Here is a 56,245-nt window from a genome sequence, read left to right as displayed (position 1 = left end):
TTCGCTGTGGGCCGCCGAGTGTCCGGGTATGCCGCGTGCGCCCTTGCCGCCGCCACCCTCCTGTCCGGGTGTGGTTCCGGTGGCGGCCAGACACCCCAGGAGACCTCGACCTGGTCCACGTCCACTGCACCTCCGGAGACGCCGTCGACGACACCGACCTCGCCGGCCGGCGGGACGACGCCGTCGATGCCGTCCAGTGGTCGGGCTCGACCCGTCGTGATGTCCGGGCGGGTGACAGAGGTCCGCGAGGGGTGCATCGTGTTCAAGAACGACCGGGATGCGACCCGTTGGGTCCTCATCGGTGAGACGGACGGCCTCCGGGCCAAAACGGCATACGTCATTCAGGGAGTTGCGATGGACGCCATGGACCCGAACTGCTCCGAGGGCCTGCCCTTCCAGGTGAAGGACGCCGAGGCGCGGACGGAGGACAGGCCCGTGCCGCTGCCCTCAGGAACCGCCGCGGACCTGATGACTCTGACCGGAGTGCTGGCGGACGGGGTCGAGTCGGGGTGCCGCCTGCTCCGGACCGACGGCGAGACGTTCGTGCTGAGCGGAAACGTCACCCAGGAGAACGGCACCCGGGTCACGGTGACCGGGCGGATCGCGGAGAACGTCATGTCGTTCTGCATGCAGGGCCGCCACTTCGCGATCGAGTCGATCCGGCCGGCGAACTGACCTCGGCGGGGTAGCGTCCGGCCATGCGTCGTCGCTGGCCCCGTGTCCTCGCCGGGCTCCTTGTCGTCCTCGTCCTCCTCGCCGTGGGCGGATATTGGTACGAACGGCCGCTGCTGCGCACGGGCACGGGCTATGCGGCACACAACGCGTGCGCCCTGACCTTCATCGCGAAGCGGTCGAACCCCGAGACCGACCTGCCGCCGAACCCGCTCGTCCCGTATCTCTCGACGACCGTCGACGAGTCGGACAGCACGGCGAGGACGTCGATCAAGGGGTTGCTCGCAAAGCAGACTGCGACGTACGACCCGGCCACCGGCTGCACCGTCGGCGACCGCGACATCGCCACCGACACGACGCAGGTCCCCGCGATGGGGACGAATCCGCTGGCGACGCAGTCGGTGACGACCGACGCCGAGGTCGATCGGCTCATCGCTGCGGCCTTCGGTGACGAGCTCAACCCGGCGGAGCGCGAGCGCCTCGGCACCCGGGCCGTCGTCGTCGTTCAGGACGGTCAGATCGTCGGTGAGCGCTACGCCGACGGGTTCACCCAGGACACGCCGCAGCTCGGGTGGTCGATGACGAAGTCCGTGACGAACCTGCTGACGGGGCGTCTGGTGCAGGCCGGTGCCGTGTCGCTGACCGACGACCACCTGCGTCCGGAGTGGACGGACGGGCGAAGCGCGATCACTGTCGACCAGCTGCTCCGGATGACGAGCGGCCTGGAGTGGGACGAAACCTATTCGCTGGGCACACCCATCACGCAGATGCTCTACGGCGAGAGGGACATGGCCGGCTACGTCGCCTCGCAGAAGTCGGCGCACGCACCGGGCAGTTATCAGCAGTACTCCAGCGGCAGCACGACCCTGCTCTGCGCGGTCCTCGGCTCCAGGGTCAAGGCGTCGACGAACCTCGTGCCGGCCCAGGTTCTCGCGCCGCTCGGCCTGTCGTCGGCGGTCCTCGAGACCGACGGCGTGGGCAATCCGGTGTGCAGCTCGTATCTCTGGGCGACGCCGCGGGAGTGGGCCGCGCTCGGGCAGTTCGCCCTGCAGGACGGCGTCTGGGGTGGACAGCGGCTCCTGCCCGAGGGCTGGATGAAGGACTCGACGACGACCAAGGCTGTCGCGCAGACGGAGGAGAAGGGCTACGCATCGGGCTGGTGGAGCAACACGGACGCGGACGGCAGTCTCGTCGAGCCCACGCTCACTCCCGACACGTATTCGATGCAGGGGCACGACGGGCAGCGGGTCTATGTCGTGCCGAGCAAGAGGCTCGTCGTGGTGCGGCTCGGGTTCAGCCCGGACATGGCGGGCGAGGACCCCGCGATTTCGCCACTCGTCGCTGCCCTGTCCGACTGAGGGAGGCCTGCCGGGCGGTCCCACCGGAGGGAAGGTGAAGGGCCCGGAGGAAACGGAAACCTCCGGACCCTTCACCTTCCGACATGGGGAGCAAAAGTTGGGGCGGTCGGGGTGCGGCCGACGTGGCGCAGGGCTGCCACGGTCCGACGGACGACGGCGCGCTCGGCCCGGTCCGGCCGTGACATCGCGACGATCCAGCGCCGGGCGTTGACGCCGCGCAGTGGTCGCAGGACGACGCCCTCGCGGGGTCGCGTGGTGTGCCGCGGCAGCAGCGCCAAGCCCGCCCCACCCTCGACGAGGGCCTCGGCGACCCGGTTGTCCCGGATGTGTTGCACGATGCGCACCGGTCGCCCAGTCACTCGCTCGATGCTCTGGTGGACCGTCTCGAACGGATAGCCCGGCGGCACCCCGACCCAGGGTTCGTCGACGACGTCGCGCGGGCCGAGCTCCTCGCGACCGGCCAACGGGTGGTCGGCGCGGAGGGCGACGTCGAGGGCCTCACGGGCCAGCACCGTCCGCACGAGCGACTCCGAACCGGCAGGCACAGCGCTGAGCAGGCTGTGCCCGATGACGATGTCGTGATCGGCCGCGAGCATCGCATAGTCCGCCTCGGACACGTCGGTGTCGGTGAGCTCGACCTCGATGCCCTCGGTGGCCAGTCGGGCCAGCGTTGGTGGCACGAGGAACTCGGTGGCACTCGTCAGGCCGGCGATGCGCACGCGTCCGGATGGGCGACCGCGGAACTCGTCGAGCCGGGCCTCGACCCTGGCCAGTGCCGTCTCCACCTCGAGCGCCCCCGCGGCCAGAAGCCGACCGGCGTCCGTGAGCCGGATGCCCCGACCGGCTGGCTCGACCAGGGCGATGCCCAATTCGCGCTCGGCAGTGCGCAGTTGCTGCGACACCGCAGATCCCGTGCGGTGCGTCGCCGCGGCCACTGCGGCCACCGACCCGCGCTCCGACAACTCACGCAACAGGCTGAGGTGGCGTACATCCATGTAGGCAGCCTAATGATTGAGTCCACAAACATTCACTAGACCGAAGCAGTGTCGCTGGTTCACGCTGGACACGTGCCCGTCCGTCACCGCCTCCTCGCCATCACTGTCGCCGTCCTCTGGGGCCTGAACTTCATCGCGATCCACGCGTCGCTGGAGCAGTTCCCGCCGTTCTTCACGGTGTTCGTGCGATGGCTTCCGCTCGCCATTGTGGCCGTGCTCTTCGTGCCCCGCCCGGACGTTCCCTGGCGCTGGATCGTGCTCTACGGGCTCGGCTTCGGAATCCTCCAGTTCACCTTCCTCTATTGGGGCATGGCGACGGGTATGCCGGCCGGTCTCGCCTCGCTCGTCCTCCAGAGTTCCGCGCCCTTCACCGTCGTCCTCGGCGCCCTCCTCGGTGAGCACCTGTCGGCTCGGCGCGGACTCGGCGTCCTCGTCGCGATGCTCGGTCTCGGCATCGTCGGGTCGCAGCGCGGTGACGTGTCGGCGGTGTGGCCGTTCGTGCTCACCGTGCTCGGCGGCCTCGGGTGGGCCTTCGGCAACCTCGCCGTGCGCCGGGCACGCGCCACGCAGCCCGTCGCGCTGACGATGTGGATGAGCGTCATTCCGCCCCTGCCGATGCTCGCCCTCAGCCTGGTGGTCGAGGGGCCGACCCGGATTGGCGACTCGCTCACCTCGATCGCGACCCCCGTCGGCGGCAAGGCCATCGCCGGCCTCGTCTACACGAGCCTCATCGCGACCGTCATCGGCACGGGCATCTGGTCCTGGCTCATGGCCCGCCATCCCGCCGGCATGGTCGCGCCGTTCTCGATGCTCGTTCCCGTCACCGGTCTCACCGCCGCCTGGGTCCTGCTCGGCGAGCGACCCACGGGCGTGGAATGGCTCGGGTGCGCGGTCGTCGTGGTGGGCGTACTCGTGACGGCGAGCGGACGGCATACTCCTGAACGGCCGCAGGCCATCGTGAGTCGACCACATCTGCCCGAGACGACCATGTCCAACTGATCGTCTCGAGCAGACCTGGTCGTCTCGAGCCCTCAGCCCTCCAGGAACGCGGCCGTGACCTCGAGCAGACGGTCGTTGGCCTCGCGCTCGGCGATGGTCGCGCGCACCCCGTCCGTGCCATACGGACGCACGGTCAGACCGGCCGCCTGGCACGCCGCGGCGAACTCCGGCGTCCGCTCACCCACGCCGAACCACACGAAGTTGGCGTCGGTGTCGGGGATGTCCCAACCCTGCTTCTCGAGCCCGGCGACGACGCGAGCCCGCTCCGACACGAGCTCCTTGACGCGCACGTCGAGCTCGTCGAACGCCTCGAGGGACGCGATCGCCGCGGCCTGGGCGAGCGAGTTCACGCCGAAGGGGATCGCCGCCTTGCGCAGCGCCTCGGCCACCGGCTCGTGCGCGACGGCATACCCGACCCGCAGCCCCGCCAGCCCATAGGCCTTGGAGAAGGTCCGCAGCACTGCCACGTTCGGACGAGCCCGGTGGATCGCCAGCGCGTCCGGCGCCTCCTCGGACGTCACGAACTCGAGGTACGCCTCGTCGAGCACGACGAGCACGTCCTCCGGGACGCGGTCGAGGAAGGCCTCGAGCTCCTCGGTGCGCACCGACGGCCCGGTCGGGTTGTTGGGCGTGCAGACGAGGATGACCTTGGTGCGGTCGGTGATCGCCTCGGCCATGGCGTCGAGGTCGTGCCGCGCCTCCGCCGTGAGCGGCACCTGCACCGCGTTGGCTCCCGCGAGCGCCACGAGGATCGGGTAGGCCTCGAAGCTGCGCCACGCGAAGATCACCTCGTCGCCCGGGTCGCAGAACGCCGTGATGATCTGGCCGAGGACGCCGACACTGCCCGGGCCGGTGGCGATCCGCGCGGCGGGGACATCGAGCCGTTCCGCGAGCTTCACCGTCAGCGCAGCCACTCCCATGTCCGGGTAGCGGTTGATCTGACCGGCCTGCTCACGCACGACGTCGAGGACCGACGGGAGCGGCGGATAGGGGTTCTCGTTGGAGGAGATCTTGTATGCCGTGATGCCGGGTTGCGCTGCCGCCGGCTTCCCCGCCACGTAGGCGGGAACCGCATCGAGGGCGTCTCGGAGGCGGACGGGCGTGGTGGGTGTCGAGGGAGCGCCATCGGTCATGACCGCCACTGTAGGGCCGCGCCGCGGACGGGTCGCAACCGAGACGGACACCACATGGGGCACGCTGGCGTGCCACCCCGGGCCGAGTTCATGGGACCATGGCTCGGTGCAGAACTTCCTGATCCGAGTCCTCATCAACGCCGTGGCCCTCTGGGCGGCGGCCGGTCTCATCTCCGGCATCAGCTTCGGAGACGACGACGCCTGGACGAGCAAGGTCGTCACGATCGTGCTCGTGGCACTGGTCTTCGGACTGGTCAACGCGGTGATCCGACCGATCGCCAAGGTGCTGTCGTTCCCCGCGATCGTGCTGACGTTGGGGCTGTTCACGTTCATCGTGAACGCCTTCATGCTGCAGATCACGGAGTGGATCGCCAAGCCCCTCGGCCTGGCTTTCACCATCGATGAGTTCTTCTGGGACGCCGTCTTGGGCGCGGTCATCATCACGATCGTGTCGTGGCTGCTCAGCGTCGTCCTCCCCGACGGCGACGACTGAGTTCCTGCACCAGCCATCCCTGAACCACCTGCTCCCTGCCACTCCTCACTGAACAGCGTCATTTCCCATGGGTCGTCACCAGTCCGAAGCCAGCGCTCCCAACCAGCGCGGCATCATCGCCGCACTCGTTGCCGGCGCCCTCATCATCGCCGGGGGCGCCTACGCGCTCGGCAAGGGCATGGGCGGTGACGGCGGCACCAACGCCGGGTCCGGCGCTGCCTGCACCGCCGCGCCGCTGCGCATCGAAGTCGCGCCCGAGGTGGCCGACATCGTCAAGGGCCAGCTCGCCGCGGCCACCAAGGCGAACCCGTGCCACCGCTACGAAGTGACCGGTACCCGACCCTCGAGCGTCGCCAGCCGCATCCGGCAGGGCAAGGCCCCCGACGCGTGGATCCCCGACTCCACCGTGTGGCTCGACCAGACCACCGCCGGGAGCACCGGCTCTGCGGTCAAGGCCGACTGGACAGCCGGCGGCAACCTGGCCCACTCGCCGGTCGTCCTCGGCAACCCGGTCAAGAGCAACGACAAGCTCTCCGGCGATGTCGGCTCGTGGTCCGACATCATCAACAAGTCGGGCTCGATCCACCTCGCGAACCCGCACCTCGACACGGCCAGCCGACTCGCCTATCTCGCCTCGCGCACGGACGCGGCGACGACCAAGGACGTCGCCGCCGGCCAGCGCATCATCCTGCTGTCGCGCTTCGCGGCGACCGGCACGCCCGAACTGCTCGCCGCCGTGCAGGACCCGTCGAAGTCCAACACGACCCGAAGCGAACCGTTCCCGATCAGCGAACAGGCCCTCGCGGCATACGCGAAGACGGCTCCCGGCACTCTGGCGCCGGTCACGCCCAAGGCCGGAACGCTCACGATGGACTACCCGTGGGTGCCGGCGCCCGACCTCGCCCCGGCCCTCAAGGAGGTCGCCGATGCCGGGCTCCGCGCACTGACCTCGCCCGCCGCGGTCGCGGCCTTCACCAAGGCCGGTTTCCGCAGCACCGACGACACGAGCGGCCCGACGATCGACGGCGCCGCGGCCGCGACCTTCACCGCGCTCAAGCCGATGGCCGGCCCCGACCGACTCAACGCCATCCGCCAGTGGGACGTCCTCAAGGCCGACGCCCGCATGCTCGTGATCATGGACGTCTCCGGGTCGATGACGAACATCGCCAAGGACACCGGTGGCAAGACCCGCGCCAAGGTGGCCGAGGAGTCCCTCACGACGGCCGTCCAGCGCCTGCCCGACGGCAGCCAGGTCGGTGGCTGGATCTTCTCCACCGACAAGGGCGGCAAGGGCAAGGACTACGCACCGATCGCGGGAATCGCCCGCCTCGACGCCCCCGAGGGGCAGGGCACGCACCGTGACGCCATCCTCGCCGCGCTCAAGAAGTTCCCGAGCTACATCAGCGGCGACACCGGCCTCTACGACACGACGGCGGCCGCGTTCGCCGAGATGACGAAGACCTACGACCCGGAGTACTTCAACTCCGTCGTCATCATCACCGACGGCAAGAACGACGACCCGGGCGGCGGTCTCAACCTCGACCAACTGCTGGCGCAGCTCAAGGCTGGGCACGACCCGGCGCGCCCCGTGCGCATCGTCAGCATCGGCATGGGCGAGGCCGACATGAAGGCGCTCGAGGCCATCTCCAGCACCACCGGCGGTGAGACCTACACGGCGAACACGTCCGACGACCTCCTCACGGTGTTCGTCCAGGCGCTCCTCGCGCGCGAGCCCGCACAGGCCCCCTGACCGGGGGCGGCGACGCCGCGAAGAACGATCCGGTATGCCGTCCGCTCACCCGAGCGGGCGGCATACGTGTGTCTGGGGCCTGGGACCGGACCACTTCTTCCGCAATTGGGACAGGCATGCCGGGCCACTTCTTGCGCGGTTGGGACCGAGGCGCGGGCCGTGCGTCGCGGCCGCGTGTCCCACGAGGGCAAGAAGTGAGGGCTACTTGGGGGTCTTGGTGGGGCGGTTGGAGGCGCCGGGTGGAGCGGTGGGCTTGCCCTTGCGGGTCGTGTCCGCCGTCGGTGACGGTGCGGTGGTCGATGATGGCGCGCTCGTCGTCGGGCGGGCCACGGCCGTCGACGATGCCGGTCGAGTCGTGGCCGGCGGCCTGCTCGTTCCCGTCCTGGAGGTCGTGCGGCGAGCGGGCTCGGCAGCGCTGGGCCCCGGGGTCGTGGACGTGGCCAGGACACCCGTGGGCGTGGGCGACAGCGGGGTGGGCCGTGTCAGGACGGCGGGGTTGCCGCTGGCGGGAGGGCCCTGAGGGTCGCCGCCCCAGACATGCGGGCCGACTGCCAGTCCTCCGAGGCCGCCGATGACGAGCGCGACGCCGGCCACTGCAGCGAGTCGCCAACTCCGCCACGGACCGACGGCAGCGGCATGGCGTGGAACGGGAGGCGTCGTCATGTCGGGGTTCACGCTAACCACTCGGCGGCGTCAACCCAACCCCGGAGGGGGGCGGCGCTCCGATCCGACGCGCCTCACGTTGATCTACTACACACTGTCGTACTACTATCCATCGTAGTAGAGAGGGCCGACCGTGGAGCGGCCCCTGCACCGACCAGGAGTTGCCCGTGGATCCCGTCGACCTCGCGCGGTGGCAGTTCGCGATCACCACCGTCTACCACTTCCTCTTCGTGCCCATCACGATCGGACTCTCGCTCATCGTGGCCGCCATGCACACGGCCTGGGTCCGCACGAAGCGCCCGGAGTGGCTCCGGCTCGCCAAGTTTTTCGGCAAGCTCTTCACGATCAACTTCGCGCTCGGACTCGTAACCGGCATCGTGCAGGAGTTCCAGTTCGGGATGAACTGGTCGGACTACTCCCGCTTTGTCGGCGACATCTTCGGTGCACCGCTGGCCCTCGAGGCCCTCCTCGCGTTCTTCGTCGAGTCGACCTTCCTCGGACTCTGGATCTTCGGCTGGGGACGCATCCCCGAGAGGCTGCACGCCGCGACGATGTGGGTCGTCCACATCGGCACGCTGCTCTCGGCCTACTTCATCCTCGCCGCGAACTCCTTCATGCAGAACCCCGTCGGCTTCCGCTACAACCCCGAGAGCGGCCGGGCGGAGATGAGCGACTTCGGCGCGATCCTTCTCAACAAGGTCCAGCTGGTGGCCTTCCCGCACGTGATCACGTCGGCCTACATGGTCGGCGGCGCCGTCGTCATGGGCGTCGGCGTGTGGTTGTGGCGGCGATCGGCTGCGCCGGGCGCACCCGATGCCGAGGACGTCCCGCTCTATCGCAGGGCCACCCGCATCGGAGCGGTCGTCACCCTCGTCGCCAGCCTCGGCGTCATCGCCAGCGGTGACATCCAGGGCAAGATCATGACCGAGGTCCAGCCGATGAAGATGGCAGCGGCCGAGGCGCTCTACGAGAACGAGACCGGGGCGGCGTTCTCCGTCTTCACGATCGGCTCCCTCGACGGTCAGCACGAGGTCTTCGCGATCAAGGTGCCCAAGGTGCTGGCGTTCATGGCGACGGGCGACCCCAACGGCCTCGTCGAGGGCATCAACCCGATCAAAGCCCGCAACGCCGAGATGGTTGCCGCGATCGAGCGCACCTACGGCAGTGATGTCGCGCGGATCAGTGCCGATGCGGACTACACCCCGAACATTCCGCTGGCGTACTGGACCTTCCGGCTGATGATGGGCGTCGGGTTCGCGTCGATGGCCCTGTCGGCCTTCCTGCTCTGGGTGACGCGCGGGCGCTCACGGCCGCCGGTGTCCCGCTGGTGGGTGTGGGCCGCGATCGCCGCCCCCCTGCTCCCCCTCGTCGGCAACAGTTTCGGCTGGATCTTCACCGAGACCGGCCGTCAGCCCTGGCTCGTGAACGGCCTCATGACGACGGCCTTCGGCGTCTCGCCTTCCGTGTCGGCGACCGAAGTCCTCATCTCGATGAGCGTCTTCACCCTCCTGTATGCCGTTCTCGCCGTTGTCGAGGTACGTCTCTTCCTCCGCTACGTCGCCCATGGTGCGGAGCCGTTCCACGAGCCGGAGCAGGTGGCCGAGACCGCCGATGCTCCGCTCCAGTTCTCCTACTGAGAGAGGCACGTTCGTCATGGACTACCCCTTTATCTGGTTCATCCTCATCGGCGTTCTGTGGACCGGCTACCTCGTGCTCGAGGGGTTCGACTTCGGCGTCGGCGCGCTGCTGCCCGTGCTCGGTGGCAACGGCGCGCGCGTCGGCGGCGCGGTCGACGAGGGCGAGAACCGCCGTCGCGTCATGCTCACCGCGATCGGCCCGCACTGGGACGGCAACGAGGTCTGGCTGCTGACCGCCGGCGGTGCGATGTTCGCGGCGTTCCCGCACTGGTACGCCACGATGTTCTCCGCCTTCTACCTGCCGCTCCTGCTCCTGCTCGTCGCCCTCATCGTTCGCAACATGGGTTTGGAGTACAGGCACAAGCGCGACGACGACACGTGGCGGCGGCGGTGGGACCTCGCCATCATCGGCGGATCGGTCGTCGCACCCTTCCTCGTCGGGGTGGCCCTCACCAACGTCGTGCGGGGCGTGCCCCTCGATGCCGACTTCGAATACGTCGGGTCGCTGTGGACCCTGCTCAACCTGCCGAGCCTGCTCGGTGGCGTGGTGTTCGTCGCCCTCTCGGTGACCCACGGCGCCCACTTCCTCGCCCTCAAGACCTCGGGGCGGCTGCGAGAGGCCGCCCGGCGGGTCGCCGAGCGCGCCGGGCTCGTGTCCGCCGTGTTGGCCGTCGTGCTCATGGCCTGGCTCGTGAACGCGCGCGGCAGTGTCGGCGTCGGCGTCCTGGCGGTCGTCGCCGCCGTCGCCCTCGTCGGGTCGCTCGTCGCCAACCGGGTGGGCCGAGAGGGCCTGGCGTTCGTGGGCACTGCCATCACGTGGGCGGCTGCAGCCGCCGCCTACTTCGTCGCCCTGCACCCCAACGTCATGCCCACGACACTGGCCAATGGCGCGTCACTCACCATCGAGAACGCCGCCAGCACCCCGATGACGCTGCAGATCATGAGCATCGCCGCGCTCGTGTTCGTGCCGATCGTCCTGCTCTACACGGCATGGTCCTATTGGGTGTTCCGGCGACGGCTGGCGACCGACCGCCTCGCCACACCCGTCCTCGTGAAGTGAGCGGACGGCATACGCGATGAAGCCGTTCGATCCACGATTGCTCCGGGAGGTTCCTGCCACCCGGGCGCCTATCGGCCTGCTCGCCGTCGCTGCCGCGGCGCAGGGTGCGGCGGCGATCGCGCTGGCATTCGCACTGGCGCGACTCGTGACCGACGTTGTCGCACAGGGGAATTGGGAGCGGAGTGCACTGTGGGCGCTGGGTGCGTTCGTCCTTCGCGGCGTGCTCGGAATGTTCGTCGACCGCATGGGTGCTCACACGGCGACGGCCGTCAGCTCGGCCCTGCGGCGGCGTGTGCTCTCGCGCTGGATCGAGGCGCCGGCGGAGGCGCGCCCCGATGCCGAGGAGGCGACGACGCTCGCCGTCCAGGGTGCGGAGGCAGTGGAGCCGTATGCCGCTCGCTTCCTTCCCGCGCTCGTCGCCGGAGTCGTCGTGCCGGTCCTTGCCGTGGGGGCCCTGGTCGTCGTCGACCCGCTGAGCGCGCTCATCGTCGTGGTCACGCTGCCGCTGCTGCCACTCTTCGCGGCTCTCATCGGACGCACGACCGAGGACGACACGATGGGTCGCTGGCGGGCGCTCGAACAGCTCGCCGGTCACTTCGGTGACGTCATGCGCGGGTTGCCGACGCTCGTGACCTACGGGCGGGCGCGGCGCCAGGTCGAGGTCGTGCGGGCGGTGTCGGACCGGCATCGAATGGCGACGATGCGGACGCTGCGGCTCGCGTTCCTGTCGTCGGCGGCCCTGGAGCTGCTCGCGACGATCTCCGTGGCCATCGTCGCGGTGACCGTGGGGCTGCGGCTGACCCACGGTTCCATCTCGCTGGAGGTGGGGCTGCTCGCGATTCTCCTTGCGCCAGAGGCGTATTGGCCGATCCGTCGCGTCGGTGCCGAGTTCCATGCGGCGGCCGACGGAGCCACCGCCATCGACCGACTGCTTGCCCCCACTTCTTGCCCTGCTGGGACATCGCGGAGGGCCTACGGCCCGAACGACGATGTCCCAGCGGGGCAAGAAGTGGAAGTGGTGGGCGTCGAGTACGCCTACCCCGGGACGGAGACGAAGGTCCTCGACGGGGTGAGCCTGGTTGCCACCGGTCCGGGCCTCACCGTCGTGACCGGCCCGTCAGGAGTGGGTAAGACGACGCTCCTCGACGTCATCGCCGGCCTGCGCACCCCCTCCAACCCGCCTCGGATTTCGCAGGTGCACTACGTGACGCAGCGACCGTTCCTGCCCGACGGCACGCTCGAATCCGCACTCCGCCTTGGGGCACCAACAGGTCGAACGACCTCGGACGTCTGGGACGCGTTGCGTCGAATCGGCCTGTGGGAGTTCGTCGCCGGCCTCCCCGACGGGCTGGGGACCCGCATCGGCGACGACGGCTTCGGGCTCTCTGCCGGACAGCGCACCCGCGTCGCCCTCGCCCGCGCCCTGCTCTCCGACGCTCCGGTGCTCCTCCTCGACGAACCCACGGCGCACCTGGACGGCGATGCCGCGCGCACCGTCGTCGACGTCCTCCGCGAGTTGGCCGCCAAGCGGCGCATCATCGCCGTGACCCATTCCCCCGACCTCGTCGCCGTGTCGGACGAACACGTGCACCTGGCCCCGACCTTCGCGGAGTTGTCGTCATGACGGCCACGACCACGGCGCGCTCGCCCGCCGACCTGCTGTCGGGCGTATGGGGTGGCCTCGCCCTCACGTCCGGGGTCGCCCTCACGGCCACGTCGGGCTGGCTCATCGTCCGCGCCTCCGAGCGCCCCGTGATCCTCACTCTCCTCACCGCGATCGTCGCAGTGCGGGCGTTCGGGATGGCGCGGCCCTTTTTCCGTCACCTCGAGCGATTGCGTTCGCACGACACGGCCCTCGCCGACCTGGCCACCGCCCGAACCTCCGTGTATGCCGCACTCATCCCCCTCACTCCCGCCCGCCTCGGCCGCCGGTCCCGCTCGGCCGTGCTCACCGGCGTGGTCGACGACCTCACCGACGTCGTGGAGGCGCACGTCAGGGTGCGGGTCCCGGTGTTGTCGGTGATCGTGGCGACGACCTTCACGGCACTCCTGACCGCCGCCCTCGTCCCAGCCGCCGGGGCTGTCGTCGTCGGCTGGGTGCTCTCCGTCATCGTGATCGCTGCTGTCGGCCTCCGGCTCGAACGCAGCTCGCAGCCATTGCTGGGTGCCGCGCGGGCCGAGGTGAGTCGGGTCGCGGAGCTGGTCGGACGGCATACCGGAGAATTGCGGGCGATCGGTGCCGAGGGCGACGTCGTGCGGGATCTCGACCGCGCGCAGCGCGACCTCGGTACGGCCCTGCGTCGTCAGAGTCGCGGGCGAGCCCTGGTGTCCGGAGGCGTCCTCGCCCTGACCGGACTGGCCACGTTGGCCATGGCCAGCATCGCGGTGGGCGCGGACATCTCCGCCGGAGTCGCTGCGCTGCTCGTCGTCGTTCCCGCCGCCCTCGCGGACGCACTCCTCCCCCTAGCCGACGCATCTCGGGCGCGGGCGCGGTCCGAGCAGAGCGGCTCTCGGGTCACCGCCCTCCTGGACCAGGACCCGGCCCTCCGGGCCACCGGTACCGGCACCCTTGCCACAGCCGCTCCGCACCTCCGGCTCGAAGGGGTCACCGCCGGATGGGTCGACGACCGGATCGACGTGGGACCGGTGGACCTCGACCTCCCCCCGGGGCGTCGCCTCGCGATCGTCGGCGCGAACGGTTCGGGCAAGTCGACCCTGCTCGCCGTGCTGGCGCGGGCCCTCGACCCGCGGTCCGGTCGCTACCTCGTGGACGGTCGGGACGTCCGCACGCTGGACCTCGACGCCGTGCGCGACCTCCTCGCCATTGTCGACGATGAACCCCACATCTTCGCGGCCGACCTGCGCGCCAATCTCGCTGTGGCACAGCCGGATGCGACTGATGTCGACCTGGTGCGGGCGCTGCGCGTCGCCGGCCTCGGCGACTGGTTCGACGCCCTACCTTCCGGGTTGGAGACGCGTCTGGGGTCCGGCGGACGCGGGGTCTCCGGCGGGGAGCGGGCCCGACTCTCGCTGGCCCGCGCCGTCGTGTCCGATCGCCCCGTCGTCCTCCTCGACGAACCCGTTGCCCATCTCGACCACCCCACCGCGGCGAAGGTCATGCGGGACGTTCGGGAAGCCACCGCTGGGCGTACCGTGGTCCTCGTCAGCCACCGTCCCGAAGGCCTCGATGATGTCGACGACGTCCTCGACCTGACTCCCATCCACAAGGACTGAACACCCGTGTCCCCCAACGCTTCTGCCCCTCGACTCGGCGACCTCGAGCGCGCCGTCATGGAGCAGCTCTGGGCGTCCGAGGAGCCGGCCGGGATGAGCGTGCGTGAGGTCCTCGCCGGGCTGCCGGCCGAGCGCGAGCTGGCCTACACGACGGTGATGACTGTCCTCGACCGGCTCGCGAAGAAGGAACTCGTCACCCGCGAGCGCGATGGGCGTGCCTGGCGCTACCTGCCGGCCGGCACGCGTGAGTCCCTGACCGCCGAGACGATGCGCGCCTCGCTGGGCAACACGACCGACCGCAAGGCGGCCCTGCTGCACTTCCTCGACGGTGCGACGCCCGAGGAGCTCGACGACCTGCGCGCAGCTCTCGCCGAGGTCGAGCAGAAGCGCGGCTGAGGCCACCGCGACCGCGCCCTCACCGTGTACGCCGTCCTCCTCGCTCTCCTCGCCCTCCTCCTCGCCGGGGTGGCGCCGCGAGTCATGGCGCGCCTCGGCAGCTTCCGCCGCGCTCCGCGTGCGGCGCTCGTCGCCTGGCAGGCAGTCTCCCTCGCCGCCGTCCTGTCGGCACTGTTCGCCGGCCCTGCCGCCGTCGCCTCGATCTCGGACGGGACCCACGGCTGGTTCGCGTGCACCGGCGAGGACGGTTGCGCGGCCACGATCTGGTGGCTGGAGAACCGGCGGTGGGTGGTCCTCCTCATCGCCGGGTCCGTCACGTTGTTCGTGCTCGGCCGCCTGCTCCTGTCCGGACACCGCATAGGCACGCGCCTGCGCTCGGCCCGGGCCCGCCACCGCGAACTCCTCGACGTCCTCACCGCGCCGGAGCACGCAGGGCGAGCGGACGGCATACGGGTTCTCGACCACTCCACCCCCACCGCCTACTGCCTCCCGGGCCGCCGGTCCCGAGTCGTGCTGACCGAGGGCGCCCTCGCCGCCCTGCCCCAGGCCGAGCTCGACGCCGTGCTCGCCCACGAGCGGGCACACCTGCGGGGGCGACACGACCTGCTGCTCGAGTACTTCACCGTGCTGCACCACTCCGTCCCCGAGCCGGTGCGCTCACCGGCCGCGCTGCGCGAGGTCCGGCTCCTCGTCGAGGCGCTCGCCGACCGAGCTGCCGTCCGTGCGTCCGGCCCGGTGACGACGGCCCGTGCCCTCCTGACCCTCGCCCAGGGGCAGGCGCCCGAGGCGAGTCTCGGCGCCGCCGGTGACGGGACGACCGCGGTGCGGATGCGACTCCTCGCCGCCGAACCGATGCCGTCGATCGTCACGCTCGGGATGTACCTGTATGCCGGTGCCGTCCTCGCGCTGCCCCTCGCCCTGCTGTGGCTCGCCTGGCGCTGAACCACCACGGCCGCGTCGGCCTCCAACGACCACGGTCGGCCCCGCTGAACGCAACCCTCCGGAGGTGGGGAAGCGATCCGCGGAGCCGACCGAACGGCATACCGGAGAGGTATGGGTCAGTACGTGACCCCGGCGGTGAACGATCCGGATCCACTCCAGGAGGAGACGACGAGCTGGTAGTAGCCCGACGAGTTGCTGTAGGTGAATCGCTCGTCAGGAGAGGGGGTTTCACCTCGTGCGACGGTGCTCCACGTGCTGCCGTTCCAGCGCTGCAGCACGACGTCGAAGTCGGTTCCGGTCGGCCCGTCGAGGCAGACCGTGATGGTGCCGGCGGTGCCGTCGTAGAAGTACGGCAGGGTCGTCGACTGGCCGTTGGACAGCGAGCCAGAGCGGACCGACGTCATGCCGGTGCAGCCAGTGGGCGTGGGGCCGGGAGTCGTGCCGCCGAGGAGGAACTCCGTGTTGAGCAGCCGGTTCGGCGTGCCGCTGGGGATGCCGGTCAGGGTGGACGGCTCGGCGTTGTTGATGATCGCGGACGCAACCTGCGACGTCGTGGCCGACGGGTTCGCGCCGAGATAGAGCGCGACCGCTCCGGCGACATGCGGTGACGCCATCGAGGTGCCGGAGATCGTGTTGTAGGCAGTGCTCGACGTGTACCAGGCCGACGTGATGCTCGTGCCCGGTGCAAAGAGGTCGACGCACGACCCCCACGCGCTCGACGAGGCCTTGGCGTCCGAGCTCGTCGAGTTTCCGATCGTGAGAGCGCCATTGACGTGCTGGGGGCTGTAGTAGCAGGCGTCGTCGTTGCCGTTGCCGCCCGCCTGGACGAACATCACGCCGCTGTTGAGGAGCGACGAGACGGCGTTGTCCATGGACGTGGACGAGCAGCGGCTCGAACACCCGATGCTGTAGTTCACGACGGCGGGCTTGATCGCGTTGGCGCGCACCCAGTCGATGCCGGCGATGATGTCGGCGTTCGAGCCGGAGCCATCGCAGTCGAGGACGCGGACCGCGTGCACCGTCGCCTTCTTGGCGACGCCGTATCGGGTGCCTGCAGCGGTGCCGGCGACGTGCGTGCCGTGACCGTTGCAGTCGGCCGGGTTCGAGTCGTAGTCGACGAAGTCGTAACCGCTACCGGTGCGACCCGTGAACTCGCTGTGTCCGAGGTTGACGCCGGAGTCGACGATGTAGACGTGGACGCCCTGACCCGCGTTGCTCGGGTAGTCGTAGCGGGAGTTGAGCGGGGTGTCGGCCTGGTCGATCCGGTCCAGGCCCCAGCTGGGCGGGTTGCTCTGGCTGTCGATCGCCTCGACCCTGAAGGCCTGCTCGACGCGGGCGACGGCCGGGTCAGCAGCGACTCGAGCCGCCTGTGCAGCACTCATCTTCGCCGAGTAGCCGTCGAGGGCCGTACCATAGGTGTGTCGGACTGTGCCGCCGTGCTTCGCGGCCATGCTGCGGGCCGAGGCCTTGGCACCAGCGACCGACTGCTTCTGGTCCTTGAGGACGACGATGTATTCACCCGGGATCGCGTCCGGATTGTCGGCGCCCTGGACGCGACCTGGCGAGTCCGACGAGGGCGCGGCGGAGGGAGCGGCTGAGGGATCGGCGGCGGCGGGGGCGATCGTCACCGCGGTGAGGGCAGTGAGGGCGGCGGCGGCCAGGACGACCGATCTGCGCCAACGGACGGGGGCCATGGGAACTCCTCGGGGTGGGGGACGCGTCAGAGGGGAGCGCGTTGGGGAGGGACGGTATTGACGCCCTCCCCACCCCGGAAGTGCCCAACCGGACAATGTCCGGAAGTCGCCACTTCGCCCCGCACGAACCACCCGGGTCAGCTGGCGATCCATCCCTCCTGAACCGCGCGTATGCCGGCCCGGAACCGCGTGTCCGCGTCGAGCCTTCGCATGAGCTCCTGGATGCGGCGACTCACCGTCCGCTCGGTGACGCCGAGGGAGCGGGCGATGGCCCGGTCCTTGAGCCCGCCGGCCATGAGCATGAGCAGCTCGCGATCGCGTTCGGAGATGTGGTCGGCGTCGGGCTGCGGCTCCAGTCGGCCCGCGGCCTCGACCGGCGTCGACCGCTCCCAGAGCGACTCGAACTGGAGGACAAGGAGGTCGACGATGCTCGACGACGTGATGAGCAGGCGCCGCTCCGGGTCCGGGTGCGTGCTCGACTCGGGGATGACGGCAATGCTGCCGTCGACGACGAGCATCTTGGGCCAGGCCTGGGCGTTGACCCGGGCGTCCTCGCCGGCAGCGATGTAGCCGCGCATCGCCTCTCGCTCCACCTCGGCGACGACGGCCTCCGAGTGGTAGACGACGCGGTAGGACACTCCGCTCGCCAACGCCGCGAACTCACTCGGATTGGGCTGGACCCCGCAGTCGAAGTAGGGCGGGGCGTCGACCATGAGGACCTCTCGCTCGGCTCCGCGCTGGATGCGGGCACACATGTCGTGCACCGCGGCCGCACCCACGAGCGGCACCACCGCAGCACCCCCACCGGTCAGGGCCGACCCGACGTCCTGGGCCAGCTGGTCGGCCTCGGTCTGGAGGCGCACGAGATCCGCCCGACGCCGACGGATGAGCTCGGGCAGGGCCAACTGGGGCGAGAGCGCCCGGTAGCGCTGACTGCGCAGGCCGTCCTGATGGGTCAGTCCGCGCTCGGTCAACACGCGAAGCGAGTCACGCACCTCGTCGGGCGTCAGGCCGAGGTCCCGGGCGATGCTGCCCGCATCGGCACTGCCGAGGTCGACGAGACGCAGATAGACCCGGTCCTCGCGTGGTCCCAGGCCGAGCGGTTCGAGGCTGAGCGTCATGGTGGCTCCCATTCGGACGGTGTCGAGCCACGCTACGGACGAGTAGCCCTGTCCGTCGCCCCAGGGCGGGTCAAGTCTTGACCAAGGAATCGCAAAGAAAGACCCGCACCCGCAGGTCTTCCTGGGGGGTGATTGGATCGCGACATGAGTGAGGGCACGCGAGGTGGGCGGACGGCATACCGGATCTCTGTGGTCTGCACCGGCAACATCTGCCGATCGCCCATGGGCGAGTGGCTGCTCCGTGAGGCGCTCGAGGATGCAGAGATCGACGATGTCGAGGTCGTGTCGGCCGGTACGTCGTCAGAGGAGCGGGGCAACCCGATGGATCCTCGGACGGTCGCGGTGATGCGTCGCAACGGCCACGTCGACCGCGGCTGGGACGGGCATCGCGCGCAACGCTTCACGGCCGACGACTTCGATGACCTCGACCTCGTGCTCGCTGCGGACCGAGGTCACGAGCGCGTGCTGTTGCGCCTTGCCCCGACCGACGAGGACCGCGCCAAGGTGCGGCTGTTCCGGTCGTTCGACCCGGCGTCGGTCGCCACGGACGACCTCGAGATGGACGACCCGTGGTGGGGCGACGATGCGGACTTCGACCGGACGCACGCCGAAGTGGTCGCTGCCCTTCCCGGCGTGCTCGAGCACGTGCGGCGCGAGCTCAGCCTCGATCGAGCGCGCGACTGAGGACGACTTCGAGGACGACCTGGTCGTCGACCGTGCCGCCCGGCGCATCGTCGGGGATCACGTCGTTGAAGTCGACGAGGTAGCTCAGGGCCGCCACCGCCATGCGCCGGCGAGCCACGGCAGCCGCCGACGCACCCCCGTCGAAGGCGATCCCGTCGAGCCATGCCACCGCGTCAGCGATGAGGGTGGCGAGGTGTGCGAGATGCTCGTCGGCGCGAATACGGACCAACCGCAGGCGCACGAGATCGAGGAGTTCGGCCAGCATCACCGGGTCCGAGTCGAGCCGCTCCGCGAGGTGGCGACTGCGGGCGAACGACTCGGAGTGCAGCAGCCGACGGACGAGCTCCGGACGCGTCGAGGCGGCGTCGCGCGATGCTCGGGTCGGGGTGGGCACCGCAGGATTCTAGGCCGAGCCGGGCCGTCCCGAGGCGCGTCCGGCTCGATGGGAGAATGGGCATCATGGCCTCCCTCGCTGACGTCACCCCTCCCATCGCGCTCGGCGCCCTCGACGGTCGCTACCGCGGAGCCGTGGCACCCCTCGTCGACCACCTCTCCGAGCCGGCACTCAACCGCCAGCGCATCCACGTCGAGATCGAGTGGCTCATCCACCTGACCGACCGGGGCGTCGTGCCGGGCGTGCGCTCCCTCAGCGACGACGAGAAGGCCCGCCTGCGCGCCATCGTCGCCGACTTCGGGCCGGACGAGATCGCCGAGATGGCCGAGACCGAGAAGGTCACCCAGCACGACGTCAAGGCCGTCGAGTACTTCCTCAAGAAGCGCCTCGCCGAGATCGCCCCCGCCGACGAGGACAAGGGCCTGGCCGAGCTGATCCACTTCTGCTGCACGAGCGAGGACATCAACAACCTGTCCTACGCCCTCATGGTCCAGGGCGCCATCGAGGACGTGTGGCTGCCACGGGCGTCGGCGCTCGTCGAGGCGCTGTCGACGATGGCCTCGGACCTCCGCGCGGTGCCGCTGCTCAGCCACACGCACGGCCAGCCCGCCACCCCATCGACCCTGGGCAAGGAGCTCGCCGTGCTCGCGTGGCGCCTCCAGCGTCAGCTGCGCCGGGTCGAGGACGCGGAATTCCTCGGCAAGCTCAACGGCGCGACCGGAACCTATGGTGCGCACCTCGCTGCGGTCCCCGAGGCCGACTGGGAGGAGGTCAGCGAGTCCTTCGTCGAGGGCCTCGGCCTCACGTGGAACCCGCTCACCACCCAGATCGAGAGCCACGACTGGCAGGCCGAGCTCTATGCCGACATCGCCCGCTTCAACCGGGTGCTGCACAACATGTGCACCGACGTCTGGACCTACATCTCGATGGGCTACTTCGCCCAGGTCCGCGGCCAGGGCACGGTCGGCTCGTCGACGATGCCGCACAAGGTCAACCCGATCCGCTTCGAGAATGCCGAGGCCAACCTCGAGGTGAGCAACGCCCTCCTCGACGTGCTGGCCGCCACGCTCGTGCAGTCGCGGCTCCAGCGCGACCTCACCGACAGCTCGATGCAGCGCAACATCGGTGTCGCACTGGGCCACTCGCTCCTCGCCCTCGACAACGCGACGCGGGGCCTGGCCGGGCTCGACGCCGTGCCCGAGGCGATGGCGCGTGACCTCGACGCCAACTGGGAGGTTCTCGGCGAGCCGATCCAGTCGGCGATGCGGGCACTTGGTGCGCAGGGCTTGCCGGGGATGGAGGAGCCCTACGAGCGCCTCAAGGAGCTGACCCGCGGTCGCCGCATCGGCCAGCCCGAGCTCGTCGAGTTCGTGCGTGGCCTCGGACTCCCCGCCGACGTCGAGGAGCGCCTCGCAGCCATGACGCCGGCCACCTACATCGGTCTGGCGCCGCAGCTCGTCGACCACCTGGGCTGACCGTCTGGGCCCAACGTCTGGGCCGCCCCGGCGTGGTCCTCCCCGCTGCACAAGAAGGTTCGCGAACCGAGCTGTCATTCGATGACCGGATCGATCCGGTCATCGAGTGACTTCATGGTTCGCGAACCCCTTTGTGCACGCCCGTCTGAATCGTGTGTGCGCGCCCGTCCGAAACCGAAGCGCCCCGCCGGACCGTGGTCCGTGGCGGGGCGCTTCGTGTGTGGCCGTATGCCGGGTGGCCGGCTCAGAGGGTGACGGGACCGTTCGGGGTCTCGAACGTCACGGACATGATGCCCGGCGTGCCCTTGGGCGAGACGAACGTGAACTGGATGCCGTCGGTGCCGAACTCGGTCTCGCTGTCGCCGAGCCACTCGAGCACGCGGTCGGGGTCGCCGGCGATCTCGAGGGACGTCAGGGCAACCTGCGTCGAGCCCACACCGGAGGGGTGCTGCGTCCCCTTGGCCCACTCGATGAAGAAGGGGAGCTGGGGGTCGGCCTGGAGGCCCTTGATGCCGAGCTGCTTCCAGCGGAGCTCGACACCGTCGGGGCGGTGGCGGTTGCCGTCGACGGCGTCGCGGCCGAGGCGCTCCTCCTGCTGGGAGATGTCGTCGACGCCGACGACCCAGCCGAGCCAGCCGCCGCCGTTCTCGGAGCGGGCACGCACGACCTGGCCGAACGGAGCCTTGTCCGAGGCAGGGTGGTCGAGGACCTCGACGACTTCGAGATAACGGTCACCGAGCAGAGGCAGGATGACGTTGCGCGTCCCGAAACGCGGGTGCACACCCCCGTCGACGGCTGCGACACCGAGCTGCTCGGCCAGACGTTCGGCCGTGGCTCGCGCCCCGTCGTGCTCTGCGGCATAGACAACATGGTCGACTCGCATGCCGATAATCGTGACACACCTCATGGGGTGCTCTTGACACGGGTGGGGCCAGTGGGGATCAGCCGCGTTGACGGACCGCTTCATAGACGACGATGGCGGCCGCGGCGGAGGCGTTGAGCGAGTTCACCTGTCCGTGCATGGGGATCCGCACGCGCACCTCGGCGGCGCGCAGCGCCTCGTCGGTGAGACCGAACTTCTCGGTCCCGACCGCGATCGCGATCCCGCCGGTGAGGTCGGCGTCCGTGTGGAGCGTTTCGGTGTCCGGGGTGGTCGCAATGAGACGTATGCCGTTCTCACCCAACCATTGCAGCGTCTCGTCGAGCGTCGCGCTGGCGACCGCGACGGAGAAGACCGTCCCCTTGGAACCGCGCACGACGTTGGGGTTGCCCCAGTCGGTGACGGGATCGACGGCGATGACCGCGTCGACGCCCGCCGCGTCGGCAGTGCGGAGCATAGCGCCGAGGTTGCCGGGCTTCTCGAGGCCTTCGCAGACGAGCAGCAGCGGCGCCTCGGGGAGGTCGAGGTCAGCCAGGCCGGCGCGCACCGACGGCACCAGGGCGAGGAAGCCGTCAGGCCCCTCGCGATAGGCCACCTTCTCGAAGGCAGCCCGCCCCACGCGCACCGTCTCGACGCCCGCCGACCGCGCACCCTCGACGACGCCCATCTGCGCGTCCGCGTCGAGCATGAGCTCCGGGCAGTAGAACAGCGTCCGCGGACGCACCCCGGCGTCGAGCACGAGCTCCAGCTCCTCGAAGCCCTCGACCACAGTCACCCCGGCCTCGTCCCGGGCGCGGCGGCGCCGCAGCCCCACGAGCTGCTTGAGGCGCGGGTTGGCAGGTGACGTGATCTCGAGATCGGGACGGGACGGCATACGCACCATTGTCCGGGACGCGCACGCAGACTCGAGTGTCAGAGCTTGGCGTGCCGCGCGCGAGCGAACGAATAGAGGCCATAGGCCGCAATCCCCAGCGCGATCACCGTGAGGACGTAGGGCCCAAAGGGCCTGTCCCGCAACTCCTTCAGTGCAGAGTCGAGACCACCGGCCTCGGACGCGCGCGAGGACAACGCAGGCCCAGCGAAGAGCAACCCAGCGACCGCGAGCGCGATCCCCTTCGCTACGTAGCCGGCCCGCCCGGCGACCTCCGCCCAACGGCCAGGGTGGCGCTCGAGCTCCTCGAGGAAGCCCTTCGTCCAGCCCTTCCACACGTGATAGGCACCCGCCCCCACCACGGCGACGCCCACCAGTCCGACGAGGATCCGTCCCCCTGGCTGGGACATGAGTGAGGACGTGATCGAGTCCGTCTTCTGCTCGTCACTCCCGCCGGCGCCCCGGGCGAACCCGAACGCGGACCAGGCGAACACGGCATACAGGATCGCCTTGCCACCCGCCTTGGCGCGGTCGAGGGTCTCGCCGCCGTGGCGACCGACAACGGCTTCGGTTGCGTTCCACAGCGCAAGAAGGGCAAAGCCGAGCACCGCGAGGCCGAGCAGGAACGGCCCGGTCGTGCCGCCAGCCACCTCGCGCAGCGCTCCGGACTTGTCCGCCGACTCACCCGACGACGACCCGGTCGAGCCGATCCCCCACGCGATCTTGAGCGCGATCCAGCCGATGAGGAGGTGGATGAGCCCGCTCATGGCAAAGCCGAGGCGGGCCCCCTTCTCGACGAGGGCGTGGTCGCCGACGTCGCGGGCGGTGTTCTGGGCCTTCTCGCGTGCGTCCGTCACAGGAGCGATTGCAGCACGGGAACGAGCCCGTCGTCATCGACATCGAGAGTCGTCTCGTCGGCGACGGCCTTGACCTCGTCGGGGGCGTTGCCCATCGCGACTCCGCGGGCGGCCCAGTGGAGCATCTCGAGGTCGTTGCGCTGGTCGCCGACGGCCACCGTGTGGGCCGGTTCGACACCGAGTTGGCGGCGGACGAGCTCGAGCGCGGACCCCTTGCTCACGCCCTCGGGGTTGATGTCGAGCCAGGCCGTGAAGCCGACGGAGTAGTTCACGCCGTGCAGGCCGATCCGCTCCGAGAGCGCCATGAAGTCCTCGGCCGTCCCCGTCGGGTCGCGGAACGTCACGCGGGTGACGGGGTGCGCGGTGAGCTCCTCCCACGGCACGACGCGCAGCTCACCCTCGAGCTCGCCGTCGGGGAACGGCGCGCTGAGCTTGAACCCGACACCGAGCTCCTCGACGGCGACGACGGCGTCCGGCCACTCGGCGCGCAACAGGTTGAGCGCCGGAGCGGGGTCGAACGTCACCGCCTCGATGACCTCGTAGCCCTCGGGCAGCCCCGGGTCGAGGCGCAACGTGACCGCGCCGTTGGAGCACACGGCATACCCGTGGGTGAGGTCGAGCTGCTGCAGGATCGGCAACGTGGCGACGATGGCGCGGCCCGTGGCGATCGTGACGTGGTGCCCTGCGTCGGCGACGGCACGCACCGCCTCGCGCACGGCCGGGGACATCACGCCGGCGTGGTTGATCGTCGTGCCGTCGACGTCGAGAGCGACCAGGTGCGGTGTGGCGACCGTCATGGCGCCAAACCTATCGACCCAGAGACGGCTCAGTGTCAGCCCCTCTCCTGCCCCAGCTTCCAGTAGCCCGAGAACAGCACCTGGCGCCGGTCGATGCCCACGGTCTTGACCAGGTGGCGGCGTCCCTCGGTGACCATGCCGGACTCGCCGCATATCCAGGCGTAGAAGACATCCTTGAGTTGCGCGTCGCGCAGCACCGGCAGGACCGCAGTCCCCGGCTCCGCGTCGCCGCGCACGTGGACGTGTGGTTCCGCACCACCGAAGTCGTATGCCGTGAGTGCGGCCTTGTCGGCCACCTCCAGGTGGATCGTGGCTCGCTCCACGACATCGGGGTGCTGCTCGATGATGGCGGCCACGGCCGGGAGCGCGGTCTCGTCGGCGACGATGAGCATCCGCCCGGTGCACTCGTGGCCGCGGTAGAGCGCGCCACCGGAGCGGTAGCCGGCGCGGTCGCCGACCTGGGCGGCGCAGGCCCACGCCGAACCCGGGCCCGAGTCGCCGTGGGTGACGATGTCGACGTCGATCTCGGAGGCCTCCGGGCGGTGCGCGCGCACGGTGTACCAGCGCAGGTTGGGCCGGTCCTGCTCCGGCATGTCGGCGATCGCTGCGCGGAGGTTCTCGCGGGTGGCGTCGGGCATGACGAGTTCGGTGCCGGGGCGAGCCATGAGGAGGCCGAAGTACTCGTCGGCTCCGCACAGCTCATAGGTCGCGAGTTCCGGTGCGCTGAAGGTGATTCGACGCAAGCCACCACCGAGATCGGCGACGGAGACGACCGTCGTCTCGAACTGGGAGTCGTGGTCGCGATAGATGGGCGAGGCCATCGTGAGGCGGGCATAGACGGTGGCGGCCTTCATGGCGACACGGTCGAGGACGGTCATGGCTGGTCTCGCTTCCTGCGGTGGGGGATGACGACGGGGTCGCCGGTCGTGGGGTCAGCGACGACGGAGGCCGCGATGCCGAAGACGGATTCGATGACTGCGGGGGTGACGATCTCGCCGGGCGTGCCCTCGGCGACGATCGCGCCGTCGCTCATGGCGACGAGGTGGTCGGCGTAGCGCGCGGCCATGGCGAGGTCGTGCAGCACCATGACGACGGTCGTGCCCTCGCGGGCGTTGCGGTCGCGCACGAGTTCGAGCACGTCGATCTGGTGGGCGATGTCGAGGAACGACGTGGGCTCGTCGAGGAGCAGAACTGGCGTCCGCTGCGCGAGAGCCATCGCGATCCAGGCGCGTTGGCGCTGTCCGCCGGAGAGGCTGTCGACGGGGACGCCGGCGAGGTCGACGAGCTCGGTCACCTCGAGGGCCGCGGCCACGACCGACTCGTCCTCGCGCGACCACTGCTTGAAGAGGCCGTGGTGGGGATGGCGACCGCGCTCGACGAGCTCGACGACGGTGATGCCCTCGGGCACGATCGGCTGCTGCGGCAGCAGGCCGAGCCGACGCGCGACCTCCTTGGTGGGCAGGCTGCCGATGACGTCGCCGTCGAGGAGGACCCGACCGCCCGTCGGTGCGAGCAGCCGGGACAGGCCACGCAGCAGGGTCGACTTGCCGCAGCCGTTGGGCCCGACGATGGCGGTGACCTGACCTGCGGACACGGCGAGGTCGAGGCCGTCGACGATCGTGCGCTTGTCGTAGGCGAGGGACAGGGACTCCGCGGCGAGGGTGACGCTCATGCGTTCACTCATCCTTTCTCGGCGATGCTTCGGCGGCCGGCGACGAGCAGCCAGACGAGGACGGGGGCACCGGCGAGACCGGTGACGACTCCGACGGGGAAGGCCGTGCCGGGCACGGCGTAGGCACTGACGTAGTCGGCGGCCAGCACCATGGCGGCGCCGACGAGGGCCGCGGTGGGGATCGACGTCCGGCCGTGCGTGAGCCGGCGGGCGATGGGCCCACTGAGGAAGCCGACGAACGCGATCGGCCCACACACTGCCGTCGCCGAGGCCGTGAGCAGGACGACGATCGCGGTGATGACGAGGCGCAGCCGGTGGGCGCGGACGCCCAGTCCGGTCGCGAGGTCGTCGCCCAGGCTGAGGACGCCGAGCTGGCGGGTGACCACAGTGAGCAGCGGCAGCCCGACGAGGACGACGGCGCCGAGCCGCGCGATCTCGCCCCACGTCACCGTGCCGAGGCTGCCGGTCAGCCACACGAGGGCGTCCTGCGCGCGATAGATGTCGGCGCGCAGCAGCAGCCAGTGCACGACCGAGGACAGCACGGCCGCCAACCCGACACCGACGAGGATCATCCGTCCCGTCGCCGCTCCCCCACGCCCGGCGAAGGCATGAATGGTGACCGCGACCGCAACCGCACCGGCGAACGCGACGAGCGTGACCGGCATACCGGACCATCCGAGGAGGACAACCGCGAACACCGCGGCAGCGCTCGCACCGAGGTTGATGCCGAGGACGTCCGGGCTCGCGAGCGGGTTGCGCAGCATCGACTGGAACGCGGCCCCCGCCGACGCGAACGCGGCGCCCGCGAGGACGGCCATACAGGCGCGGGGCAGCGTCGACTCCATGAAGATGAACGACGCACCCGGGATGGTGGTCCCGGAGATCATCCGGATGCCGTCCACGAACGAGATGCGGTAGTCGCCGAGGAGCGCCCGGGCGAGGAAGAGGCCGACGACGAGCAAGCCCAGGACGACGGTGAGGACGAGACGGCGACGACGCACGGTGCGGCGGACCGCTCGGATCTCGCGGATGGTGGCGCTCGCGTCGGCGCCGGATCCCGTCGAGAGGAGAGAACCCGCCGTGTCTGCCGGTGCGTCGGCGGCGCGTTCTCCCCTCTCGACTGCGCGTGGCTGGGTTTCGGGAGGCTGAATCATGCGACGTTCATCCTCCGGACGAGCGCGACGAGGAACGGGGCACCGACGACGGCGCAGACGATGCCGGCCTGGACCTCACTCGGGGCGGCGACCAGCCGTCCGATGGTGTCGGCGACGACGACGAGCGCCGGCCCGGCGAAGAGCGAGCCGAGGAGGATGCGCCGGTGGTCGGGGCCGACGATGGCGCGCACGACGTGGGGTACGACGAGACCGACGAAGGTGATGGGCCCGGCGAGGGCCGTGGCCGACGCCGCGAGCAGGATCGCCCCGGCGGCTGCCGCGAGACGGTGCAGGATCACGCGCTGGCCGAGGCCGCGGGCTAGGTCGTCACCGAGCGCGACGGTGTTGAGCAGCGAGCCGGAGGCCAGGCAGAGGACGAAGCCGACGACGAGGAAGGGTGCGACGTCGAGGATGATCCCCGCGTCACGTCCGGCGACGGAGCCGACCTGCCAGAAGCGGAACACGTCGAGCGCGCCCTGGTCGGACACGAGGATCGCGCCGACGACGCTCGTCGAGGTTGCCATGACCGCGGCACCGGCGAGCGCCATCGTCACGGGCTGGGCGCGCACGGGCGCCAGCAGGGCGAGCAGTTGGACGACGACGGCGGAGAGACAGGCCCCGAGGAGCGCGAACCACACGTAGCCGCCGACGGTCGACAGCGCGAAGAGCTTGATGCCGACGACGACGGCGAGAGCCGCGCCGGCGTTGATGCCGAGGATGCCCGGTTCGGCGAGCGGGTTGCGGGTCAGCCCCTGGAGGACGACGCCGCAGATGCCGACGGCTGCGCCGACCACGAGCCCGATGAGGGTGCGGTCGATGCGCGAATCGACGATGCCACTGACCTGGTCGGAGACCGTGCCACCCGTGAGGGCGCCGAGGATCTGCGACGGCGGCAGCGACTGGGTGCCGAGGAGGAGGGAGAGAGCTGCAGCGGCCACGACCGTGGCCAGCCCGGCCGCGACGATGACGGCCACGGGCAGGCGACCACCCCGACCCACCTTCCCTGAAAGGTGGGCCGGGGCAGCCGGCTGGGCGGACGGCATACCGGGCTCGAGTTCGGCCCGGAGCGTCACTGTGCGGGCGTTCCGTCCACGGCCGAGGCGATCTTCGGCAGGAACTTCTCGAGCGCGACCGGCATCGAGAGGGGGGACGGCGACGACATCGTCAGGGCCGTCGCGTTGTCGGCGCTGGCGACGTAGTGGTTGGTCTTGAGCGCCGGGATCTGGCCGAGGAGCGGGTGGGCCTTGAGCTGGTCGACCTGCTTCGGGTCATCGACGTAGAAGATCAGGGCATCAGCGGCGAGCGTCGAGGACTTCTCGGCGGAGAGGTTGGCGCTGAACTGCGTGTTGCCCTTGCTCAGCGTGGCAACTGTCGGCGCGTCGACCATGCCGAAGCGGCGCAGGATCTGCGGGCGCAGGTCGTTGCTCGTGTAGAGGCTGACGACGGAGAGGTCGGTCGGCGTGAACCAGGCCCACGCGGCCGACTTGCCCTTGATCTGCGGGTACTTCGCGACGGCGTCGTCGATGGCCTTGTTTGTTTCAGCAGAGACGGCCGTGGCCTTGCTGTTGCGGCCGAGCGCCTGGCCGACGAGCTTGACGCTGTCCTCCCACGACGTGCCCCAGGCCTGACCGGGGTACGCGACGGTCGGGGCGATCTTGGAGAGCTTGTCGTAGTCCTCCTTGGTGATGCCCGAGTTCACACCGAGGATGAGGTCGGGCTTGGTGGCCGCGATCTCCTCGACGGGGATGCCCGCGGTGTCGTCGTAGCGGGCGATCTGCGCCGTGGCATCGATCTTGGCGACACCGGCGTCGAACCAGTCGGTCGAGCCCTGGGCGTTGCCGCCCCACGTGATCTTGGTGGCGCCGACGGGGAGGACCCCGAGGGAGACGACGACGTCCGCGTCGTTCCAGCCGACCGTGGCGACGCGCTTGGGCTCGGCGCTGATCGTCGTCTCACCGAAGGCGTGCTTGATGGTCGTGGGGAACGCGTCCTTGTCCACGCCGACCGAGCTGGCCGTCGTGGGGTCGGCCGAGGCCTCGGCGGTGGGGCCGGTCGAGCAGGCGGTGAGGGCGAGGGCGGCGACGCCGGCGGCAGCCGTGGCGACGAGGGAGCGACGAGAGAGCATGAGGCCTTCTGTGGGTTGGACCGCACCCGGAAGCGCGGCGACAAGATCAGTAAGGCAAACCTAAATTAGGTAAGCCTGTCCTTGTCAAATCCCGTCCACGCATCTCGACTGCTTGCGCTGTTGGGACACGCGGCGGAGGCCTACGGCCGATCGCACGCGTCCCAACAGCGCAAGAAGTCGCCAGCGTCACTCCGGGGTGGACCAGGCCTGACGGAGGCTGAGCCGGCCCTGCGTCTGGAGCAGCGAGCGCTGGTAGAGCCGCGCCGCCCCGCGCACGATGAGCCCGGCCGTCACGAGGAGGATCGCGAGCGCCACGAGGGCCTGCCACCACGGCGCCGATCCCTCGAGCACCCGCATGGGCATGAGGATCGCCGAGAACGGCGGCACGAAGGACAGCACGACCTTGATCACGCCGTCGGCGAGCATCGCGGCGAAGAACACCGCCACCGTGAGCATCGTCAACGGCGTCGAGGTCGACTGCACGTCCTCCGTCCGCGTTGCCAGGGCACCCGCCACCGCCCAGAGGCACGCGAGGAGCCCGAAGCCGACGACGAAGAAGGCCACGAACCACCCCACCGCACCCGAGATCATCGGCAGGAACCGGTCGTACTCCGTGAAGGACAGCCCGACCAAGCCGACGCCGACGAACAGCGCCATCTGCGCGAACGCCAGGGCGAGGTTGCCCATGACCTTGCCGGCAAGCAGTTCGCGCACGGAGATCTTCGTCGTGATGATCTCGACGATGCGGCTCGCCTTCTCCTCGACGACGCTGTTGGCGAGCGCCAGTCCGAACGTGAAGGACGCGAGATAGAAGAGCATGGCGAGCGCGAACCCGACCGCCTTGGCCACCCCGGCTCGGTCGGCGTCGGCGTCCAGAAGCGTTGTGCTGACTTCGGATCCGCGTTGCAGGTCTTCGACGGAGGTATTCGCGGCGGCAGCGTTCACCGTGAGCGTCTCGTCGCGGATGACGGTCGTCGCCGCCGTGAGGAGGTCGCCGGGGACGTCATCCTTGCCGGTGAGGACCCAGCCGTCGTCGCCCTGGTGGAGCCACGCGACGGCATCCCCATCGCGCACCTTCGTCTGGGCGGCAGTGTCGTCGGTTGCCTCGGACAGCGTCACGGTGAGCTTGTCGTCCTCCGCCTCGGCACCCGTCTTGACCAGCTCGGCCATCTGGTGCGCCGCGCTGGAACTCGTGACGACGGCATACTCGGTCGCCCGGTTCGCCATGAACGCCTGGACACCCAGGACCCCGGCGAGGATCGCGACGAGCCCGAAAGTGCTCAGCAGGAAGGTCTTGTCGGTGAGCTTGGTGATGATCTCGCGGCGGGCCACGGTCATCCACGCGGTGCCGGTCATGACGTCACCTCTCGGTAGATCTCGGACAGGGCGGGGACCTGGCGGGCGAAGTCGAGGACGTCGCCGCGCTCGGCTGCTGCGGTGAGCAGAGCGGGTCGAGCGGCTTCGTTGGTGAACTCGAGGAGCGCTGTGCTCCCGTCGACGTCGTGGACGTGTATGCCGGCCAGGTCGCGAAGCCATCCCGCGTCACCTCCCAGCGTGAGCCGGTAGCGGACCGGCCCGGCGCTGCGGAGTTCGCCGACACTGCCGGCCGCGACGACGCGTCCCTTGGCCAGGACGACGAGGCGGTCGCAGAGGCGTTCGACGAGGTCGAGCTGGTGGGAGCTGAAGAGGACGGGGATGCCGCGGGAGGTGTGCTCGCGCAGGAGGTCGACCATCGAGTCGACGGCGTGCGGGTCGAGGCCGGAGAACGGCTCGTCGAGGATGAGCGCGTCGGGCTGGGTCATGAGCGCGGCGATGATCTGGACGCGCTGCTGGTTGCCGAGGGAGAGCTTCTCGACGCGCTCGGTCGAACGGTCCTCGAGGCCGAAGCGCTCGAGGTGCTCCATGACGCTGGCCCGGGCGGCCGCTGCGGTCATCCCGGAGAGCTCGCCGAGATAGGTGAGTTGGTCGAGGACCTTCTGCTTCGGATAGAGGCCGCGCTCCTCGGGCATGTAGCCGATGCGGCGCCGGTCCAGGGTCGTGATGGGCGAGCCGTTCCACCGCACCTCTCCCCCGTGGGTGGCGAGCAGACCCATGATCATCCGCATCGTGGTCGTCTTGCCCGCACCGTTGCCGCCGACGAAGCCGGTCATCTGGCCGCCGGGGACTGTGAAGGACACACCATCGACGGCCACGACATCGCCGAAGGTCCGGCGCAGCCCGTCGACCTCGAGAAGTTCTGAACTCATGCCTCCACGCTAGGAGCGGACGGCACGGGCCGGATCAGTCCTGGGGGGGAAGGCCGTTCTCCGCCGGGCGGATGAGCCCGACCTCGTAGGCGAAGACGACGGCCTGCACCCGGTCGCGCAGGTGCAGCTTGGCGAGGGTGTTGGAGACGTGGGTCTTGATCGTGGCTTCGCCGAGGAAGAGCTCACCCGCGATCTCCGAGTTGGAGCGACCGCGGGCCATGAGGGCCAGCACTTCCCGCTCGCGGTCGGTGAGGCGGTCGAGCTGGTCGGCCGACCCGACGTGTGACGTGGCGCGTCCGGTCGCCCCGCCGCCCGGCCCACCCGCCGAGCCACCGGACCCGGCACCGGCACCCTGCCCGCCCGCCGTCATCGCGGCGATGACCCGGGTCGTCACCTCCGGTGCGAGGAGGGCATGCCCTCCGGCCACCGCGCGAATGGCTTCGGTGAGCTGGTCGGGCTCGCAGTTCTTGAGGAGGAAGCCGCTGGCCCCGGCGCGCAGTGCGTCGAAGAGATAGTCGTCCCGGTCGAACGTCGTGAGGATGATGACCCGTCCGAGGTCCTGCGCGACGATCGAGCGAGTGGCCTCGATCCCGTCCATGACGGGCATCTGCACGTCCATGAGGATGACGTCCGGCGAGTGCTCACGGGCGGCGGCGAGGCCGAGTTCACCATTGGCGACATCCGCGACGATCTCGATGTCGTCCTCGACGGACAGCATCATGCGGAAACCGGACCGCACGAGCGCCTGGTCGTCGACGATGAGCACCCGGATCGGTGCGATGACTGGCTCAGACCCCGGCAATGTCGATCTCCCCCAACGGAATTCGCACGCGGACACGGTATCCCCCGGTCGGACGGGGCCCGATGTCGACGATGCCGTGGTGCGACGCTGCGCGCTCCCGCATGCCGAGCTGACCGAGGCCCGAGCCGGACGTCCCGGCGCGCGGTCGGCCGTTGTCGAGCACCTCGACCTCGGCATAGGGCGACCCCGCCCCTTCGGTCACCACGCGAGTGAAGACGTCGGCGGCGGAGGCCGTCGAATGGCGCGAGATGTTGGCCAGCGCCTCCTGCACGATGCGGTAGAGCGAGAGTCCGATGGGCGCCGCGATCTCCGCGTGCGCACCTTCCCGGGATTCGATGAGGTGGTATGCCGTCCGCAGACTTCCCGTGTCCCGCTCGGCCACGAGGTCGGCCAGGTCCGACAGCGTGGGCTCCGGGCGACGATCAGGGGAGCGGCCCTGCGTCCCCATCGCCCCGGCCGGACGGGCACCCGCCTCGGCCTCATCCTCGATCTCTCGCAGGGTGCCGAGGAGGCTGCGCATCTGGGTGACGGCGTCGCGTGAGCTGGTCTCGATGTGGGCGAGGGCAGAGGCCGCCTCGTCCGGTCGCCGGTCGAGCACCCGCCGGGCCGCGGCCGCCTGGACGCCGATGACGGACACGTGGTGCCCGACGACGTCGTGCAGTTCACGGGCGATGCGCAGTCGCTCGTCGACGACGGCCCGGCGTTGCAGTGAATCCGCCTGTGCGGCAATCGTTTCGGCCTGCTCCTCGAGGCGAGCGCGCTGTCGGGCACCACGCCACGCGACCTGACCGATGACGATGGCGCCACCGAAGTACACGATGTTGATGACGAAAGTGAGGGCTACCCCGGCGAAGATCGGGTCGAAGGCTCCCTGTGACTCGATGTCGCGCGTGCCGTCGACGATCTCCTGGATTCCGGAACCGAGCGCCAGCTGCCACGCGATCCAGAGCAGCATGAACACGCTCACGCCGCCCGCGACGAGAATGGCGGTGCGCCGACTCGCCGCCCAGGCGACGGCCGAGTAGATCGCGCTGAAATACAGCACCTGCAGCGAGAACTGCCCCATCACCCCGGGCATGGTCACCCCGACGACGAACATGTGCAGGGCCGCGAGCAGCCCGATGAGCAACGGGTGCGTCCGGCGCCAGATCAGCAGCGCCGCACTCGACAGCACCGCCAGCCACTGGACCCACACGGGCTGCCCGCCGACCTCGAGGTCGGTGACCGAGCGCACGAACTCGAGCGACAGGATCCCGAAGAGGGCGAAACAGGCGGCGAGGGCCAGGTCACCCGCGCCGATGGGTGGCGAGGGCCGCTGCCAGTCGTCGTCAAGGGCGAAGAACCCCGCAACGCGAGACGACAGCGAAGGGCGGGCGGACGGCATACCCCTCAGCCTAGGGACGGAACCACGACGGAAGGATCCGTCCCGAGGCGGAGGCCCCCCCCCGGAGGGCGCGCTCAGGCAGGCGTGAGGACGTCGAGCCCGATGAACGGGCGCAGCGCCTTGGGGACGACGACGGAACCGTCGGCCTGCTGGTGGTTCTCGAGGATGGCGACGATCCAACGCGTCGTGGCGAGCGTGCCGTTGAGCGTGGCGACGACCTCGGTGCCACCGCCATCGACGCGGTAACGCGTCTTGAGGCGGCGCGCCTGGAAGGTCGTGCAGTTCGACGTCGACGTGAGCTCGCGGTGCTTGCCCTGCGTCGGGACCCACGCCTCGCAGTCGAACTTGCGCGCGGCCGGACCACCGAGGTCACCCGCGGCGGTGTCGATGATGCGGTAGGGCAGCTCCATGAGGTCGAGCATCTCTCGCTCCCACCCGAGCAGCCGCTGGTGCTCCTCGGCCGCCTCCTCGGGCTTGCAGTAGACGAACATCTCGATCTTGTTGAACTGGTGGACGCGAATGATGCCCGCGGTGTCCTTGCCATAGCTGCCGGCCTCGCGGCGGTAGCAGGTCGACTGGCCGGCGTAGCGGATCGGACCCTGCGACAGGTCGAGGATCTCGTCGGCGTGGTAGCCGGCGAGCGCGACCTCGCTCGTGCCGACGAGCCAGAGGTCGTCGGCCTCGAGGCGGTAGACCTCTTCGGCGTGGTGGTCGATGAAGCCGGCGCCCGCCAGGATGTCGGTCTTGACGAGGGTCGGCGTGATCATCGGGACGAACCCGGCCTCGATGGCGCGCTGCATCGCAAGCTGGAGCATCGCCATCTCGAGGCGGGCTCCGACGCCCTTGAGGAAGTAGAAGCGCGAGCCGCTGACCTTGGCACCGCGCGCCATGTCGAGGGCACCCAGACCCTCGGCGAGGGTCAGGTGGTCCTTGGGCTCGAAGCCCTCCGCCGCGAAGTCCCGCGGCGTGCCGACCTCCTCGAGCACGACGTAGTCGTCCTCGCCACCGGCAGGGGTGGCTTCGTCGATGACGTTGCCGATGCTGCGCTGGAGCGTGGCGAGCTCTGCGGCGGCCTCGTCGGCGGCAGCCTGGTTGGCCTTGACCTGCGCGGCGATCTCCTTGGTGCGGGCGAGGAGCGCCTGCTTCTCGTCACCCTGGGCCTGCGCGACCTGCTTGCCCATCGACTTCTGCTCGGCGCGCAACTGCTCGAACGCGGTGAGAGAGGACCGCTGCTTCTCCTCCGCGGCGAGGATGGCGTCGACGACGGACTCATCCTCGCCCCTGGCGCGCTGCGAGGCGCGCACGCGGTCGGGGTTCTCGCGGAGCAGCTTCAGATCAATCACGCGCGCCAGCCTAATGGCGCGGAGGCTGTGGATAACTCCGCGGCCGTTTTCGCGATCCCCGCAACACTCATCGACATGACAACCTCGATCCCCACTTCCGTCCGCCTGACCAGCCACGCCGACGACCGGCGCGGCGCGCACCGCTCCCACACCCGTCGTCCGCGACCGGACCTCCCGCTGTGGTTCGGTCGCGCGACGACCACCCTGTATGCCGTGAGTGCCGGGCTCGCGGCCGTGTTCGCCGGGCTGGCCGGGCTGGCCCAGATCGGCTCGGCGTCAGGTGGACTCTTCGGCTTCGCGGCTCAGGTGGTGGGCATCCTCCAGACCGGTCTCGTCCTCGGCGCCGGCGCGTGGTGCTTCGTCGCCGCGGGAACGCGTCGGGTGGACCCCACGACCGAGCAGTTCAACCGCGAGTGGTTCCTCGTGGCGTGGTTCATCCCCGTCGCGCACATCCTCGTGCCGCATCGAATGTTCGGCGACCTGTGGGCGAGTGCGAAGTGGCAGCAGTCCGACCGCCGCGGCGCCAACTCGCCTCTCGCCCCCCGACCCTGGGTGATGTCTGCGTGGGCCACGGCGTGGGGAGCGAGCTTCGTGTGGGCGCTGACGGTGTTCTTCCGCGACGTCGACACGACGTTCCTGGTCGTGTACCTGTGCCTCGCCGGTCTGTCGACGGCTCTGCTCGGCGGGGTGGTCCGCGCCATGGCCCACGAGCTCGCCGGCCATGGCGAGCAGTGATACCACAGTGATACCGTCGGAGCCATGGCCATGACACTGCGACTTACCGACCAGGAATCCGAGGCCCTCCGCGAGCGGGCCCGGCATGAGGGGCGGTCCATGCAGGAGGTTGCCCGCCAGGCCGTCCGCGAGTACGTCGCGCGTCAGGACCGTCGAGCGGCTCTCGATGACGTGCTCGCCACCGAACTCCCCCGCTACAAGGACGCCCTCGACCGGCTCGGACAGTAGATGGAACTCCTTGACCTCGATGACCTGCTCCGCGTCGCCGAGGTGACGCTCGGTGACGTGTCCATCCGTGACATCGGTCTGCTCGAGTCAGCCGTGTCGCGGGCACGCGCAACGGTCTTCGGTGACGACGCCTACCCATCCCTCGACCTCAAGGTGGCAGCGCTCGTCCAATCGATCGCCCGCAACCACGCCCTGATCGATGGCAACAAGAGACTCGCCTTGGCATCGGCCATCGCGACCTACGGTCTGAACGGGCGACGGCTGAGCCTCACGAACGACGAGGCCTACGACCTGATCATCGAGGTGTCCACCGGTGCGATCACTGCGGTTCCCGACATCGCGGAGCGCTTGAGGAACGAACCGCGCGTCTGACCCGTCAGTCCACCGACGCGCCGACGTCCCACACGTGGTGGCGGAGGTCGTGCAGGCCGTAGCGCCCCAACGTCAGGACCGTGAACTCCGAACCGTTGGACCGCACGCCGCGACGCTCCCACTGCGAACCGGACACGCCGGCATACGCGGCACTGAGTCGCGCGGCGGCCACGGGAATCTCGGACGCTACGACGACGGGCGGCTGCGCGGCATAGGCACTCTCGACCGCCGTGACGTCCTGGTCCCAGTTCGCGAAGCGGGCACCGTCCTCGTCGAGCATCAGCTGCACACGGTCGGCGAAGAGGTCGCAGACGTCACGGACGTGGCACGCGTACTCGAGGGGCGACCACGTGCTCGGGTTGGGTCGAGCGGCCACGTCCGGTCGCGCGAGGACGTCCGTCCACGGCGTCGTGTATGCCGTGACGAGACTCGCGATGTCGGGCCCGTCGACCGTCGTGGGGTCGAAACCACAGTCCGGGCAGGGACGCTCGAGAGTCCAGGTCCAGTCCTTGTCGTCCGGCACGATCTCGCTCATGTCCACAGGGTAGGGCGGATCGGCGATGTCGGAAGAGGGGCGCTGACCGTGGGGTACGGTCCCTGACGTGAACGACTCGTGGCCCGTGATCCTGGTGATCCTCGCTCTCCTGCTGATCGTCGGTCTCGGAGCCGCCGTCGTCGTCGGCCTCGGCCGAGGCGGAGGTCGTCACGCGTCGCCCAAGCGGCCGGCGCGTTCCTCCTTCCGGCAGGGGTCGGACGAGGATGAGCCGGCTCCGAAGAAGCGTGTCGCCGTGGTCATCAACCCGACGAAGTTCGAGAACGTCGCCTCAGCCCGGGAGCTGATCCGACGCACGGTCTCCGGGCATGACGACTGGGACGAGCCACTCATCCTCGAGACGACGGCCGAGGACCCCGGGGTCGGCCAGACCCGCGCGGCACTCGCAGACGGCGTCGACCTCGTGTGTGCCATCGGTGGGGACGGGACCGTGCGCGCCGTGGCGCAGGTCCTCACCGGGACATCGACGCCGATGGGCCTCATCCCGGCCGGAACCGGCAACCTGCTGGGCCGCAACCTCGGCCTGCCGCTCGGTCTCATCGGTGGGATCGACGTCGCCCTCACGGGCCGGAACCGCCACATTGACGTCGGCTGGGTGACGCTCGACCCGGACGTTGTGCACGCTGCCGGCGCTGCCGACGCAGCGGAGCCCGGCGACGGAGCGGAGCCGCGCGACGCGGTGGACGCGCCCGAAGCCGCCCAAGGAGCTCAGGTGGTGGAAGCGGCGGAGGCATCGGACGAGGGGCACGCCTTCCTCGTCATGGCCGGGCTCGGCCTCGACGCGAGCATCATGCACGGCACGAGTGAAGAGGCCAAGGCCCGGATCGGCTGGGGCGCCTACGTCGCAACCGGGGCCAAGAACCTGCTGGGTGCTCGCTTCGCGACGCGCCTGCGCATCGACGGCGGCGAGCCCATCGCACACACGGCCCGCACGGTCGTCGTCGGCAACTGCGGCCGCCTCACGGGCGGCATCACCCTCATGCCCGACGCCGAGGTGGACGACGGCGTGCTCGATGTCGTCGCCATCACCCCCAAGGGCATCGTCGGCTGGGCCGGTGTGGCCGTGCACGTGCTCGCCAAGCGCGGGCGCAACCACCCCAAGCTCGACCGCTACCGCTGCCAGTCGATCCTCGTGTCGCTGGACGAACCGCAGATGGTGGAGATCGACGGCGACGTCATCGGACACGCGAAGGACGTCCGGTTCGATGTGCGGCCCAAGTCGCTCATCGTCCGCACGACCGCCGTCGCTGCCGTTGACGAGCTGGGCCGCTACGTCTGACGCCTCACTCCTCCTCGTGGGGGTGGAACCGGTCGAGGAGTTCGTCGACGTCGGCGCCTGCCCGGCGGGTGCTGTGAGGGTGCCCCAGCACGACCGGGACGAAGTGGTCGGCGCACAGCGCACGCAGGTGCAGATCCTCCCGCGCGACGACCGTCGCGGTGCGCGGAGTGTCCCGGAGCAGCGCAATCTCCCCGAACCCTTCCCCGGGGCCGAGCGTCGTCACGACCTGACCGTCGCCCAGGACGTCGACCGTCCCCGACTCGATGACGAACCACTCGTCGCCGGTGTCGCCCTGACGGAACACCGTCTCTCCGGCGGCGACCTCGAACGGACGCAGGCCACGGGCCAGCCCCTCGACGGCGGGCAGGGGTAGCGGGGCGAGCATCGACACCCCTCGCAGGAGAGTGACGTCCTCGTCGAGGGCACCGACCGCGAGGTCGAGGCGGCCGAGTCGCGACAGCGCCAGAGTCGCAAGGACCGGACAGACCAGGCCCACGACGATCAGCGCCGTGCTGGTGTCGAATCGTTCGACGAGCAGCGAGGCGACGAGGGAACCGAGCCCAACCGACAGGGCCACGACACTCTCGAACACTCCGAAGACCCGGGCCAGGACCTCGTCCCGGGCCATCCGCGCCATGAGGGTGAAGCCGGCGACGTCGACCAGGGCGTTGCCCACCCCGATCAGGGCGAGGACGCCGAGCGCGACGGGTTCGACCGGCACCGACCCGACGATGGCGAGCGGCAGACCCCACAGGCCGATGCCGAGTGCGAACCACCGCCCGAGGTGGGTGGTGCTCACGAGGAGTGACGCCGCCAGCGATCCGAGCACCGCACCCACCCCGACCGAGGTCATGAGCGCGCCGACCCCGGACTCACCCGTCCCAAGGAGCTCGATCGCGGCGACGACCGACAGGACTGTGAGGGCACCACGGGTCAGGGCCTGTGCCGCTCCCAGTCCGAAGACGAGCAGCAGACCGCCGTTCGAGGCCACGGCGCGCAGTCCCTCGGCGGCCTCCGGCAGGAGCCGGGAGGCTCGCCCTGCATCCGGCCGCGGTGGGGCGTCATAACGCAGTCCCACCACGAGCGCCGCCGACCAGAGCGACGCGGCGGCCGACACCGCGAACACCATCTCGACGCCACTCAGACCGAGGAGCACCGCAGCCAGCCGAGGTCCGATGAGCGTGGCGGCGGAGTCGAGGAGCCCTCGCACGACATTGGCGCTGGCCAGCTCGTGACCGGTGTGGCACAGGGACGGGAGCAGGGCCGAATGAGCCGGTCGAAAGAGCGTGGCCGCGATCGTCGACACCACCGCGAGGGCATAGACGACCGCCACCGGACCGTCCACCGCCACCAGCGCAGCCGCGGCAGCCGTTGCGAGTCCACGAACCGTGGACACGACGACGAGCACGCGTTCGCGTCTCCCCCGGTCCGCCAGGGGCGAGAGCAGTGGCGCGAGAACCGCCGACGGCACCATCCGCAGGAGGCCCACGAGCCCGACCGCGGCGGCCCCGCCGGAACGGTAGGCCACGATGCCCAGCCCGACGGTGAAGGCCCATTCAGCCGTCCAGGCGCCGAGGAAACTCAGCTGCGCCCTGCGCAGGTTGCGGTTGCGAGCGTTGCTCGTGAAGGCGTCGAGAGCGGGACCGAGCCGGCCGCTCCCCCGTAGGCACCATCGTCCGAATCTAGGTATGCCGTCCGGTCCCGGACCAGACCCACATGGACTGGTCCGCCGCACACCGCCGCGCACCGCCGGACGCGGTGCCGTCACGATCAGCCCCGGGCGCCGCCCTCGATCGGCGATTGCGGGCCCGGGTCGGGGTTCTTGTCGCGCCACTTCCGCTCGAACGGCAGCCGCCAGGTGTGCGGCGCCACGAGCTGGTGGATCTGGTTGGGGCCATAGGTGTCCGGTGCGTAGGGCCGCACGACCGGCGGGTTGTCCAGCAGTGGCTGGCTGATCTGCCACAGGCGCTCGATGCCCTCGGCAGAGGTGAAGAGCGTGTGGTCACCACGCACCGCGTCATAGATGAGCCGCTCGTACGCCTCGAGCACGGCGCCCGCCCACGTCGTCTCCTGCATGGCGAACTGCATCGACAGCTTGTCGAGCTTCATGCCCGGACCGGGCCGTTTGCCGTAGAAGGACAACGACATCCGGGCCTTGTCCGCGAGGTCGAAGGTGAGGTGGTCGGGTCCGTGGTCGCCGACGCCGGAGCCGGGCGGGAACATCGACTGCGGCGGCTCGTTGAAGGCGATCGAGATGATGCGTGCACCCTCGGCCATCCGCTTGCCGGTCCGCAGGAAGAAGGGCACTCCCGCCCAGCGCCAGTTGTCGATGTAGCACTTGAGCGCGATGAACGTCTCTGTGTCGGAGTCGGGCGCGACGCCCGGCTCGTCGAGGTAGCCGAGGTACTGACCACGGACCACGTCACTGGGCTGAATCGGCTGCATCGACTCGAAGACCTTGTTCTTCTCCCGGCTGATCGCGCCCGGTTCCAGCGATGTCGGCGGCTCCATCGCCGTGAACGCCAGGATCTGGAAGAGGTGCGTCACGACCATGTCGCGATAGGCGCCGGTGTTCTCGTAGAAGTCGCCACGCGTCGACAGGCCGAGCGTTTCGGGCACGTCGATCTGCACGTGCGCGATGCTGTTGCGGTGCCAGATCGGCTCGAACAGGCCGTTGGCGAAGCGGAACGCAAGGATGTTCTGCGCCGGCTCCTTGCCGAGGAAGTGGTCGATGCGGAAGACCTGCTCCTCGCGGAAGACCTCGTGCACGCGCCGGTTGAGTTCGACCGCCGAGGCGTAGTCGGTGCCGAACGGCTTCTCCATGACGACTCGGCTGCGCTCGACGAGCCCGGCCTCGGCGATGGTCTGGATCGCCGAGAGAGCCGCCTTGGGCGGCACCGACAGGTAGTGCAGACGCAGCTCGGTGTCCCCCGGCAACCTCTCCTCGGCTGCCCGCACTACATCTCTCAGCGCCTGGGGCCCGGCGGAGATCGGGACGTAGTCGAGCCTCTGGGCGAACTCGTTCCATTCCGCCTCGTTGAGGACGCGCGTCGAGAACTCCTTGATCGCCTCGTGCGCGAGGTCGCGGAACTCGTCGGAGGAGATGTCGTCGAGCGAGGTCCCGACGACTCGCAGGTCGTCGAGCAGCTTCGACTGGAACAGGTGGAGCATCCCGGGGATGAGCTTGCGTTTGGCAAGGTCGCCCGTCGCGCCGAAGAGGATGACCGTCGTGGGGGCCGTCGTCTCGCTCATGGGTCCACTCTGGCACCGAGTCGCTCGCGAATCGCGGCATACACCGAAGGGTCGTGGACGAGCGCGAGGTGACCGACCCCGGGAAGGACGACGACGTCCTCCCCCGCGAACCGGCGGCTGCGCGGCGCCTTCCGTCCCGAACCTCGGGCGCTCGATGCCGGGACGATTCCGTCGCCGATGAGTTGCGCGATGGGTCCGTTGATCTTCTTGCCCAGCAGTCCGACGATTGCCAGATGGCGTATGCCGGCCCGCAGCGGAACGTCGACCCGTCGCCATCGGCGGCCGGTCGCCACTGGATCGTTCCACTCCTCGTCGAGGATCCGGCCGCGAGCGAGGTCCTGGATCCCGACGCTGCGTCGGCCCAACGCGCGACCGAGCCCGGCCCCGTGCCGCACGGCGCCGGTGAGTCGGGTGGTCCCGGCGAGGGCACGTTCGAGGGGTGCACCGAGGTGCGGTGACCCGAGGGTGATGGTGTCGCTGACGAGCCCGACCCACGGTGCGTCGTCCGCCGCCTGAGCCAGGGCGCTGTGCAGGACGAGACCGCCCATCGAGTGGCCGACGAGGGCGAGCCGGGTCACGGGGACGGGCCAGTGGGCAACGAGGGCGGTGAGGACCCGATCGAGTTCACGACCGTTGTGCGAGATCCGCAGGCCCGTGTTGTAGCGCACCGCAACACTCGTGAAGCCGAGGTCGCCCTCGAGCTGCGGTCCGAATTGGCCCTGTTCCCAACAGGATTCGGTCACCATCAGGCCGTGGATGAGGACGACGACCTCCTCGGAGGCCTGGGGGAAGGCGTTGGCGAGCCCCTCCCTCGTCAGGGGGATCGAATGCCCCAGCACCCGGACGCCCATGGTGTGCGAGAGGGCCGAACCGGCCGTCGCGAGAGTGTCACCGGCGGCGGCGTTGATGACGGCACGCGCATCGTTGACGACTCGGTGGTGGACGACGCGGTCGGCGACGCCCGCGACCCGCTTCACGCCGCGAGTCAGCAGCGCCTCGACAGCCGTCGGCGAAGCAGCGCCCGGGTCGACGTCCGTCGTACTGGCGTCAGTGGGAGGGAGCTCCTCGGTCATGCCGTCGAGAGTAGACAAACCTTGGGTCTAGCCGAAGAGTTGGGTACCCCAGTCGTCGTCAGTGCCCAGACCGGGCGGGGCGGCGAAGAGGGCCGATCCGGTGTGCTCGATGTATTCGTTGAGGACGTCTGCCCTGGCCAGCGCCTGCTGCATCGGCACGAACTGCTTGTGGGCGTCCCGGACGAACGCGACGAAGAACAGCCCGGCGTCGAGGTGCCCACTTCCGTCGCTGCCGTCGGTGAAGTTGTAGCCACGACGCAGGATCCGTATGCCGCCCAGCTGGCTCTGGTGGGCGAGCCGGACGTGCGCAGCCATCGGGATGCGCGGCTGGTTGTCGGCACCCTTGGCCTCGAAGTCGAGGGGTGCGAACTCGTCGCGCTTGTCGACCGGCAGGTGCAACGAGGCCCCGACTGCCTTGTCGCGCCCGAAGATGTCCTCCTGCTCCTGGAGCGGTGTCCGGTCCCAGACCTCGATGTGCATGCGGATGCGCCGGGTGACGAGGTAGGAACCCCCCGCCATCCACGCGGCATTGCCGGGGACGTCGGCGGGATCGACCCACACGTGCTTGGTCAGGGCGTCGGAGTCCTCGGCCTTGATGTTGGCCGTGCCGTCCTTGAAGCCGAAGAGGTTGCGGGGTGTCGTCTGGCTCGTCGACGTCGACGAGGTGCGGCCGAAGCCGAGCTGGCTCCACCGCACCGAGATGACGCCCAAGCCGATCCGGATGAGGTTGCGGATGGCGTGCACAGCGACCTGCGGGTCGTCGGCGCAGGCCTGGATGCAGAGGTCTCCGCCGGAACGTGCCGGATCGAGGTCGTCGCCGACGAAGCCCGGAAGGTCGTGCAGGGCCTCCGGCTTGCGCCCGGCCAGCCCAAAGCGGCCGTCGAACAGCGACGGCCCGTAGCCGATCGTGATGGTGAGGTTCGACGGGGGCAGGTCGAGTGCTTCGCCCGTGTCGGCCGGCGGCTGGTAGGGCCCACCACCGACGACGCCACCGGGAGCGGCCTCGGCGCCGTACGTCATCCGCTCGGCCGCTCGGGTCCACTCCTTGAGGAGGAGTCGGAGCTCGGCCGGGTCCTTCGTCACGACGTCGAGTGCGACGAAGTGCATCCGGTCCTGGGCCGGCGTGACGATCCCCGCCTGGTGCTCGCCGCGGAACGGCACGGGCTCCGCCGAGGCGGACCCCGAGGAACCCCGACCGGACGAGGACTGGTGCGCCGCAACGGAACCGGGGCGGCCGGCATACGTCAGGCCCGCGGCAGCGCCGGCGATGGCGACGCCGGCACCCGAGGCGAGAAGACTGCGACGGGTGGCACCGGATTCCTGGGACTGCGGTGACGAGCTCACTTTGCCGCGACCACTCCGGCGACCTTGGAGACGTCCTCGGCGACCGCGTCGAGCGAGTCGCTCAGTGCCCGGATCTCGACCGGCGTCAGCTCGGTGTAGAGCTGGTAGCCGTCACCCTTCTGGTGCTTGGCGACCAGGGCGTCGAGCGCCGCGGCCCGCTGGTCGTAGGACGCGACGAGCGCGGCGTCACGCTCCTCCAGCACCGGCCGGAGCGCGGCGATGGCACCCTTCGAGCCTTCCCAGTTGGCGGCGAAGTCCCAGAGGTCGGTGTGGCTGTAGCGCTCCTCCTCGCCGGTGATCTTGCCCGTGGCCATCTCGTCGAGGAGCGCCTTGGAGCCGTTGGCGAGCTGGAGGCCGTTGAACTCGACCTTCTTGGCCTCGGTCACGATCGTCGTGACGTCGGCGAGGAGCTGGTCGGCAATGGCGCTGCTGTCGGCCTGGAGACCCTTGGCCCAGAGGTCCTGCTCGAGGCGGTGGTAGCCGGTGAACTTCATGCCCTCCTCGACCACGTCCTCACGACCGTCGATCTTGGGGTCGAGGTCACCGAAGGACTCGGCGACGGGCTCGATGCGCTCCCAGTAGGAACGGGCCGTCGGGTAGAGCGCCTTGGCCTCGTCGACCTTGCCGGCCTTGACGAGCCCGACGAACTCCGTCGTCCCGGTGAGGAGGGCGTCGGCCTGGCTGCCGACGTAGCGCTTGTAGGACGCGGTCGCGGCCTGGATCCTGGCGTCGGCCGACTGCGGTGCAGCGCTCGCGCCGGTGACGGTGAAGTCGTGGCGGATGCCCTTGCCGACCATGCCCGGCTTGCAGGCGATCTCGTAGGTGCCGGGCTCGGCGACCTCGACGTGGAAGGTGCGGGTCAGGCCCGGGGCGATGTTCTCGACCTCGCCCATGATGCGGTCGCCCGCGGCGTAGACATAGAACTCGTTGACCTTGGTGCCCTTGTTGGACACGGTGAACTCGATCTGCCCGGCGGGGGCCTCGGCGCGCGCCACCTCGCAGGTCGTGTCGTTGGCGGTCACCGCGATGGGGCCCTTGCCGTCGGCGGTCGGGGCGTCGTCGTTCGCTCCACCGCACGCGGCGAGGGCGAAGGCGGCGGGGACGAGGGTGATCGCGAGGGCGCGGCGGGTCATCCGGGTTCTCCTGAAGGGTTCTGGTTCGTGGCGAGGGACGCCGCGGCGGTTGTGGCGGGCTTGGGTGCCGAAGGTGCCTTGGAGGGGCGGAGGAAGAGGGTGAGGACGACCGTGACGTAGACGACCCAGGCGACTGCCTGGAGGACCGTCGTCGCCGGCGTGAAGTTGAAGATGCCCTTGAGCAGGGTCGCGTACCAGCTGTCCGGGCGGATCGTGCCCGAGACGTCGAAGGCCAGCGTGTTGAGGCCCGGGAGGAACTGCGCCTCCTGCAGGTCGTGGATGCCATAGGCGAGAATCCCGGCCGCGACGAGGATGAGGGCGATGCCGGTCCACTTGAAGAAGCGGCCGAGGTTGATCTGGATCGCGCCGCGATAGATGAGCCAGCCCAGGCCGATCGCCGCGGCCAGACCGATGAGCCAGCCGATGAGCGGCTGGCTCTCGCCCGCGCCCGCCGCCTCGGTCGTCGCGTAGAAGAAGATCGCCGTCTCGAGGCCCTCACGGCCCACACCGAGGAAGCCGACGAGCGCCACGGCCAGTGGTCCGAGGTCGAGCGCCTTGTCGAGCCGGCCCTTGAGCTCACCCGAGATCGTGCGGGCGGCGGACTTCATCCAGAACACCATCGCCGTGACGAAGGCGACAGCGAGAATGCTCGCGCTGCCACCGATGAGCTCCTGCGTCTCGAAGCTCAGCTGACGCGTGCCGAACGTGAGCAGCGCGGCCAGCCCGGCGCTCAGCACGACGGCGGTGACGACCCCGAGCCACACGTAGCGCAGGGCCCACCGTCGGTCGGTCTTGACGAGGAACGCCACGAGGATGACGACGACGAGTGCGGCTTCGAGACCTTCGCGGAGACCGATGAGGGCGTTGCTGACGAGCATGGAACCTGCGATTCAGGACTGTCGAGAAGTGACTTTCAGACTTAGGTGAGGTTTACCTCAGTGCGGGACTGTACGCCTCTTCCCGGTGCCGCCGTCAAGCCGGTCCAGCCTGAAGGTCGGCCCACGCCGCCCCGCGCCGGCCCACGATCACCGTGGATCACCCCAACGACGATCCCCGACGCAGGGACGGAAGGTCTCAGCGGTCGAGCAGCCCACGCAGGTCGTCGGCGGTCAGGGCGCTCGACAGCAGGTTGCCGTCGTCCACGACCCGCGCGAAGAGGTCGCGCTTCTTGTCCTGCAAGGCGACGACCTTCTCCTCGATCGTGTCGGTGGAGACGAGCCGATAGACGTTGACCGACTTCGTCTGGCCGATGCGGTGGGCCCGATCGATGGCCTGGTTCTCGGCGGCGGGGTTCCACCACGGGTCGAGGACGAACACGTAGTCCGCCTCGGTGAGGGTCAGGCCGAAGCCACCGGCCTTGAGGGAGATGAGGAAGACCGGTGCGTCGCCGGTGCGGAACCCGGACACGACGTCGGCGCGGTCGCGCGTCGATCCGTCGAGATAGGCGTACTCGATGCCCTCCTCCTCGAGCCGCGCGCGCACGAGCGACAGGAAGCCGGTGAACTGGCTGAAGACGAGGGCCCGGTGCCCTTCGGCCGCCAACTCGGCCACCTGCTCGACGAGGGCTTCCACCTTGGCGCTGGGGGCCACGCCGCCATAGGCCTCGGCGTCGACCAGCGAGGGGTCGAGGGCCATCTGGCGCAGGACGGTGAGCGCACGCAGGATCGCGATGCGGTTGCCGTCGAGGTCATCGATGAGTCCGAGGAGTCGCTGCCGCTCGCGAGCGAGGTGCCGGTCATAGATGGCGCGGTGCTTCGGGTTGAGGGCGACGTGGAGGATCTGCTCCTGCTTGGGTGGCAGGTCCGCGGCGACGGACTCCTTGGTGCGCCGGAGCATGAGTGGCCGGATGCGTCGGCGCAGGGTCGCGAGGAGCTCGGGCGACGAGCCGTTCTCGATCGGCTTGGCCCACTGCTCCTTGAACAGCTGAGGGCGTGGGTGGAGTCCCGGGGCGACGATCGACAAGAGCGACCACAGGTCCATGAGCGAGTTCTCGAGCGGCGTTCCGGTGAGCGCGAAGGTGACGCGGGCCGGCAGTCGCCGCACCGCGGCATACGTCTTCGCCTGGTGGTTCTTGACGAACTGCGCCTCGTCGAGGACCGCCGCGGACCACGGGACGGAACGGAATGCCTCCGCGTCGATCCGCGCCACTGCATAGGTGGTCACCACCAGGTCGGCACCGACGATGGCGTCCTCCATCGGGACGCGGGCCTTGGCCCGGGTTCGGTCGAGGACGGCCACGGACAGGTCGGGCGCGAACTTCGCGACCTCGTCAACCCACGTCCCGAGAACGGAGGTCGGCGCGATGATGAGCATGGGGTCGGCGAGCTCGCCGCGCTCCTTGGCGCGCAGGGCGGTCGCGACGACCTGGAGGGTCTTGCCGAGTCCCATGTCGTCGGCGAGGACGCCGCCCAGGCCGAGGTCCCAGAGCAGGGAAAGCCAGCGGAAGCCGTCCTCCTGGTAGGGGCGCAGCGTCGCCTTGAGCGTGCTCGGCACCTCGGCCGGTGGCGGGTTGTGGTCGGCGTCGATGCCCAGCAGCGCATCGACGGCTCGCTGCCAGTGGCTCGACTGCTCCTCGACCACGCCGATCTCGACGAGCTCGTCCCAGAGCCCGGCATGGAGGACGGACAACCGCAGTGGGTCGGACTGCTTGTCCTGCAACGCCCGCGCCTCTTCGACGAGCGACCGGAGTCGGTGCAGCTCGGGATGGTCGAGCGTGAACCACGCACCGTCGGGGAGCAGCATCCGCTGCTCGTCGCGCGCGAGCGCAGTCACGAGATCGGACAGCGGCACCTCGTGCCCGCCGACGGTCACGGAGATCTGGAGGTCGAACCAGTCGTTGCCCTCGGTGGACTCGCTCGTCCCGATCGCGATGCGGGGCGCCTCGGTGACTTCCGCGTATGCCGCGGGCTCACCGACGACGTCGACCTCCACCTGGGCGTGTGCCGAGATCTCGGGCAGCAGTTCGGCGAAGGCCACGGTGTCGAAGCCGGTGAGGGTCACCGCCTCGTGCGGTGCCCATCCGGAGCGGGTGAGGTCCCACAGTGCGGGCAGGTCGGCGTGGCTCGGGATCGCCTCGAGCAGCTCGCTCTCGACGGCGGCGTCGCGGAAGGCGTTGGGGTCACGGAAGACCACTCGCTCACGGGCCAGCGGCACCGTGATCGGCGCGTCGACCGGCCCGTAGCGGAAGGACCACGCCACGCGGGCCGTGTGCTTCTTGTCGAACCGCACGCCCAGGTGCAGTCGCGGCGGCACGACTTCGGGCAGGGTGAGACCGTCGTGGGTCTGCACCGCGGCTCGGCGCCGCAGCACCGGGAGCTTGTCGACGGCGAAATTCGACCAGTCGGCGCTCGGGATGGTGAAGGGCCCTCGCGCAACGACGCGCGCAGCAGCCAGATCGACATCGGGACCGAAGCCGCCGAGCCGCAGGTCGCGCCCCTCGACCCGGAACCAGCCGGTCGGTGGGTCGCCGACGATGACGACATCGCCGTCCCCCTCGGGCAGCTCGAGACTGGGCACGGCCCGGACGTCGGTCGGACGCCCAGCCGCGGCAGCATTGGGGTTGGACGGGTGGAGGTGCAGGGTGAAGTGGCCGGGCGCCTCGACGAGGTGGACCTCGCCCCCGCCGGAGGACTGGGACAGGAGCACGACGCCGGCGGCCCGCGCCTTGGCGAGCAGGCCCACCCACCCACGGCCCACGAGCGACAGGGGGATCGACGCCGGCATGCGCCCATAGCTCGCCATCCGACTCGCACGCCGGTGGGCGTCCGCGATGGCGGTCAGGGCGTCGAGGGCGGCTCCGTCGACGTTGTAGGAGTATGACGAGTAGTAGCCGCCGGCCATCGCCTCCCACGAGATGCCCGTCTTGATCCACCGTCCTGGGACGGCACCGGGGACCATCGGTCGCAGCTGCACCGACGGCCCCGCCTCGGCATTCCAGCGCTGGGTCCGCGGCGTCTCCACGTCGAGCAGCAGCCCCACCGGAGAGGTCTCGAGGTCGGGCTCCTCGACGTCGAGCAACTCGTCAAGGGCATCACGCCACGACTCCGTCGTTGCGGCCGACCCTTCGGACCCGCCGGACTCCTGTTCGGTGCGCCACGGCTTCTGGGTCCGCAGGGCGATCGTCAGGGCTGCGGCGTGCTTGCACGCGACCCCGACGGGGCAGGTGCAGTCGGTGTCGAGGTGGCTCCCCGGGCTGTCCGGGTCGAGCGCGATGTCGGTGCGATAGATGTTGGCGCCACTACCGAGGACCCGGGCTGCCGCTCGCGCGCCGCGGTCGGCGAGGACGATGCTCGTGACCCGCCCGGCCCGCGCGTACTCCACCCCGCGAGCCAGCGTCAGCGGACCGAAGGCGCGCGCCAGCTCGACGTCGGTCAGTTCCTCCAGGATGTGGGCCTGCTCCACGTGTCGGCTCACCTCCCTCGTCGCGCCTCAACGACGCCCAACGTATGCCGTCCCGCCGACACGGCGCACGGGCCATTCGAGATCTGTGGACAAGTCCGCAACGCCCGAGCCGCTGTGGAAAATCCCTCAGGCCTCGTCGGGGACCCGTCCACCCGGATACGTGGACCGCAGTTCCTCGGCGGTCGGCGTATGCCGCTCCCGCGACTCGGGCGGGAGCAGATCGCTGATCGCCGACATGATCCGCTTCGTGTCGGCCACTGGCGAGCGGTACTTCAGCTCGACCGGCTCCCCGATGTGGACGCTGACCTGCGGCGGGTTGGAGAGGTTCGTGAGGTTGGGCAGGGTCGAGGACCGTGGCCATACCTTCTCGGTGCCCCACACCCCCATGGGGATGACGGGTGCGCGGCTCACCGCAGCCAGTCGGGCAGCACCCGTCTTGCCCTTGAGCTCGGGGTCGAAGAACGCCTCACCCCGAGGGATCGTCCCCTCCGGCAGCAGCGCGACCATCTCGCCACCCTCGAGCGCGAGCGCCGCCATGTCATAGGACTCGGCGCCACCCTCGGCCCGGTCGACGCGGATGCCGCCGGCAGCGGAGAAGAACGCCCCGGCCAACGGGACGTCGAACAGCTCCTTCTTCCCGAGGAACCGCACGCTCCGCCCCGACTGCCGGATGACCTGCGCGAACGCGACGAGGTCGAAGTAGCTGCGGTGGTTGCCGACGAGGATGACCGGGCCGTGGCGCGGAATGTTCTCGATGCCCTGGATGTCGAAGCGTGCCGCCGGGAAGAACGTCGACCGCAGGGCCTCGAGCGCGATCCGCTGGAGCTCCACGCCCACGACGGGGATCTTGAGGACACCCGGCGACACGTCGAAGTGCACGATCGGCCACCGGCGCGCCACGGCATACATCGTCAGTCGTGGATCGGGGTTGACCGCGGCAGGCGACCCGACGGCCTCCAGGAGTGGCAGGTCGAAGATGGAGTCCGAATAGGCGAAGGAGTCCTTGAGGTCGATGTCGTGCGCGGCGGCGAAGTGCTTGACCGCGGCCAACTTGCCGGTCGACCACACGAACGGCCCACGGATCGAGCCGTCGAAGCGCCCGTCCTCCTTCGTGCCATAGCGGGTGGCGAGCACGTGGTCGAAGCCGAGCCGATCGGCCAGGGGGCGGATGAGGTGCTCGGGTGTCGTCGTCGCCATGACGACCGGTCGCCCCTCGGCCCTGTGCTGCTCGATGAGGGTGAGCGCGAACGGATGGACGAGTTCGGCGATGACCTCCGCCGCGCTGGCCGCCGCCTCGTCGAAGCTGCGCTGGTCCTTGCCGCGGGCGACGAGCGTGGCCTGACGTGCGAGGAAGATCGACGGGAGATTCTCGCCCAGGATGTCGAACGCCCTGAAGAGGAAGTCCTGGCCGGGCAGCTTCCGCGGCACGAGACCGAACTCGGTCATCGCCGCGGAGAGATGGGGGCCGGATCCGCCCTGGAGCAGCGTGCGGTCGAGGTCGAAGAACGCTGCACCGGGCATGGGGACCACCCTATGTCTGTGGGCCCCGATGCATAGGCTGATGGTCATGACGACGGCCTTCGTGCTCGGCGGTGGCGGGGTGCTCGGCACGACCCAGCTCGGGATGCTGCGTGCCCTCGCCGAGCAGGGAATCCGGCCGGACCTCGTCGTGGGCACGAGCATCGGCGCCCTCAACGGGGCGTTCGTCGCCGCCGATCCGTCGGTCGAGGGCATCCGCGCCCTCGGAACGGTCTGGGAGGACGTTGGCGCGAGCGGCATCTTCCTCGAGAACCCGATGCGCTCGGCCGCTCGGATCGCGCGCTTCCGGACGCACCTGCTCTCGAGCCAGCCGCTGCGCGCCATCATCGACGAACACCTCCCGGTCGACACGTTCGAGGAGCTCGAGGTCCCGTTCCAGTGCGTCGCCGCGTGCATCGAGACGGCGGGCTCGGGCTGGTTCTCGGAGGGCTCGCTCGTCGACCCCGTCGTGGCGTCGTGCACGGTGCCGGGGCTCTTCCCTCCCGTGGAGATCGACGGGAGGCACTACCTCGACGGCGGCCTCGTCCACTCGATCCCCGTGGGCCGGGCCGTCGACCTCGGCGCCGACCGTATCTTCGTGCTCCAGGTCGGTCGGGTCGAGCAGCCGCTCACCCCGCCGCGCCGCCCGTGGGAGGTCGGGGTCGTGGCCTTCGAGATCGCCCGACGGCACCGCTACGTCCACGAGATGGAGTCGATCCCCGAGGGCGTCGAGGTCCACGTCCTCCCCAGCGGCGCCCCCGACACCCCGTCCGTCTCGCTCACCCATGGCCGCACGTCGCGGCTGCGCGCCCGGGCCACCCAGGCCTACGCCGCCACCTCCGCCTACCTCACCCACCCCAACTTCCCCGCCTGAAGTGGGTTCCTCTCACTTCGCCTGATCGCCGCGGTCAAGCGAACCGAGAGCTCCCGGAAGGCGGGCACGGAGGCGGGCGGACGGCATACAGTCGACGTCATGGGACTGGCCGGAATCCCCAAGCCGCCGCGCCTGGCGCGCAAGGTGCTCCCGATCGTCTGGCCCGTCGGCGCAGCCGCGGTCACCGGCCTCGCGACACCGGTCATCGTCGCCGGGGCCTTCCACTCGTTCATCGACAAGCGGGCGCGGTTGTTCCGGGTGAGCGTCCTCGGCGTGGGGCTCGTGTGGGTCGATGTCCGCATGCTCATGGAGTGCTGGCGGCTGTCCCTCAAGAACCCCACGCGCGAGGGCCCGCAGTGGGAGGACGACCACGAGGCGGTGTTCCTCGCCGGGCTGAACCGCGCGATGATCCTCGCGCGCCAATGGGTGGGCTTCGAGGTGCGGCTCGACGGGCGCATGCACTTCGGCTCGGAGACAGCGCCGCTCATCGCGTTTGCCCGGCATGCGGGTCCCGGCGACTCACTCGCACTGGCCTGGCTGCTCGGTCACACGGCGGGGCGCATGCCCAAAATCGTTCTCGCAGAAGCCCTTCGGTGGGATCCGACGGTTGACGCGCTGCTGACGCGGATGAGGTCCTACTTCGTCCCGTCACGCACTGGGGCGGGCGACGACCGCGTGTCCGGGGTGCGTGAGTTGGCGCGTGGACTCAAGGAGGACGACGCGCTGCTGCTCTTCCCCGAGGGGCAGAACTTCTCGCCGGGGCGTCGGCGCGCCCTCATCTCACGGCTGCGCGAGGCGGGTCAGGAGCTCCGCGCCCGTCGCGCCATCTCGCTCTGGAACACGTTGCCGCCCAAGACCCGTGGCGTCATCGCGGCCATGGAGGCTCGCCCCGACGCCGACGTCATGATCGTCGCGCACGCCGGGTTCGGACAGCTGACGACGCCGGCCGAGATCTGGGGCGCCATCCCGTTCACCGACCGTCCGTTCCTCGTCCAAACGCGGACGTATGCCGCGTCCGACGTTCCCGACGAACCTGCGGCGATCGAGGCATGGATCGACGACGAGTGGTCCGACATCGACGCCTGGGTCACCACCGTCGAGGGCAGAGCCCAGGGCGGAGCCGACGACCGGGCACAGCGCGCGGCAGAGGCCTCACCGCAGTCCGACTGACGCCCGCTTCACACGGGGCCATCGGCTGCTGTCGACCTCAGCCCAACCGTTTGCCGCACCACGTGCACGTCTGGCGACGGATCCCGTAGGACAAGGAGTCGGTCGACTCACAGCTGAGGAGTCGTGATTTCGTTTCCGGCCCGGCGAGGAAACGTCGCAATCGAGGCGCCCAGCCCCGCGGACAGGACGATGAGCGCCCCCACGGTGAACCAATCGAAACCGTCGCGCTCCAGAACCCGAACGAGCCAGGCAAGGAAGACGAGGCCCCAGGCCAGATGCAGCACCGCTCCGATCCGCGGGTGGCGTGCGAAGAAGCCCGGCGGAAGCGGGGGCAGGCCTTGGGGGAACGCACCCTCCAAGGGCGGCATGGGCTCGATCCGGCTCACGCGTCAAGCCTATCGGGGCCGTTGTCAGGGGCGGCGGAGTGAGTGGAGCCAGTCCCGGGCCCCGGCGAAGTCGGCGTCCGACGTCAGCGGCGCCACCTCGACCTGAGCCCCGTCCTCGCGCGGGTAGGACCCGAGGAAGCGCACCTCCGCACACACGCGCTTGAGCCCCATGAGCGCCTCGCCGACGCGTTCGTCGAGGACGTGCCCCTCGAAGTCGATGGAGAAGCAATAGGACCCGAGTGACGACTTCGTCGGGCGCGACTCGAGACGGGTCATGTTGATGCCGCGGACCGCGAACTGCTCCAGCAACTCGAGCAGACCACCCGCGCGGTTGTGCCGCTGGAACAGCATGACCGTCGTCTTGTCGGCGCCGGTGCGCTCCGGGAGTGAGCCGGGCCGGGCGACGAGGACGAACCGGGTCACGGCGCCGGCCGTGTCACCGATGTCCTCGGCCAGCACCTCGAGCCCGTGGTTGGCCGCCGCGACAGGTGCGCAGACGGCAGCGTCGTAGCCCTGTTCGGTCCCCTCCTCGGCGAGACCTGCCGCTGCTGCTGCGGTCGACAGCGTCGGGATGTATGCCGCCCGCCCCAGATTCGCGTCCATCCAGCCTCGCACCTGGGCCCAGGCATGCGAGTGGGTTCCGACGGCTCGGACGTCGGCGAGCGTCACCCCTTGGCGGGCGGCCAGCACGAAGGTGATCGGCACGTTGACCTCACCGATGACGACGAGTGGGTCGCCGGAGGCCAACGCGTCAAGAGTCGCCGAGACGCCACCCTCGACGGAGTTCTCGATCGGCACCATTGCGGCATCAATTTCACTGCGCCGCAACGCATCCAGCGCCGAGTCCACGGATCCGAACGGCACCGCCTCACCCTCGTGGGAGGCCGACCAGGCGAGCAGCGCCATCTGTGTGAACGTGCCCTCCGGGCCGAGGTAGCCGTAGCGGGTCGTCCCGTCGCCGGTCATTGCTGCCTTCCTGTCCGTGCCGCGCTGAGAGCCTGCTGCTCCTCGGGCGTGAGGGTCGTGTCGGAGCCGCCGTCGGTGATGCCCTTGGCATAGGTGCGTGACTCGCCGCGCGCGTGGATCGAGCTGAGCACGACCCCGTCGCCCCGGTCGTCGACGATGGCGGCACTGAAGCTCAGCCGCCCACCCATGTCGCCGAACGCGTCATAACGCACGACCGCGACGTGCCGCAGCGCCTGACCGATGTCGGCACGCAGCGCCTCGAGGTCACCGGCACCGACGGGCCGCTGCCGCTCGAGTTGCGCCACCCGGGTCCTCAGGCGCCCGATGACGACGAGGAGCGCGACGAGGACGATGAGCGGGAGCAGCACGATCACCAGGAGGAGGAGTACCTCGAGGCCGTTGATCCCCAACATGACGGCCAGCGTATGCCGTGTGCCCACCCCTCGCGGGTTCGTCCGGTCCGTGGGTGGCGCCGTCAGGACAAGAGTGCTCGGCGTACGTCGGTCCGGGCAAAGTCCTCGCCCTTGAACAGCAGGGCGTCCCCGCGACTCACGGCCAGGCCATAGGGAAAGACATCGCCAAGGTTGAGACCTGCCGGGTGCCGCCCCTTGCCGAATCGCCGCCATCCCTCGATAGCGGCTGCGGTGTCGCTCGGGGCGCAGGGTGAGACCTGGATTCCGTACTCGCCGATGAGGAGCTCGAGGTCGCGCACAGCATCCGGACCGCTCCTGGCCTCCACCACGATGGTCGACTCCACGAGGGTGATCGGAGAGATCAGCAACGGTTCAGCCGTGGTCTCCATGACCTTCAGGCACGCCTCGGCCTCGGACTCTCCGAGCACGATGGCGACGAGCGCCGAACTGTCGATGACCATGACTCAGGACGGTAGCCCGTGCGCGTCGTAGCCCAGGATTTCATCCACAGGCCGCGCATCGAGGATGCTCCGGGCACGCCCCCTCGCGATGATCTCCTCCCCCACGGAACGTCGCGGGGTGCGCTTCTGGTGGCGCACCCGTTCGAGGCGCTCCTCGATGGCGCGCCGAGCCGCGACCGTGATCGACTCACCGGTCGCCAGCGCCAGTTCACGGGCGAGGCGATCCGTCTCCGGGTCCTTGATGTTGAGCGCCATGAACCCATGATAGGTCCGATCCACCCGGTCAGGAAGAAAGGCAGAACCTGAGGAAGAACGCGGCTCCGGACACGGCATTCATAGACTCGACATCACCATGGGCATCGATTTCGTCACCATCGCCATCGTCTTCGGCACGATCTTCGTCGTAGAACTGCCGGACAAGACCTTCATCGCGACGCTCGTCATGGCGACGCGGTTCCGGCCGCTGCTCGTGTGGATCGGCGTCGTCGCGGCCTTCTTCGTGCAGACCCTCGTCGCCGTCGCCATCGGTGGCGTCCTCAACCAGCTGCCGAAGCGGCCGATCGAAATCTTCGCCGCGCTCCTCTTCCTCGTCGGCGGCATCCTGCTGCTCCGGGGTGCGAGCAAGGCGGACGAGGAAGAGGCGGAGACCGAGGAGGAGTTCGGCGCGAAATCCTCGGCCAAGGAGCTCGCCGGCTGGAAGGTCGTGACCTTCTGCTTCACCGTGCTCTTCCTCGCCGAGTGGGGCGACCTGTCACAGATCCTCACGGCGTCCATGGTGTTGCGCTTCGACGACGCGGTGTCGGTCTTCATCGGCGCTTTCCTCGCCCTGGCCGCGGTGTCCGGCCTGGCCGCACTGCTCGGTCGGACTCTCCTGCAACGGATCCGGCTCTCGACGATCCGGCGCATCGGTGGTGGCGTCTGCCTCGTCCTCGCCGCGGTGAGCGCGCTCCAGATCCTCGGCGCCTTCTGAACGTCTGCGCCGGTCGCGCGACCGGCGCTCAGGTTGACCACCGGGGCAGCCATGCCAGCGCCGGTCACCACGGTCTGCGCCGGTCGCGCGACCGGCGCAGAAGTGATGGCTAGGAGCGAGCCGACTCGGGAGTGAGGTGGGAGGCTCCGCGGCCACTGTCCTCAGGGTCGCGGTTGACCCACCAGAGCAGGCCGAGCGCCACCAGGCCACCGGCCACATCGGCGTTCTGCAGAATGCGTCCGGGCAGTTCGGGCCAGTCGCGGTGGTTGAGCCACGAGATCCCCCA

55 protein-coding genes (2 of these 55 running past the window's edge) are annotated in these 56,245 nt (G+C 69.8%); 21 read left to right on the top strand and 34 right to left on the bottom strand.

Going from position 1 to position 56,245, the window contains the following annotated elements:
• Both N803_RS11435 and N803_RS11430 read left to right on the top strand, forming a co-directional pair.
• A protein-coding gene (locus N803_RS11435; RefSeq protein WP_156969757.1) for a hypothetical protein crosses the window boundary here: on the top strand, nt 1–675 show its 3' portion. 6 nt of this gene lie to the left of the window's left edge; only the last 675 of its 681 coding nucleotides appear in the window; its start codon lies beyond the left edge, outside the window; the stop codon is at nt 673–675.
• Between the two features lie 23 nt (nt 676–698).
• A complete protein-coding gene (locus N803_RS11430; protein ID WP_035905373.1) occupies nt 699–2,030 on the top strand; it encodes a serine hydrolase domain-containing protein in 1,332 nt (443 codons plus the stop codon).
• A 71-nt stretch (nt 2,031–2,101) separates the two neighbouring features.
• Here N803_RS11430 and N803_RS11425 read toward each other — a convergent pair whose 3' ends face one another.
• Nucleotides 2,102–3,025, bottom strand: coding sequence for a LysR family transcriptional regulator (locus N803_RS11425; protein ID WP_035905371.1), 924 nt, complete (start codon nt 3,023–3,025; stop codon nt 2,102–2,104).
• Nucleotides 3,026–3,097: 72 nt separating this feature from the next.
• On the opposite strand from N803_RS11425, the gene N803_RS11420 reads away from it, so the two are divergent.
• Nucleotides 3,098–4,024 (top strand): EamA family transporter, encoded by a 927-nt coding sequence (locus N803_RS11420; protein ID WP_084764450.1) that lies wholly within the window; start codon nt 3,098–3,100, stop codon nt 4,022–4,024.
• A 32-nt stretch (nt 4,025–4,056) separates the two neighbouring features.
• On the opposite strand, the gene hisC is transcribed toward N803_RS11420, so the two are convergent.
• Nucleotides 4,057–5,157 (bottom strand): histidinol-phosphate transaminase, encoded by a 1,101-nt coding sequence (hisC, locus tag N803_RS11415; protein WP_035905616.1) that lies wholly within the window; start codon nt 5,155–5,157, stop codon nt 4,057–4,059.
• Between the two features lie 106 nt (nt 5,158–5,263).
• Here hisC and N803_RS11410 point away from each other — a divergent pair, with 106 nt between their 5' ends.
• From N803_RS11410 to N803_RS11370, 9 genes are all read left to right on the top strand, one after another.
• Nucleotides 5,264–5,650, top strand: a complete 387-nt coding sequence (locus tag N803_RS11410; protein ID WP_035905369.1) for a phage holin family protein — start codon at nt 5,264–5,266, stop codon at nt 5,648–5,650.
• Nucleotides 5,651–5,717: 67 nt separating this feature from the next.
• Complete coding sequence (locus N803_RS17575) at nt 5,718–7,400, top strand: substrate-binding domain-containing protein (RefSeq protein WP_052112200.1); 1,683 nt, start codon at nt 5,718–5,720, stop codon at nt 7,398–7,400.
• Between the two features lie 247 nt (nt 7,401–7,647).
• Nucleotides 7,648–7,920 (top strand): hypothetical protein, encoded by a 273-nt coding sequence (locus N803_RS11400; protein WP_035905366.1) that lies wholly within the window; start codon nt 7,648–7,650, stop codon nt 7,918–7,920.
• Between the two features lie 310 nt (nt 7,921–8,230).
• A complete protein-coding gene (locus tag N803_RS11395; protein WP_035905364.1) occupies nt 8,231–9,700 on the top strand; it encodes a cytochrome ubiquinol oxidase subunit I in 1,470 nt (489 codons plus the stop codon).
• Between the two features lie 16 nt (nt 9,701–9,716).
• The gene (gene cydB, locus N803_RS11390; RefSeq protein WP_035905362.1) at nt 9,717–10,760 is read left to right on the top strand and encodes a cytochrome d ubiquinol oxidase subunit II; all 1,044 of its coding nucleotides are present in this window, start codon (nt 9,717–9,719) and stop codon (nt 10,758–10,760) included.
• 16 nt (nt 10,761–10,776) lie between these two features.
• Entirely contained in the window at nt 10,777–12,384 is a 1,608-nt protein-coding gene (gene cydD, locus N803_RS11385; protein ID WP_035905360.1) for a thiol reductant ABC exporter subunit CydD, read from the top strand.
• Complete coding sequence (gene cydC, locus N803_RS11380; protein ID WP_035905358.1) at nt 12,381–13,994, top strand: thiol reductant ABC exporter subunit CydC; 1,614 nt, start codon at nt 12,381–12,383, stop codon at nt 13,992–13,994. The genes cydD and cydC overlap by 4 nt, the downstream gene beginning before the upstream one ends.
• A 6-nt stretch (nt 13,995–14,000) precedes the next feature.
• On the top strand, nt 14,001–14,390 hold the full coding sequence (locus N803_RS11375; RefSeq protein ID WP_084764419.1) for a BlaI/MecI/CopY family transcriptional regulator: 390 nt from the start codon (nt 14,001–14,003) through the stop codon (nt 14,388–14,390).
• A gap of 24 nt (nt 14,391–14,414) precedes the next feature.
• Nucleotides 14,415–15,332, top strand: a complete 918-nt coding sequence (locus N803_RS11370; protein ID WP_035905356.1) for a M56 family metallopeptidase — start codon at nt 14,415–14,417, stop codon at nt 15,330–15,332.
• Nucleotides 15,333–15,448: 116 nt separating this feature from the next.
• Here the strand turns inward: N803_RS11370 and N803_RS11365 are convergent, their stop codons facing one another.
• Both N803_RS11365 and N803_RS11360 read right to left on the bottom strand, forming a co-directional pair.
• A complete protein-coding gene (locus N803_RS11365) occupies nt 15,449–17,026 on the bottom strand; it encodes a S8 family peptidase (RefSeq protein ID WP_035905354.1) in 1,578 nt (525 codons plus the stop codon).
• A 137-nt stretch (nt 17,027–17,163) separates the two neighbouring features.
• Complete coding sequence (locus tag N803_RS11360; protein ID WP_035905608.1) at nt 17,164–18,147, bottom strand: helix-turn-helix transcriptional regulator; 984 nt, start codon at nt 18,145–18,147, stop codon at nt 17,164–17,166.
• 144 nt (nt 18,148–18,291) lie between these two features.
• Between N803_RS11360 and N803_RS11355 the strand changes: the two genes are divergently transcribed.
• Entirely contained in the window at nt 18,292–18,831 is a 540-nt protein-coding gene (locus N803_RS11355) for a low molecular weight protein-tyrosine-phosphatase (RefSeq protein WP_035905350.1), read from the top strand.
• Here N803_RS11355 and N803_RS11350 read toward each other — a convergent pair.
• Nucleotides 18,806–19,225 (bottom strand): hypothetical protein, encoded by a 420-nt coding sequence (locus N803_RS11350; RefSeq protein ID WP_035905348.1) that lies wholly within the window; start codon nt 19,223–19,225, stop codon nt 18,806–18,808. The genes N803_RS11355 and N803_RS11350 overlap by 26 nt on opposite strands.
• A gap of 65 nt (nt 19,226–19,290) precedes the next feature.
• Between N803_RS11350 and purB the strand changes: the two genes are divergently transcribed.
• Nucleotides 19,291–20,700 carry an adenylosuccinate lyase gene (gene purB, locus N803_RS11345; protein ID WP_035905605.1) on the top strand — a complete coding sequence of 470 codons (1,410 nt, stop codon included), beginning with the start codon at nt 19,291–19,293 and terminating at the stop codon, nt 20,698–20,700.
• Nucleotides 20,701–20,944: 244 nt separating this feature from the next.
• On the opposite strand, the gene N803_RS11340 is transcribed toward purB, so the two are convergent.
• The 14 genes from N803_RS11340 to serS form a co-directional block, all read right to left on the bottom strand.
• On the bottom strand, nt 20,945–21,583 hold the full coding sequence (locus N803_RS11340) for a VOC family protein (RefSeq protein WP_035905346.1): 639 nt from the start codon (nt 21,581–21,583) through the stop codon (nt 20,945–20,947).
• 58 nt (nt 21,584–21,641) lie between these two features.
• Nucleotides 21,642–22,454, bottom strand: coding sequence for a TrmH family RNA methyltransferase (locus N803_RS11335; RefSeq protein ID WP_035905344.1), 813 nt, complete (start codon nt 22,452–22,454; stop codon nt 21,642–21,644).
• A gap of 38 nt (nt 22,455–22,492) precedes the next feature.
• Complete coding sequence (locus N803_RS11330; RefSeq protein ID WP_035905342.1) at nt 22,493–23,308, bottom strand: DUF1206 domain-containing protein; 816 nt, start codon at nt 23,306–23,308, stop codon at nt 22,493–22,495.
• Complete coding sequence (locus N803_RS11325; RefSeq protein WP_035905339.1) at nt 23,305–24,105, bottom strand: HAD family hydrolase; 801 nt, start codon at nt 24,103–24,105, stop codon at nt 23,305–23,307. Before N803_RS11325 ends, N803_RS11330 begins: the two co-directional genes overlap by 4 nt.
• 35 nt (nt 24,106–24,140) lie before the next feature.
• The gene (locus N803_RS11320; protein ID WP_035905337.1) at nt 24,141–24,983 is read right to left on the bottom strand and encodes a siderophore-interacting protein; all 843 of its coding nucleotides are present in this window, start codon (nt 24,981–24,983) and stop codon (nt 24,141–24,143) included.
• Complete coding sequence (locus tag N803_RS11315) at nt 24,980–25,777, bottom strand: ABC transporter ATP-binding protein (RefSeq protein ID WP_211253507.1); 798 nt, start codon at nt 25,775–25,777, stop codon at nt 24,980–24,982. The genes N803_RS11320 and N803_RS11315 overlap by 4 nt, the downstream gene beginning before the upstream one ends.
• A gap of 8 nt (nt 25,778–25,785) precedes the next feature.
• Nucleotides 25,786–26,931 carry a FecCD family ABC transporter permease gene (locus N803_RS11310; RefSeq protein ID WP_084764418.1) on the bottom strand — a complete coding sequence of 382 codons (1,146 nt, stop codon included), beginning with the start codon at nt 26,929–26,931 and terminating at the stop codon, nt 25,786–25,788.
• Nucleotides 26,928–28,004, bottom strand: coding sequence for a FecCD family ABC transporter permease (locus tag N803_RS11305; RefSeq protein WP_245617211.1), 1,077 nt, complete (start codon nt 28,002–28,004; stop codon nt 26,928–26,930). Before N803_RS11305 ends, N803_RS11310 begins: the two co-directional genes overlap by 4 nt.
• Nucleotides 28,001–29,056, bottom strand: a complete 1,056-nt coding sequence (locus N803_RS11300; RefSeq protein WP_035905333.1) for an iron-siderophore ABC transporter substrate-binding protein — start codon at nt 29,054–29,056, stop codon at nt 28,001–28,003. Before N803_RS11300 ends, N803_RS11305 begins: the two co-directional genes overlap by 4 nt.
• Before the next feature lie 186 nt (nt 29,057–29,242).
• Nucleotides 29,243–30,412: an ABC transporter permease gene (locus N803_RS11295; protein WP_035905331.1), complete on the bottom strand. Its 1,170-nt coding sequence runs from the start codon at nt 30,410–30,412 to the stop codon at nt 29,243–29,245.
• Nucleotides 30,409–31,302 (bottom strand): ABC transporter ATP-binding protein, encoded by an 894-nt coding sequence (locus N803_RS11290; RefSeq protein ID WP_035905328.1) that lies wholly within the window; start codon nt 31,300–31,302, stop codon nt 30,409–30,411. Before N803_RS11290 ends, N803_RS11295 begins: the two co-directional genes overlap by 4 nt.
• A gap of 34 nt (nt 31,303–31,336) precedes the next feature.
• Nucleotides 31,337–32,023: a response regulator gene (locus tag N803_RS11285; protein ID WP_245617224.1), complete on the bottom strand. Its 687-nt coding sequence runs from the start codon at nt 32,021–32,023 to the stop codon at nt 31,337–31,339.
• A gap of 67 nt (nt 32,024–32,090) precedes the next feature.
• Nucleotides 32,091–33,488 carry a sensor histidine kinase gene (locus N803_RS11280; protein ID WP_035905326.1) on the bottom strand — a complete coding sequence of 466 codons (1,398 nt, stop codon included), beginning with the start codon at nt 33,486–33,488 and terminating at the stop codon, nt 32,091–32,093.
• A gap of 74 nt (nt 33,489–33,562) precedes the next feature.
• Nucleotides 33,563–34,831: a serine--tRNA ligase gene (gene serS, locus N803_RS11275; RefSeq protein WP_035905324.1), complete on the bottom strand. Its 1,269-nt coding sequence runs from the start codon at nt 34,829–34,831 to the stop codon at nt 33,563–33,565.
• A gap of 75 nt (nt 34,832–34,906) precedes the next feature.
• Between serS and N803_RS11270 the strand changes: the two genes are divergently transcribed.
• From N803_RS11270 to N803_RS11260, 3 genes are read left to right on the top strand one after another with little or no spacing between them, the layout of a single operon-like run.
• Nucleotides 34,907–35,566: a DUF4328 domain-containing protein gene (locus N803_RS11270; RefSeq protein ID WP_156969755.1), complete on the top strand. Its 660-nt coding sequence runs from the start codon at nt 34,907–34,909 to the stop codon at nt 35,564–35,566.
• Nucleotides 35,567–35,590: 24 nt separating this feature from the next.
• Nucleotides 35,591–35,794 (top strand): ribbon-helix-helix protein, CopG family, encoded by a 204-nt coding sequence (locus tag N803_RS11265; protein ID WP_035905319.1) that lies wholly within the window; start codon nt 35,591–35,593, stop codon nt 35,792–35,794.
• Nucleotides 35,795–36,166, top strand: a complete 372-nt coding sequence (locus N803_RS11260) for a type II toxin-antitoxin system death-on-curing family toxin (protein ID WP_035905318.1) — start codon at nt 35,795–35,797, stop codon at nt 36,164–36,166.
• 4 nt (nt 36,167–36,170) lie between these two features.
• On the opposite strand, the gene N803_RS11255 is transcribed toward N803_RS11260, so the two are convergent.
• Entirely contained in the window at nt 36,171–36,701 is a 531-nt protein-coding gene (locus N803_RS11255) for a DinB family protein (protein ID WP_035905594.1), read from the bottom strand.
• Between the two features lie 67 nt (nt 36,702–36,768).
• On the opposite strand from N803_RS11255, the gene N803_RS11250 reads away from it, so the two are divergent.
• Complete coding sequence (locus N803_RS11250) at nt 36,769–37,998, top strand: diacylglycerol/lipid kinase family protein (RefSeq protein ID WP_052112197.1); 1,230 nt, start codon at nt 36,769–36,771, stop codon at nt 37,996–37,998.
• Between the two features lie 4 nt (nt 37,999–38,002).
• On the opposite strand, the gene N803_RS11245 is transcribed toward N803_RS11250, so the two are convergent.
• The 8 genes from N803_RS11245 to N803_RS11210 all read right to left on the bottom strand — a co-directional run bounded on the left by N803_RS11245 (nt 38,003) and on the right by N803_RS11210 (nt 50,722).
• The gene (locus N803_RS11245; RefSeq protein ID WP_281175004.1) at nt 38,003–39,733 is read right to left on the bottom strand and encodes an MFS transporter; all 1,731 of its coding nucleotides are present in this window, start codon (nt 39,731–39,733) and stop codon (nt 38,003–38,005) included.
• A gap of 35 nt (nt 39,734–39,768) precedes the next feature.
• Entirely contained in the window at nt 39,769–41,250 is a 1,482-nt protein-coding gene (zwf, locus tag N803_RS11240) for a glucose-6-phosphate dehydrogenase (RefSeq protein ID WP_035905313.1), read from the bottom strand.
• Nucleotides 41,247–42,323: a lipase family alpha/beta hydrolase gene (locus tag N803_RS11235; RefSeq protein WP_052112196.1), complete on the bottom strand. Its 1,077-nt coding sequence runs from the start codon at nt 42,321–42,323 to the stop codon at nt 41,247–41,249. Before N803_RS11235 ends, zwf begins: the two co-directional genes overlap by 4 nt.
• 27 nt (nt 42,324–42,350) lie before the next feature.
• The gene (gene efeB, locus N803_RS11230; protein ID WP_035905312.1) at nt 42,351–43,667 is read right to left on the bottom strand and encodes an iron uptake transporter deferrochelatase/peroxidase subunit; all 1,317 of its coding nucleotides are present in this window, start codon (nt 43,665–43,667) and stop codon (nt 42,351–42,353) included.
• Entirely contained in the window at nt 43,664–44,800 is a 1,137-nt protein-coding gene (gene efeO / locus N803_RS11225) for an iron uptake system protein EfeO (protein ID WP_035905308.1), read from the bottom strand. The genes efeB and efeO overlap by 4 nt, the downstream gene beginning before the upstream one ends.
• Nucleotides 44,797–45,678 carry an iron uptake transporter permease EfeU gene (gene efeU, locus N803_RS11220; protein ID WP_035905307.1) on the bottom strand — a complete coding sequence of 294 codons (882 nt, stop codon included), beginning with the start codon at nt 45,676–45,678 and terminating at the stop codon, nt 44,797–44,799. Before efeU ends, efeO begins: the two co-directional genes overlap by 4 nt.
• Nucleotides 45,679–45,874: 196 nt before the next feature.
• Complete coding sequence (locus N803_RS11215; RefSeq protein ID WP_211253506.1) at nt 45,875–49,213, bottom strand: DEAD/DEAH box helicase; 3,339 nt, start codon at nt 49,211–49,213, stop codon at nt 45,875–45,877.
• A gap of 114 nt (nt 49,214–49,327) precedes the next feature.
• Nucleotides 49,328–50,722 (bottom strand): HAD-IB family hydrolase, encoded by a 1,395-nt coding sequence (locus N803_RS11210; RefSeq protein WP_035905305.1) that lies wholly within the window; start codon nt 50,720–50,722, stop codon nt 49,328–49,330.
• 46 nt (nt 50,723–50,768) lie between these two features.
• On the opposite strand from N803_RS11210, the gene N803_RS11205 reads away from it, so the two are divergent.
• On the top strand, nt 50,769–51,593 hold the full coding sequence (locus N803_RS11205) for a patatin-like phospholipase family protein (protein ID WP_035905588.1): 825 nt from the start codon (nt 50,769–50,771) through the stop codon (nt 51,591–51,593).
• A 99-nt stretch (nt 51,594–51,692) separates the two neighbouring features.
• Complete coding sequence (locus tag N803_RS17570) at nt 51,693–52,763, top strand: 1-acyl-sn-glycerol-3-phosphate acyltransferase (RefSeq protein ID WP_052112194.1); 1,071 nt, start codon at nt 51,693–51,695, stop codon at nt 52,761–52,763.
• A gap of 107 nt (nt 52,764–52,870) precedes the next feature.
• Here the strand turns inward: N803_RS17570 and N803_RS11195 are convergent, their stop codons facing one another.
• From N803_RS11195 to N803_RS11175, 5 genes are all read right to left on the bottom strand, one after another.
• The gene (locus N803_RS11195) at nt 52,871–53,149 is read right to left on the bottom strand and encodes a hypothetical protein (protein WP_035905304.1); all 279 of its coding nucleotides are present in this window, start codon (nt 53,147–53,149) and stop codon (nt 52,871–52,873) included.
• Between the two features lie 24 nt (nt 53,150–53,173).
• The gene (gene pheA, locus N803_RS11190) at nt 53,174–54,115 is read right to left on the bottom strand and encodes a prephenate dehydratase (protein WP_035905302.1); all 942 of its coding nucleotides are present in this window, start codon (nt 54,113–54,115) and stop codon (nt 53,174–53,176) included.
• Complete coding sequence (locus N803_RS11185; protein ID WP_035905301.1) at nt 54,112–54,528, bottom strand: DUF4446 family protein; 417 nt, start codon at nt 54,526–54,528, stop codon at nt 54,112–54,114. Before N803_RS11185 ends, pheA begins: the two co-directional genes overlap by 4 nt.
• Nucleotides 54,529–54,590: 62 nt before the next feature.
• Nucleotides 54,591–54,989: a type II toxin-antitoxin system VapC family toxin gene (locus N803_RS11180; protein WP_035905299.1), complete on the bottom strand. Its 399-nt coding sequence runs from the start codon at nt 54,987–54,989 to the stop codon at nt 54,591–54,593.
• A gap of 3 nt (nt 54,990–54,992) precedes the next feature.
• Nucleotides 54,993–55,244, bottom strand: a complete 252-nt coding sequence (locus N803_RS11175; RefSeq protein WP_035905584.1) for a type II toxin-antitoxin system VapB family antitoxin — start codon at nt 55,242–55,244, stop codon at nt 54,993–54,995.
• 97 nt (nt 55,245–55,341) lie between these two features.
• On the opposite strand from N803_RS11175, the gene N803_RS11170 reads away from it, so the two are divergent.
• Nucleotides 55,342–55,959 carry a TMEM165/GDT1 family protein gene (locus N803_RS11170; protein WP_052112193.1) on the top strand — a complete coding sequence of 206 codons (618 nt, stop codon included), beginning with the start codon at nt 55,342–55,344 and terminating at the stop codon, nt 55,957–55,959.
• A gap of 109 nt (nt 55,960–56,068) precedes the next feature.
• On the opposite strand, the gene N803_RS11165 is transcribed toward N803_RS11170, so the two are convergent.
• A protein-coding gene (locus tag N803_RS11165; protein ID WP_245617209.1) for a glycosyltransferase 87 family protein crosses the window boundary here: on the bottom strand, nt 56,069–56,245 show its 3' end. Its footprint extends 1,089 nt past the window's final position; the window shows 177 of its 1,266 coding nt (coding positions 1,090–1,266); its start codon lies off the right edge, out of view; it ends in the stop codon at nt 56,069–56,071.

The sequence above is a fragment of the Knoellia subterranea KCTC 19937 genome (assembly GCF_000768685.1).
In the GTDB taxonomy this organism is placed as follows: domain Bacteria; phylum Actinomycetota; class Actinomycetes; order Actinomycetales; family Dermatophilaceae; genus Knoellia; species Knoellia subterranea.
This window is presented reverse-complemented; position numbering and strand designations above follow the sequence as displayed.

Excerpts from the sequence above, each read along its gene's own strand:
- N803_RS11355 (WP_035905350.1), top strand. The coding sequence starts at position 18,292 with ATGAGTGAGGGCACGCGAGGTGGGCGGACGGCATACCGGATCTCTGTG.
- N803_RS11365 (WP_035905354.1), bottom strand. The coding sequence starts at position 17,026 with ATGGCCCCCGTCCGTTGGCGCAGATCGGTCGTCCTGGCCGCCGCCGCC.
- purB (WP_035905605.1), top strand. The coding sequence starts at position 19,291 with ATGGCCTCCCTCGCTGACGTCACCCCTCCCATCGCGCTCGGCGCCCTC.
- efeU (WP_035905307.1), bottom strand. The coding sequence starts at position 45,678 with ATGCTCGTCAGCAACGCCCTCATCGGTCTCCGCGAAGGTCTCGAAGCC.
- N803_RS11210 (WP_035905305.1), bottom strand. The coding sequence starts at position 50,722 with ATGCCCGGTGCAGCGTTCTTCGACCTCGACCGCACGCTGCTCCAGGGC.
- N803_RS11185 (WP_035905301.1), bottom strand. The coding sequence starts at position 54,528 with ATGTTGGGGATCAACGGCCTCGAGGTACTCCTCCTCCTGGTGATCGTG.
- N803_RS17575 (WP_052112200.1), top strand. The coding sequence starts at position 5,718 with ATGGGTCGTCACCAGTCCGAAGCCAGCGCTCCCAACCAGCGCGGCATC.
- cydD (WP_035905360.1), top strand. The coding sequence starts at position 10,777 with ATGAAGCCGTTCGATCCACGATTGCTCCGGGAGGTTCCTGCCACCCGG.
- cydB (WP_035905362.1), top strand. The coding sequence starts at position 9,717 with ATGGACTACCCCTTTATCTGGTTCATCCTCATCGGCGTTCTGTGGACC.
- N803_RS11260 (WP_035905318.1), top strand. The coding sequence starts at position 35,795 with ATGGAACTCCTTGACCTCGATGACCTGCTCCGCGTCGCCGAGGTGACG.
- N803_RS17570 (WP_052112194.1), top strand. The coding sequence starts at position 51,693 with ATGGGACTGGCCGGAATCCCCAAGCCGCCGCGCCTGGCGCGCAAGGTG.
- N803_RS11285 (WP_245617224.1), bottom strand. The coding sequence starts at position 32,023 with ATGATGCTGTCCGTCGAGGACGACATCGAGATCGTCGCGGATGTCGCC.
- N803_RS11360 (WP_035905608.1), bottom strand. The coding sequence starts at position 18,147 with ATGACGCTCAGCCTCGAACCGCTCGGCCTGGGACCACGCGAGGACCGG.
- N803_RS11430 (WP_035905373.1), top strand. The coding sequence starts at position 699 with ATGCGTCGTCGCTGGCCCCGTGTCCTCGCCGGGCTCCTTGTCGTCCTC.
- N803_RS11315 (WP_211253507.1), bottom strand. The coding sequence starts at position 25,777 with ATGAGCGTCACCCTCGCCGCGGAGTCCCTGTCCCTCGCCTACGACAAG.
- hisC (WP_035905616.1), bottom strand. The coding sequence starts at position 5,157 with ATGACCGATGGCGCTCCCTCGACACCCACCACGCCCGTCCGCCTCCGA.
- N803_RS11255 (WP_035905594.1), bottom strand. The coding sequence starts at position 36,701 with ATGAGCGAGATCGTGCCGGACGACAAGGACTGGACCTGGACTCTCGAG.
- N803_RS11325 (WP_035905339.1), bottom strand. The coding sequence starts at position 24,105 with ATGACGGTCGCCACACCGCACCTGGTCGCTCTCGACGTCGACGGCACG.
- pheA (WP_035905302.1), bottom strand. The coding sequence starts at position 54,115 with ATGACCGGCGACGGGACGACCCGCTACGGCTACCTCGGCCCGGAGGGC.
- N803_RS11265 (WP_035905319.1), top strand. The coding sequence starts at position 35,591 with ATGGCCATGACACTGCGACTTACCGACCAGGAATCCGAGGCCCTCCGC.
- N803_RS11235 (WP_052112196.1), bottom strand. The coding sequence starts at position 42,323 with ATGACCGAGGAGCTCCCTCCCACTGACGCCAGTACGACGGACGTCGAC.
- N803_RS11295 (WP_035905331.1), bottom strand. The coding sequence starts at position 30,412 with ATGACCGGCACCGCGTGGATGACCGTGGCCCGCCGCGAGATCATCACC.
- efeO (WP_035905308.1), bottom strand. The coding sequence starts at position 44,800 with ATGACCCGCCGCGCCCTCGCGATCACCCTCGTCCCCGCCGCCTTCGCC.
- N803_RS11280 (WP_035905326.1), bottom strand. The coding sequence starts at position 33,488 with ATGCCGTCCGCCCGCCCTTCGCTGTCGTCTCGCGTTGCGGGGTTCTTC.
- N803_RS11425 (WP_035905371.1), bottom strand. The coding sequence starts at position 3,025 with ATGGATGTACGCCACCTCAGCCTGTTGCGTGAGTTGTCGGAGCGCGGG.
- N803_RS11180 (WP_035905299.1), bottom strand. The coding sequence starts at position 54,989 with ATGGTCATCGACAGTTCGGCGCTCGTCGCCATCGTGCTCGGAGAGTCC.
- N803_RS11310 (WP_084764418.1), bottom strand. The coding sequence starts at position 26,931 with ATGATTCAGCCTCCCGAAACCCAGCCACGCGCAGTCGAGAGGGGAGAA.
- N803_RS11175 (WP_035905584.1), bottom strand. The coding sequence starts at position 55,244 with ATGGCGCTCAACATCAAGGACCCGGAGACGGATCGCCTCGCCCGTGAA.
- N803_RS11270 (WP_156969755.1), top strand. The coding sequence starts at position 34,907 with ATGACAACCTCGATCCCCACTTCCGTCCGCCTGACCAGCCACGCCGAC.
- N803_RS11335 (WP_035905344.1), bottom strand. The coding sequence starts at position 22,454 with ATGCCGTCCCGTCCCGATCTCGAGATCACGTCACCTGCCAACCCGCGC.
- cydC (WP_035905358.1), top strand. The coding sequence starts at position 12,381 with ATGACGGCCACGACCACGGCGCGCTCGCCCGCCGACCTGCTGTCGGGC.
- N803_RS11290 (WP_035905328.1), bottom strand. The coding sequence starts at position 31,302 with ATGAGTTCAGAACTTCTCGAGGTCGACGGGCTGCGCCGGACCTTCGGC.
- zwf (WP_035905313.1), bottom strand. The coding sequence starts at position 41,250 with ATGAGCGAGACGACGGCCCCCACGACGGTCATCCTCTTCGGCGCGACG.
- N803_RS11170 (WP_052112193.1), top strand. The coding sequence starts at position 55,342 with ATGGGCATCGATTTCGTCACCATCGCCATCGTCTTCGGCACGATCTTC.
- N803_RS11205 (WP_035905588.1), top strand. The coding sequence starts at position 50,769 with ATGACGACGGCCTTCGTGCTCGGCGGTGGCGGGGTGCTCGGCACGACC.
- N803_RS11320 (WP_035905337.1), bottom strand. The coding sequence starts at position 24,983 with ATGACCGTCCTCGACCGTGTCGCCATGAAGGCCGCCACCGTCTATGCC.
- N803_RS11300 (WP_035905333.1), bottom strand. The coding sequence starts at position 29,056 with ATGCTCTCTCGTCGCTCCCTCGTCGCCACGGCTGCCGCCGGCGTCGCC.
- N803_RS11340 (WP_035905346.1), bottom strand. The coding sequence starts at position 21,583 with ATGCGAGTCGACCATGTTGTCTATGCCGCAGAGCACGACGGGGCGCGA.